45 protein-coding genes, 3 tRNA genes and 4 rRNA genes (2 of these 52 only partly in view) are annotated in these 57,671 nt (G+C 47.0%); 39 read left to right on the top strand and 13 right to left on the bottom strand.

Annotation, left to right across the window (positions count from 1 at the left end; all coding sequences use genetic code 11):
* Together rph and pyrE are read left to right on the top strand one after the other, a co-directional pair.
* On the top strand, positions 1–696 hold the 3' portion of the coding sequence (rph, locus tag FLM48_RS20450; RefSeq protein WP_028773483.1) for a ribonuclease PH. It extends 18 nt beyond the left edge of the window; 696 of the gene's 714 nt are visible here — the last part of the coding sequence; the start codon falls outside the window, past its left edge; it ends in the stop codon at positions 694–696.
* 81 nt (positions 697–777) lie between these two features.
* Positions 778–1,419, top strand: a complete 642-nt coding sequence (gene pyrE / locus FLM48_RS20445) for an orotate phosphoribosyltransferase (protein WP_179025941.1) — start codon at positions 778–780, stop codon at positions 1,417–1,419.
* A 60-nt stretch (positions 1,420–1,479) separates the two neighbouring features.
* On the opposite strand, the gene folE is transcribed toward pyrE, so the two are convergent.
* From folE to coaBC, 5 genes are all read right to left on the bottom strand, one after another.
* Positions 1,480–2,124: a GTP cyclohydrolase I FolE gene (gene folE / locus FLM48_RS20440; RefSeq protein ID WP_028773485.1), complete on the bottom strand. Its 645-nt coding sequence runs from the start codon at positions 2,122–2,124 to the stop codon at positions 1,480–1,482.
* 238 nt (positions 2,125–2,362) lie between these two features.
* Positions 2,363–4,324, bottom strand: coding sequence for a S9 family peptidase (locus FLM48_RS20435; RefSeq protein WP_179025940.1), 1,962 nt, complete (start codon positions 4,322–4,324; stop codon positions 2,363–2,365).
* Between the two features lie 187 nt (positions 4,325–4,511).
* Positions 4,512–5,105: a nucleoid occlusion factor SlmA gene (slmA, locus tag FLM48_RS20430; RefSeq protein WP_028773487.1), complete on the bottom strand. Its 594-nt coding sequence runs from the start codon at positions 5,103–5,105 to the stop codon at positions 4,512–4,514.
* Positions 5,106–5,215: 110 nt separating this feature from the next.
* On the bottom strand, positions 5,216–5,674 hold the full coding sequence (gene dut, locus FLM48_RS20425; protein WP_028773488.1) for a dUTP diphosphatase: 459 nt from the start codon (positions 5,672–5,674) through the stop codon (positions 5,216–5,218).
* Positions 5,671–6,867, bottom strand: coding sequence for a bifunctional phosphopantothenoylcysteine decarboxylase/phosphopantothenate--cysteine ligase CoaBC (coaBC, locus tag FLM48_RS20420; protein ID WP_179025939.1), 1,197 nt, complete (start codon positions 6,865–6,867; stop codon positions 5,671–5,673). The genes dut and coaBC overlap by 4 nt, the downstream gene beginning before the upstream one ends.
* Before the next feature lie 194 nt (positions 6,868–7,061).
* On the opposite strand from coaBC, the gene radC reads away from it, so the two are divergent.
* The 4 genes from radC (at position 7,062) to argA (ending at position 10,121) form a co-directional block, all read left to right on the top strand.
* On the top strand, positions 7,062–7,751 hold the full coding sequence (gene radC / locus FLM48_RS20415; protein ID WP_028773490.1) for a DNA repair protein RadC: 690 nt from the start codon (positions 7,062–7,064) through the stop codon (positions 7,749–7,751).
* A gap of 112 nt (positions 7,752–7,863) precedes the next feature.
* Complete coding sequence (gene rpmB, locus FLM48_RS20410) at positions 7,864–8,100, top strand: 50S ribosomal protein L28 (RefSeq protein WP_028773491.1); 237 nt, start codon at positions 7,864–7,866, stop codon at positions 8,098–8,100.
* Positions 8,101–8,106: 6 nt separating this feature from the next.
* Positions 8,107–8,280 carry a 50S ribosomal protein L33 gene (gene rpmG, locus FLM48_RS20405; protein WP_028773492.1) on the top strand — a complete coding sequence of 58 codons (174 nt, stop codon included), beginning with the start codon at positions 8,107–8,109 and terminating at the stop codon, positions 8,278–8,280.
* A gap of 521 nt (positions 8,281–8,801) precedes the next feature.
* The gene (gene argA, locus FLM48_RS20400; protein WP_028773493.1) at positions 8,802–10,121 is read left to right on the top strand and encodes an amino-acid N-acetyltransferase; all 1,320 of its coding nucleotides are present in this window, start codon (positions 8,802–8,804) and stop codon (positions 10,119–10,121) included.
* 50 nt (positions 10,122–10,171) lie between these two features.
* Here argA and FLM48_RS20395 read toward each other — a convergent pair whose 3' ends face one another.
* The 3 genes from FLM48_RS20395 to FLM48_RS20385 form a co-directional block, all read right to left on the bottom strand.
* Complete coding sequence (locus FLM48_RS20395; protein ID WP_179025938.1) at positions 10,172–10,678, bottom strand: PH domain-containing protein; 507 nt, start codon at positions 10,676–10,678, stop codon at positions 10,172–10,174.
* A gap of 80 nt (positions 10,679–10,758) precedes the next feature.
* Positions 10,759–11,646 carry an EamA family transporter RarD gene (gene rarD, locus FLM48_RS20390; protein WP_179025937.1) on the bottom strand — a complete coding sequence of 296 codons (888 nt, stop codon included), beginning with the start codon at positions 11,644–11,646 and terminating at the stop codon, positions 10,759–10,761.
* Positions 11,647–11,794: 148 nt separating this feature from the next.
* Complete coding sequence (locus FLM48_RS20385; RefSeq protein ID WP_028771833.1) at positions 11,795–12,259, bottom strand: thioesterase family protein; 465 nt, start codon at positions 12,257–12,259, stop codon at positions 11,795–11,797.
* Between the two features lie 193 nt (positions 12,260–12,452).
* On the opposite strand from FLM48_RS20385, the gene recQ reads away from it, so the two are divergent.
* A complete protein-coding gene (gene recQ / locus FLM48_RS20380) occupies positions 12,453–14,285 on the top strand; it encodes a DNA helicase RecQ (RefSeq protein WP_179025936.1) in 1,833 nt (610 codons plus the stop codon).
* Here the strand turns inward: recQ and FLM48_RS20375 are convergent.
* Positions 14,282–16,048 (bottom strand): lipopolysaccharide assembly protein LapB, encoded by a 1,767-nt coding sequence (locus FLM48_RS20375; protein ID WP_179025935.1) that lies wholly within the window; start codon positions 16,046–16,048, stop codon positions 14,282–14,284. The genes recQ and FLM48_RS20375 overlap by 4 nt on opposite strands.
* A 520-nt stretch (positions 16,049–16,568) precedes the next feature.
* Here FLM48_RS20375 and leuA point away from each other — a divergent pair.
* From leuA to glpK, 7 genes are all read left to right on the top strand, one after another.
* Positions 16,569–18,140 (top strand): 2-isopropylmalate synthase, encoded by a 1,572-nt coding sequence (leuA, locus tag FLM48_RS20370; protein WP_179025934.1) that lies wholly within the window; start codon positions 16,569–16,571, stop codon positions 18,138–18,140.
* A 63-nt stretch (positions 18,141–18,203) separates the two neighbouring features.
* The gene (gene leuB, locus FLM48_RS20365; protein WP_179025933.1) at positions 18,204–19,298 is read left to right on the top strand and encodes a 3-isopropylmalate dehydrogenase; all 1,095 of its coding nucleotides are present in this window, start codon (positions 18,204–18,206) and stop codon (positions 19,296–19,298) included.
* A complete protein-coding gene (gene leuC, locus FLM48_RS20360; protein ID WP_179025932.1) occupies positions 19,298–20,698 on the top strand; it encodes a 3-isopropylmalate dehydratase large subunit in 1,401 nt (466 codons plus the stop codon). The genes leuB and leuC overlap by 1 nt, the downstream gene beginning before the upstream one ends.
* Positions 20,699–20,707: 9 nt before the next feature.
* Positions 20,708–21,313, top strand: coding sequence for a 3-isopropylmalate dehydratase small subunit (gene leuD / locus FLM48_RS20355; RefSeq protein ID WP_179025931.1), 606 nt, complete (start codon positions 20,708–20,710; stop codon positions 21,311–21,313).
* Between the two features lie 479 nt (positions 21,314–21,792).
* Positions 21,793–23,145 carry an outer membrane protein transport protein gene (locus FLM48_RS20350; RefSeq protein ID WP_028771839.1) on the top strand — a complete coding sequence of 451 codons (1,353 nt, stop codon included), beginning with the start codon at positions 21,793–21,795 and terminating at the stop codon, positions 23,143–23,145.
* Positions 23,146–23,352: 207 nt separating this feature from the next.
* Positions 23,353–23,829, top strand: coding sequence for a nuclear transport factor 2 family protein (locus FLM48_RS20345; protein ID WP_028771840.1), 477 nt, complete (start codon positions 23,353–23,355; stop codon positions 23,827–23,829).
* Between the two features lie 15 nt (positions 23,830–23,844).
* Positions 23,845–25,332 (top strand): glycerol kinase GlpK, encoded by a 1,488-nt coding sequence (gene glpK, locus FLM48_RS20340; protein WP_179025930.1) that lies wholly within the window; start codon positions 23,845–23,847, stop codon positions 25,330–25,332.
* Between the two features lie 104 nt (positions 25,333–25,436).
* On the opposite strand, the gene FLM48_RS20335 is transcribed toward glpK, so the two are convergent.
* The 3 genes from FLM48_RS20335 to FLM48_RS20325 form a co-directional block, all read right to left on the bottom strand.
* Positions 25,437–25,727 carry a hypothetical protein gene (locus FLM48_RS20335; RefSeq protein ID WP_179025929.1) on the bottom strand — a complete coding sequence of 97 codons (291 nt, stop codon included), beginning with the start codon at positions 25,725–25,727 and terminating at the stop codon, positions 25,437–25,439.
* A 77-nt stretch (positions 25,728–25,804) separates the two neighbouring features.
* Complete coding sequence (locus FLM48_RS20330; RefSeq protein ID WP_179025928.1) at positions 25,805–26,815, bottom strand: 2Fe-2S iron-sulfur cluster-binding protein; 1,011 nt, start codon at positions 26,813–26,815, stop codon at positions 25,805–25,807.
* The gene (locus FLM48_RS20325; RefSeq protein ID WP_179025927.1) at positions 26,812–27,540 is read right to left on the bottom strand and encodes a PepSY domain-containing protein; all 729 of its coding nucleotides are present in this window, start codon (positions 27,538–27,540) and stop codon (positions 26,812–26,814) included. The genes FLM48_RS20330 and FLM48_RS20325 overlap by 4 nt, the downstream gene beginning before the upstream one ends.
* Before the next feature lie 373 nt (positions 27,541–27,913).
* Between FLM48_RS20325 and mraZ the strand changes: the two genes are divergently transcribed.
* From mraZ to lpxC, 15 genes are all read left to right on the top strand, one after another.
* Positions 27,914–28,372, top strand: coding sequence for a division/cell wall cluster transcriptional repressor MraZ (gene mraZ / locus FLM48_RS20320; RefSeq protein ID WP_179025926.1), 459 nt, complete (start codon positions 27,914–27,916; stop codon positions 28,370–28,372).
* A gap of 37 nt (positions 28,373–28,409) precedes the next feature.
* The gene (rsmH, locus tag FLM48_RS20315) at positions 28,410–29,351 is read left to right on the top strand and encodes a 16S rRNA (cytosine(1402)-N(4))-methyltransferase RsmH (protein ID WP_179025925.1); all 942 of its coding nucleotides are present in this window, start codon (positions 28,410–28,412) and stop codon (positions 29,349–29,351) included.
* 46 nt (positions 29,352–29,397) lie between these two features.
* Positions 29,398–29,712, top strand: coding sequence for a cell division protein FtsL (ftsL, locus tag FLM48_RS20310; RefSeq protein WP_179025924.1), 315 nt, complete (start codon positions 29,398–29,400; stop codon positions 29,710–29,712).
* On the top strand, positions 29,709–31,445 hold the full coding sequence (locus tag FLM48_RS20305; RefSeq protein ID WP_028771847.1) for a penicillin-binding protein 2: 1,737 nt from the start codon (positions 29,709–29,711) through the stop codon (positions 31,443–31,445). Before ftsL ends, FLM48_RS20305 begins: the two co-directional genes overlap by 4 nt.
* The gene (gene murE, locus FLM48_RS20300; RefSeq protein ID WP_179026446.1) at positions 31,442–32,908 is read left to right on the top strand and encodes a UDP-N-acetylmuramoyl-L-alanyl-D-glutamate--2,6-diaminopimelate ligase; all 1,467 of its coding nucleotides are present in this window, start codon (positions 31,442–31,444) and stop codon (positions 32,906–32,908) included. Before FLM48_RS20305 ends, murE begins: the two co-directional genes overlap by 4 nt.
* Positions 32,905–34,272, top strand: a complete 1,368-nt coding sequence (gene murF / locus FLM48_RS20295) for a UDP-N-acetylmuramoyl-tripeptide--D-alanyl-D-alanine ligase (RefSeq protein ID WP_179025923.1) — start codon at positions 32,905–32,907, stop codon at positions 34,270–34,272. Before murE ends, murF begins: the two co-directional genes overlap by 4 nt.
* A complete protein-coding gene (gene mraY, locus FLM48_RS20290) occupies positions 34,272–35,354 on the top strand; it encodes a phospho-N-acetylmuramoyl-pentapeptide-transferase (RefSeq protein WP_028771850.1) in 1,083 nt (360 codons plus the stop codon). Before murF ends, mraY begins: the two co-directional genes overlap by 1 nt.
* Before the next feature lie 6 nt (positions 35,355–35,360).
* The gene (gene murD, locus FLM48_RS20285; protein WP_179025922.1) at positions 35,361–36,695 is read left to right on the top strand and encodes a UDP-N-acetylmuramoyl-L-alanine--D-glutamate ligase; all 1,335 of its coding nucleotides are present in this window, start codon (positions 35,361–35,363) and stop codon (positions 36,693–36,695) included.
* A complete protein-coding gene (ftsW, locus tag FLM48_RS20280; RefSeq protein WP_028771852.1) occupies positions 36,688–37,902 on the top strand; it encodes a cell division protein FtsW in 1,215 nt (404 codons plus the stop codon). The genes murD and ftsW overlap by 8 nt, the downstream gene beginning before the upstream one ends.
* Entirely contained in the window at positions 37,902–38,990 is a 1,089-nt protein-coding gene (murG, locus tag FLM48_RS20275) for an undecaprenyldiphospho-muramoylpentapeptide beta-N-acetylglucosaminyltransferase (RefSeq protein ID WP_179025921.1), read from the top strand. Before ftsW ends, murG begins: the two co-directional genes overlap by 1 nt.
* Before the next feature lies 1 nt (position 38,991).
* The gene (gene murC, locus FLM48_RS20270; RefSeq protein ID WP_179025920.1) at positions 38,992–40,431 is read left to right on the top strand and encodes a UDP-N-acetylmuramate--L-alanine ligase; all 1,440 of its coding nucleotides are present in this window, start codon (positions 38,992–38,994) and stop codon (positions 40,429–40,431) included.
* A gap of 152 nt (positions 40,432–40,583) precedes the next feature.
* Complete coding sequence (locus tag FLM48_RS20265) at positions 40,584–41,348, top strand: cell division protein FtsQ/DivIB (protein WP_179025919.1); 765 nt, start codon at positions 40,584–40,586, stop codon at positions 41,346–41,348.
* A gap of 3 nt (positions 41,349–41,351) precedes the next feature.
* Positions 41,352–42,587 carry a cell division protein FtsA gene (gene ftsA / locus FLM48_RS20260; protein ID WP_179025918.1) on the top strand — a complete coding sequence of 412 codons (1,236 nt, stop codon included), beginning with the start codon at positions 41,352–41,354 and terminating at the stop codon, positions 42,585–42,587.
* A gap of 29 nt (positions 42,588–42,616) precedes the next feature.
* A complete protein-coding gene (gene ftsZ / locus FLM48_RS20255) occupies positions 42,617–43,813 on the top strand; it encodes a cell division protein FtsZ (RefSeq protein WP_028771856.1) in 1,197 nt (398 codons plus the stop codon).
* Positions 43,814–43,993: 180 nt separating this feature from the next.
* The gene (lpxC, locus tag FLM48_RS20250) at positions 43,994–44,914 is read left to right on the top strand and encodes a UDP-3-O-acyl-N-acetylglucosamine deacetylase (protein WP_028771857.1); all 921 of its coding nucleotides are present in this window, start codon (positions 43,994–43,996) and stop codon (positions 44,912–44,914) included.
* Position 44,915: 1 nt separating this feature from the next.
* Here lpxC and FLM48_RS20245 read toward each other — a convergent pair whose 3' ends face one another.
* Positions 44,916–45,374 carry a DUF721 domain-containing protein gene (locus FLM48_RS20245; RefSeq protein WP_028771858.1) on the bottom strand — a complete coding sequence of 153 codons (459 nt, stop codon included), beginning with the start codon at positions 45,372–45,374 and terminating at the stop codon, positions 44,916–44,918.
* A 27-nt stretch (positions 45,375–45,401) separates the two neighbouring features.
* Here FLM48_RS20245 and FLM48_RS20240 point away from each other — a divergent pair, with 27 nt between their 5' ends.
* From FLM48_RS20240 to FLM48_RS20195, 10 genes are all read left to right on the top strand, one after another.
* Positions 45,402–46,301: a M23 family metallopeptidase gene (locus tag FLM48_RS20240; protein WP_179025917.1), complete on the top strand. Its 900-nt coding sequence runs from the start codon at positions 45,402–45,404 to the stop codon at positions 46,299–46,301.
* 60 nt (positions 46,302–46,361) lie between these two features.
* The gene (gene secA / locus FLM48_RS20235) at positions 46,362–49,085 is read left to right on the top strand and encodes a preprotein translocase subunit SecA (protein WP_179025916.1); all 2,724 of its coding nucleotides are present in this window, start codon (positions 46,362–46,364) and stop codon (positions 49,083–49,085) included.
* Positions 49,086–49,757: 672 nt separating this feature from the next.
* Positions 49,758–51,302: ribosomal RNA gene (locus FLM48_RS20230) — 16S ribosomal RNA — on the top strand.
* Between the two features lie 204 nt (positions 51,303–51,506).
* Positions 51,507–51,583, top strand: a tRNA-Ile gene (locus FLM48_RS20225).
* A 133-nt stretch (positions 51,584–51,716) separates the two neighbouring features.
* Positions 51,717–51,792 (top strand) — tRNA-Ala (locus FLM48_RS20220).
* Between the two features lie 312 nt (positions 51,793–52,104).
* A 23S ribosomal RNA gene (locus tag FLM48_RS20215) occupies positions 52,105–54,997 on the top strand.
* A 118-nt stretch (positions 54,998–55,115) separates the two neighbouring features.
* Positions 55,116–55,231: ribosomal RNA gene (gene rrf, locus FLM48_RS20210) — 5S ribosomal RNA — on the top strand.
* Between the two features lie 70 nt (positions 55,232–55,301).
* Positions 55,302–55,377: transfer RNA gene (locus FLM48_RS20205), tRNA-Thr, on the top strand.
* Between the two features lie 9 nt (positions 55,378–55,386).
* Positions 55,387–55,502 (top strand): 5S ribosomal RNA (rrf, locus tag FLM48_RS20200).
* Together the 16S, 23S and 5S rRNA genes with 3 tRNA genes alongside form the textbook arrangement of a ribosomal RNA operon.
* 1,355 nt (positions 55,503–56,857) lie before the next feature.
* Positions 56,858–57,671 carry the 5' portion of a LysR family transcriptional regulator gene (locus tag FLM48_RS20195; protein ID WP_179025915.1) on the top strand. It continues 131 nt past the right edge of the window, so 814 of the gene's 945 nt are visible here — the first part of the coding sequence; it begins with the start codon at positions 56,858–56,860; its stop codon lies off the right edge, out of view.

Here is a 57,671-nt window from a genome sequence, read left to right as displayed (position 1 = left end):
ACGCCCGCCCAATCTCGTCCAGTGACAATTACTCGCCAGTTTACGGCCCATGCCGAAGGCTCTGTCTTAGTTGAGTTTGGTGACACTAAGGTGTTGTGTACTGCAAGCTTTGAAGAAGGTGTGCCACGCTTCCTTAAGGGCCAAGGCCAAGGTTGGGTGACAGCTGAATACGGCATGTTGCCACGCTCTACCCACAGCCGCATGAACCGCGAAGCGGCACGTGGTAAGCAGTCTGGTCGTACGCAAGAAATTCAACGTCTTATTGGTCGTTCACTGCGCGCAGCGGTAGACATGAAAGCGCTAGGCGAAAACACTATTGTGATTGACTGTGATGTAATTCAAGCAGACGGCGGTACGCGTACAGCTGCGATTACCGGTGCGTGTGTAGCCTTGGTTGATGCGCTTAATTGGGCACGCGGTAAAGGTATTTTGAAAACCAACCCGCTTAAGTTCCTGATTGCTGCAGTGAGTGTGGGCATTTATAAAGGCGAGCCGATTTGCGATTTAGAATATGTTGAAGACAGCGCCGCTGAAACCGACATGAATGTAGTGATGACCGAAACCGGCAAGATTATTGAAATTCAAGGCACTGCAGAAGGTGAGCCATTTAGCCACGAAGAGCTAATGAGCCTGCTTGAGCTGGCTAAGCACGGCATTCGCGAGATTGTCGATGTGCAAAAAGCCTCGTTAAACTAAAATAGAAAAACAATTAAGGGTCCTACGGGGTCCTTTTTTTAAACCTTTTTACCCAGAAAAAATGATAAGTGAGGAGTGGTTGTGAAAGCCTATCAGCGTGAGTTTATTGAGTTTGCATTAGAGCGCCAAGTATTAAGATTTGGCGAATTTACGCTTAAGTCGGGCCGCACTAGCCCTTATTTCTTTAATGCTGGCTTGTTTAATACTGGCCGTGATTTAGCCCGCCTGGGTCGTTTTTATGCGGCGGCGTTGGTTGATTCTGGCATTGAACATGACTTGCTATTTGGCCCTGCTTACAAAGGTATTCCAATTGCGACGACTACAGCTGTGGCATTGTGTGAGCACCACGATATTGATATGCCTTACTGCTTTAACCGTAAAGAGAAGAAACAGCACGGTGAAGGTGGCAGCCTAGTCGGTAGCGAGCTTCAAGGCCGCGTGATGTTGGTTGATGATGTGATCACCGCTGGCACAGCTATCCGTGAATCAATGGAGATTATTGAAGCGGCGCAAGCTAAGCTGGCCGGTGTATTGATTGCACTTGACCGCCAAGAGAAAGGCAAGGGCGAGCTGTCAGCGATTCAAGAAGTTGAGCGCGACTTTGGCTGTGAAATCGTATCGATTGTGAAGTTAGAAGATTTGATTAGCTACTTGTCTGAAAAATCAGGCATGGAAGCACAGCTTGCTGCGGTAAGCGCTTATCGTGACCAATACGGCATCTAATTGCCCAATTGAATAGCAAAACGCCACCTTAACGGTGGCGTTTTTGTTTATGACTTGCGGCTATTGGCTGAGGAACTCAGCGCGGGTAGCCGGGTTTGACTTGAAAATTCCGCCAAGGGCCGTGGTAGTGGTTGAGCTGGTTGAGTCCATCACGCCGCGTGATTTTACGCAGTAATGTACCGCATCCATTTTTACCGCGACATCTTTGGTTTCTAGCAGGGTTTGCAACGCCACTAATACCTGTTGAGTTAGGCGCTCTTGTACCTGTGGGCGCTGGGCAAAAAAGCGCACAATACGGTTAATTTTAGACAGGCCGATAATGTTCTTACGCGGCAAGTAGGCCACTGTTGCTAGGCCATCAATGGTCACTAAGTGATGCTCGCAGGTGCTGGTTAGGCTGATATCCTTTACCTTTACCATTTCATCAAAGCCCATTTTGTTTTCAATGACGGTGATTTTAGGGAAGTTCTGGTAATCGAGCCCCGAGAAAATCTCATCGACATACATTTTGGCAATACGCTTAGGGGTTTCAATTAAGCTGTCGTCACGCAAATCTAATGACATTAAGGTTAAAATCTCACGCATATGGTGTTCGATTTTTTCTTTGCGCTGCTCGGCATCAAGTCCACAAGGTAGCATCGGGGTTTCTAAACCGCGATCTAAGAGTGCTTGTTGTACTAGCTGTGCTGATTCACTAAGTGCCATGAGATCCTCCACTATACTGCCAGTGGTTAACTTACAGTGGCTAAAGCGAGCAATTGCTTGGGGCTTTAGCGGGTTTAATAGTCATTATAGTTGCTCTGTTTGAGTTAAACAGTCAACAACGGGGCAAGGAGGATACCGTGAAATGGCGTCAATTTATACCCGTAAAAAGTAAGGAATTACTGAAAAAACCTATCGTGATGATAGGTTTTTTCAGTTTGCTGGCCAATTTCTGCGGCTATTACAGTCTAAGGTTCTCTTGCAAGAAGCCTAGCATTTGCTGGTAATACTTAGCGCGATGGGCATCGTTGTAGAAGCCATGGCCTTCATCATCCATCACTAACTTTTTATAGGGATAGTTGTGCTTTTTAAGGTCTGCTTCTAAGGCTTCAAGTTGCTCAATTGGCGCCCGTTCATCTTCACCGCCATGCACTAATAATAAGTTGGTTTTGAGCTTGTCGGTGTTGTGGCTAGGTGACATCTGCTGCAAGACTTTTTCATCTTTACCGAGCACTTTGGTGAGATAACGCTTACCCGCGCGGCGTCCAGGTATGTCGCCCTTATTAAACATCAGCTCAAGGTCATACACGCCGGCAAAACCAATTGCACACTTAAACATGTCAGGCTCAATGATTGGGCTTTGTAGCGCCGAATAGCCACCAAAACTGCCGCCGACTATACACACACGGTCTTTGTCTACATAGCCTTGGTCAATCACATAGCGGGTGGCATCAATAATGTCATATTGAATATCGGTGCCCCATTTTTGATGACCGGCATGTTCAAAATCTAATCCGTAGCCGCCAGAGCCACGAAAGTTAACCTGCAACACGGCCGCGCCTTTACTGGCTATCATTTGGTTTTGTGAGTCAAAGCCCCACCAATCACGCGGGCCGTGTGGGCCACCGTGGGGGTTAACTACTAAAGGCAAGTTTTTATGGTCTACACCATGGGGCAGGGTTAAGTAACCATGAATGGTTTTGCCGTCGCGGGCTGTAAAGCTAATGGGCTTCATTTCAGCCATCAACTCGGGGTCGAGCCATTTTTTAGCTGACACTAGGTATTCGAGCTGCTTTTTTTTGCTATGAAATACATAATAGTCGCCAGGGTTGCGGTCATTAAAGGCTTTAATCACCAATTGACTCGCATCATTAGTCTGGCTAACTAAGTGTACTTGGTGACCGGGGAGGGCTTTAAGTAATTGTTTTAGAATAATAGAATGTTCATCGTTTTTATCAATAAATTCATAGGTTGGATAGCCATTTTGGTACTCAATGGCGTATAAATTCTTAGATATTCTATCAATCCAAATGTTATTGGGATCAACCACTTCATCGCGGCTGACTAGTTTTTTAGTCCCCGTATTGATATCTAGTAAGAAAACACCTTGGGTTTTGCCTGCTTCTGAGCCAAGGATATACACACCAGTGTTGTCGCTGTTGAAAGCAAGTGGACGTATCTCTTTTAGATCTAAATTGAGGTTTTTAGTATCAACCCATTTGCCATCCTTTCGATAGAATAGTTGTGAGTTCACGTAATCATTTGTGCCACTTACAAAGCGAACTTTGCCGTCATGGTCAGTAAGAAATTGAGCATAAGGGATTGGGGCAGTGGCTATTTTCTTGCGGGTGCCTTTGTATACATCAACTCGATAGATTTGTTGCTTGTTTTCCGATGTATTGCTACTGCCATTTCCCCATGGCAATGCTTTGACTAGCATGTATTTATCGTTTTCAGGAAGTGGATCGAAAATGTAGGCTGTGGCGCTGATTGCTGTATTTCGCTTAATACGTGATCCGACTTGCTGGCCACCCTTATAACCAAATAAATAGGCTTGACGGCTGCCATCAGCATTTACTGCCATTAGCTCACCGTAGTATAAAGGGTGATCGCTCCAGCCTTTTAAATAGGTCTTTGCTAGTACTACGCGTTCTTCGTTAACCCATTCATATGTTCCGACTTGAGCGTTCGATTCAAAGTGGACTACATTGGTTGGCTTCTTTGTTTTTGCGTCGAGAATTAATAGTGCGTCTTTGCCATCTTTAGGCACAATAGCGCTGAGGTATTTACCTGTTGGCGATATCTTGATTTGACTGAATTCAGATGCACGGCTGAATTGCTCAACCAGCTCAGTCTCAGAGGCGTTACTGTTTGTGCTAAAAAAGCACCAAATAACAAAACTAAACCACATGATTAGTTTCATAAACACGTCCTTGTTATGTGTATATGTTGTTTATAATTAAGCGTTATTTTGGCAAGAGTAATACAAAAGTATTGCGTGGACAAGTGAATAATTGTTATACAAATTATCAAGGCGGTGCAGCTTAATCACTCAGAATCTTGGCTGCACTATCTTGATAGCATTTATGCCTAATGTGGCACTAAATTGTTTAACTTTGTAGCAGTTGCTGCTGAATAAAGCCCCATTGCTCTTGGAAGTGGCTGGTGGGTTTTTGCTTAAAGTCGCTGCGGACAAACTGGGCAATGCGGCCTTCGGCTACGGCAAGCAGTAAGTTGGCCAAAATACCTTCATCGATTGAAAAACCTTTGCCTTCACGTAAGGTTTTTTCGCGCAGGATTTGTTTAAGGTGGGTTTCGACTTTGGCAAAGATTTGCCCGGTGCGATTACGTAGTCGCTCGTTCTCACCCAGCAGTGCATCACCATTAAGTACCCGTGAGATGCCCGGGTTACGTTCAGCAAATATCAATAAAAGCTGTAGTAATAGTTGGCAACGTCTCATGGTGTCTTTCTCTTCATCCATGATGAGATTGATGCGTGTTAGTAACGACTCTTCAATAAAGTCGATTAAGCCCTCAAACATCCGTGCTTTACTTGGGAAGTGACGATATAGCGCTGCTTCTGAAACGCCGACCTCTGCCGCGAGTTTTGCGGTAGTGATACGTTGGCCGGGGCTGGTTTCTAGCATAGTAGCTAAGCATTGCAGAATATGTTCACGACGATTTTTTTTCGGGCTCGCGGCCATGATGTTTCCTTTAAATACCACTGGAGCCTAAGGCGACTAATCGGCCTTATATGCTCTCTTATTATGTGCGTTTTAACACGCGTTTATCTATTGTTTTGCCAAGCAGTAAGCTATTTAGTGCCAGAATGGCCAAAGCCACCTTGGCCTCTATCAGAGCTATCAAACTCATCCACTAGCTTAAACTCTGCTTGCACCACAGGCACAAATACCAACTGAGCCAGCCGGTCACCAATTTCTAACGTAAAAGGCTGCTGACTGCGATTCCAGCAAGAGACCATTAACGGTCCTTGGTAGTCAGAGTCGATTAATCCCACTAAGTTGCCCAATACAATACCGTGTTTGTGGCCAAGGCCTGAGCGCGGCAAAATGACAGCCGCTAAACTGGGGTCTGCCACGTGTACAGCTATTCCGGTTGGGATCAATACGGTTTCGCCTGGTTTAATCACCATGGTTGTGTCAATCATGGCGCGTAAATCCATACCAGCACTGCCGCTAGTGGCGTAGGCCGGAGTCGGGAATTCAGAGCCTATACGCGAGTCGAGGATTTTAAGTTCAATTGGCGTCTTCATGGGTTTGTCATTTGCTCTGCAATAAGTGAAAGGAGTTGGGTGGCTAACGTGTATTTGTCGGTCACATCGAGTGCTTGTTCGCCTTGTGGCCAAAATACCGTGAGAGCGTTGTCGTCACTATTAAAGCCTTGCGCCGGATTAGACACATCGTTAGCGGCAATCATATCAAGCTTTTTACGCTGCAGTTTGTCTTTGGCATAGTGGGCCACATCTTGGGTTTCGGCGGCAAAGCCAACCGTAAATGGGCGCGACTGATGCGCGGCAACCGTCGCCAAGATATCAGGATTGCGTACCAGTGCAAGTTGCATTTGCTCGGCAGACTTTTTAATTTTTTCGTTGGCGATGTTATCCACGCGGTAGTCGCATACTGCGGCACAACCAATAAAGATATCGGCAGCCTCAACATGGTTTAATACTGCAGCGAGCATTTGTTCTGTTGATTGCACATCAATGCGCGTTACACCTGTTGGTGTCGCTAAGCTAACAGGCCCGGTCACTAAGGTGACCTTAGCGCCCATTTGCGTGGCCGCAGCGGCGATTGCAAAGCCCATTTTGCCAGAGCTCTGGTTAGAGATGTAGCGCACAGGATCGATAGCTTCGCGAGTCGGGCCTGCGGTTAACAGCAAGTGTTTACCTGCTAATGGCTTTGGGCCAAAAAACTTAACGGCGCGATCAACAATTGCCAGCGGTTCTTCCATGCGCCCCATGCCCACTTCGCCACAGGCTTGCTCGCCACTGGCAGGGCCCCAAATATGGATGCCCCGTTGGCCAACGGCGTTAATATTGGCTTGTGTTGCTGGATTGGCATACATCTGTTGGTTCATGGCCGGACAGATAGCAATTGGCGCTTCTGTGGCTAAACAGGTGGTGGTAATGAGTTCATCAGCCATGCCGGCGTTAATTCTGGCAATCAAATTAGCCGTTGCAGGGGCGACAATCATTAAATCAGCCCAGCGGGCGAGTTCAATGTGTCCCATTGCAGCTTCGGCGGCTGGGTCGAGCAGATCTAAGGCTACCGGATGGCCGCTCAACGCTTGCAAAGTTAACGGGGTGATAAAGGTGGTTGCGCTTTGACTCATTACCACTCGGACATCGGCACCGCGCTCTTTTAAACGGCGCACTAAATCAGCAGATTTATAGGCGGCAATCCCACCACCAATGCCTAATAAGATTTTTTTACCAGTTAAAGCCATTATCTTCTCTTTTCTCTACAAGCTTGCCATATTGGCGTGGGGCTAACGATAGCATAAACCAATCCAAGTTGATGACACAGATTGAAAAAAATCAGCCATACTTGTTAGCGCCTGTTGAATTATTGCTGCTGTTTTATCGCAGCCAGTAAGCGGCAGATAACCAGAAGCGTTTTAAATGCAACAAGGAGGTTGCTATGGCCATTAAACATTGGCCCGAGGGTGAGGGACCACGAGATAAATTGTTAAAGTTTGGACCGCAGCAGTTGTCAGAAGCGGAATTATTGGCAGTTTTGCTGCGTAATGGCCTGCATGGTCAAAGTGCGGTGGCATTAGCACGAGAGTTGATTAGTCACTTTGGTGGTTTGCGGGCATTATTTAGCGCTTCGAAACAGCAAGTGTGCCAAATTGCCGGAATTGGGCCAGTAAAATACGCACAATTACAGGCTGCACAAGAAATAAGCCGCAGAATTTTTGAAGAAAAGCTGCAAAGAGGCAAATTTTTAACAGATCCTGATTTAACTCGGGACTATTTAATGAGACAATTAGCGGATCGTGCCTATGAGGTGTTTGGTATTTTATTACTAGATAGCCAGCATCGGGTGATTCAATTCGTTGAATTGTTTCGCGGCACCATAGATTCAGCATCTGTTTATCCGCGTGAAGTGGTTAAGTTGGTACTCGAAGAAAAAGCCGCAGCAGTGATTGTTTGCCACAACCATCCTTCCGGGGTGGCTGAGCCAAGTCATGCTGATCGGCGAATTACTGAGCGATTGAAACAAGCACTAGCAACGATAGATGTTTCCTTGCTAGACCATATGGTTGTAGGCGATCGCGACATAGTTTCGTTTGCAGAGAGGGGATGGATAGATTCAACTATCCCTTGATCTTTGATTTTAGATCCTGTATAAAATGCGCCCTCTTTGTGTGCCTCGGGCGACGGCCATATTCGAGGTACATTAATGCTCGAGCGTTAAATTGTTTTTGGAGAAGATTGACATGTCAAGAGTATGCCAAGTAACTGGCAAGCGACCAATGGTTGGTAACAACCGTTCGCACGCGAAAAACGCGACTCGTCGTCGTTTTTTACCTAACCTACAGAACCACCGTTTCTGGTTAGAAGACGAAAAGCGTTTCGTACAATTACGTGTATCTACTAAAGGTATGCGTATTATCGATAAGAAAGGTATCGAAGTTGTTATTGCAGAACTTCGTGCCCGCGGCGAGAAGGTGTAATAAACCATGGCTAAAGCTAAAGGTAACCGTGAGAAGATCAAGCTAGTTTCTAGCGCTAAAACTGGTCATTTCTACACGACTGAAAAAAACAAGCGTAACATGCCTGAAAAAATGGAGATCAAGAAATTTGATCCTGTTATTCGTCAGCACGTTATGTACAAGGAAGCTAAAATCAAGTAATCCTTGATATTAACTTTCTAAAAAGCCTCTAATTTCGATTAGGGGCTTTTTTTTTGCTTTTTTTAATAAAAATGCATAATACCAATCAGTATAAGAATTTGATCTACTCAGCGCGCTTTAGGCAAACTAATTCAAAGTAAGTATTGAAACAATGGTTGTTCCCTTGTGAAATTATTCAAGGCAGAAGTAGGCAGCCTAAAACGCGCCACAATGGCGAGTTTTAGCGATTCTGATGCTGTGTTAACGAGCTTAACCGTAGAATAACTATGCTCTTCACTCGTTGCAAACCACATGGATGTGGTGAATGTCATTAATGCAGGAGCATTTAAGGGCCTTGCCTCAGAACCGCTAAATTCTCGCTGAGCGACTAAATGTTTATACTGATTGGTATAAAAACTCTCCATTAAGGCGATTGATATCCCATGGTTGCAATTAAATGCTTTTAAAGTGAATTAAAATGCAATAATATTGACTTCTTATTCCTGCTCGGCAGAAATCGAGCTTATTTGAGGTTAACACCTGTGCGTACTACCGAACTCGTCGATGGTTTTCGTCATTCCGCTTCCTATGTTAATGCACACAGGGGCAAAACATTTGTGGTGATGTTAGGGGGAGAAGCGCTGGCCCAAGGTCAGTTTCGCTCAATCATCAACGACATTGCACTATTGCATAGCCTGGGCATCAAGATGGTGCTGGTGCATGGTGCCAGACCGCAAATCGATGAAGCGCTGGCGCAGCACCAGTTAATCCCTGAGTATTACAACGGCATCCGTATCACCGAAGAAGACGCTTTTAAAGTGATCAAACAGGTTGTGGGTGGGCTACAGCTGGATATTACCGCCAGGTTATCAATGAGCCTGAGTAATACGCCAATGCAGGGCACGCAGATTAACGTTGTGAGTGGGAACTTTGTCATAGCCCAGCCTTTGGGTATCGATAATGGTGTGGATTACTGCCTTAGCGGCAAGGTGCGCCGTATTGACGTGGTGGGCCTGCGTTCGCAACTTGATAATGGCGGCATAGTATTATTAGGCCCTGTGGCGGCCTCAGTGACCGGTGAGAGCTTTAACTTAACTGCCGAAGAGGTTGCCACCCAAATTGCGGTTAAAATCAATGCTGACAAGATGATTGGCTTCAGCTCGCAAAAAGGTATCTTAGATGAAACCGGCGAAGTGTTGGCAGAATTAATGCCAACCGATGCACAGCAAATTTTGTCGGGTATTACTGAGCAAGATAATTTATGTGTTGGTACTAAAGCGTTCTTGAAAGCCAGTATTGATGCCTGTCGTAATGGCGTGGCGCGCTGCCACTTTGTGAGTTACCTCGACGATGGTGCGCTGTTGCAAGAGCTGTTCTCCCGTGATGGCATTGGTACTCAGATTGTAACCGAGAGTGCTGAGCGATTACGTCGAGCCAATATTGGTGATATTGGTGGTATTTTAGACCTTATCAGGCCGCTAGAAGAAAAAGGCATCTTGGTGCGTCGCTCCCGTGAGCAGCTTGAGATGGAGATTGAGCAGTTTATGCTGATTGAACGTGACAGCCTAGTGATTGGCTGTGCGGCATTCTATCCATTTGAAGAAGATAACGCCGGTGAGTTTGCTTGCTTGGTGGTGCATCCAGATTATCGCGATGCCGATCGTGGTAGCTTGTTGCTACAAAACATTATTGGCCAAGCGCGGGTACGTGGATACTCTCGGCTATTTGCGCTAACCACCCGCAGTATCCATTGGTTCTTAGAGCATGGCTTTGAAATTGTTGATGTAGATGCCTTACCCGATAAGAAAAAGCAGCTTTATAACTATCAGCGCAAGTCGAAAATATTGGCATTGGAACTGTAATTTGCCCAAAAATGCGAATCAATAGATTCGCATTTTTTTATGGCTTGGCGTTACTTGCCCACTAAATCGCCCGGTTGTTGTAGGCTCAAGATAATTGGATAGTCATGACTCGTCGGGATCATAATGAGCTTACTTTGGTCGGTCATCGCCATGAAAGCTTTTTGCTGGTTTTTCAGTTTGAACCAACCCAGTTGGAGTTCAGGCATGCCAATGCCATTAGTGCGCAGTCTTGGTTTGAGATCCGGCTGCGTGTGCCAGTCTAGATAGCTAATCGCCTGCATATCGACTTCCGAGAGAGGTAAACTAAAGCCGTAAACAGGCACATCAAGGGTTAAGGTTTGCTCGTCGATCACCAGCTTAGCGTCATTGATTTGATACAGAACCCAGCTAAACGCCAAGATGAGTGGCACCATTAATGCCATGCTGGCCACTTTTGCTGGTTGCGGCATGCGCTTAAAAAATACCAAAGCGGCGATGCCAACTAACATCGCGATGAGGCCAATAAAGCTCCATTGGCCTGTGGTTGACATAGGTTCTAGCAGATAAACTTGCGACATAGACAAACTCCTTATTATCTAAGATGATTGCCATTTTGGCACATTGACATAATATGTCAACGTGCCAGCGAGGTGTTAGTTCAACTCGATTTCTTACGCTTATAAAGCATATCGATACTAAAAATTACCAGCGCACACCAGATGAAACCAAAGGTGATGCCTTTTTCTAAATCAAATGGTTCGTGATAGAGGCTGACGGCCAAGATGAACATAATGCTGGGGCCAAGGTATTGGAAAAAGCCCAGCATAGACAGCGGAATACGGGTTGCGGCACCGGCAAAGCACAGTAAGGGTACAGAAGTGACGACACCGGCAGCAATCAACATCAAGTTCATGTTTAGGCTGTTTGTCAGCATGCTAGCGCTAGCGCTGTCGAGCGTCATTATTAGATAGATGGCAGCAATGGGAAGTAGCAATGCGGTTTCTACTAGTAATCCGGTTTTGGCATCGACGTTGACCTTCTTGCGCAGTAAGCCATAAAAGCCGAAAGAACCTGCTAAAGCCAAGGATACCAGTGGAATCGAGCCAAAGGAGATAAGCTGGATAACCACGCCAACTCCTGCCAGTGCCACTGCAAACCATTGTAATTTACGTAGCCGCTCGCCGAGAAAAATCATCCCTAGTAACACGTTAAATAGCGGGTTAATAAAGTAACCTAAGCTGGCATCGAGCATGTGGTCGTTATTAACAGCCCAGATAAACAGCAGCCAGTTGCCGGCAATTAAGACCGAAGTTACCGCCAGCACACCAAGTTGTTTTGGCTGCTTAAACAATGCCCTGAGCTTGCTAAATCCACCGATAAACTGCATCAGAATAATCATAAATACAAACGACCACACCACGCGATGCGCCAGAATCTCAGACGCTGATACGCTATGTAATAGCTTGAAATAGATGGGCGCGATGCCCCAAAGGAAATAGGCACAAAGCGCTAAGGCGATGCCTTTGCGGTATTCGAGATCAGCCATGGTTCTACTGTTTTAATCGGTAACGGAACCGCATTGTAGGGGGCGGTGGCAGATCTCTCAAGTTTAGCGTGATAACTAAACTGACTTAGCCTTGTTAGTAAACCCTGCCACTTAGGCAAGATTTGCTGACAGCAAGCTATTACGCGAGTTAGCCGACCATGTATGTGCCTGTGCCAAAGGCAATATGCGAGCCTTGTTCGTTATGCAGCTCCATGCGACATACCGAGACTCTGTTGCCCGCGCGTATTACGGTGCCGGTGCCGGTAAACAGCTCGCCGCGCCCAGGGCGCAAATAATCAATACGTAAATCGATGGTGCCTAAGGTTTGAATCCGCTTTTCTAAATCCGCTAGACTCCAATCGTCTCGGCTGGCGACTAGGCCTGAAAAGGCGGTCAGTCCGCCGACCACATCCAGTACCGTTGCGGTGACGCCACCATGAAGAATTTGCTGGTGAATGTTGCCAATGAGCTCGGGTTTCATGCTGACTTCAACTTCAACCCCTTCGGTGTCGTAACGTTTAATGTCCATGCCCAGTAAGTTATGAAACGGCACATGTTTATCAAAGATTTCTGCCACGTTGGCTAACATCGTTGCTTGCACGGTATCGGTCATAATGTCGATCGTATTGTTATGGTTAGAGTATTTAATCTATCGCTAATTGACGGAGATAGGCAAGCATTTGCTGAAATTTTATTCAGCCGCCGACCACCGCGCTTTGGTGGTGAAGAAAAAAGCATTTCAGTCGAGACAACACCGCCCAGCTTGATTAGAATAGGCCTCCCTTGAAGTGAGATGATGTGAATTAATGACCACTGCTGTAGCTGTTGAATCGATAGACGCTGACCCGCTGGCTGCCAAACTGCAGGCGGTATTTGGTTACCGTACTTTTCGTTCAGGCCAGCGTGAAGTGATTGAACAAGCATGCCAAGGCCTAGACAGTTTGGTGATTATGCCAACCGGTGGTGGTAAGAGTTTGTGTTATCAGTTGCCTGCGACCATGTTGCCGGGGCTGACCATTGTCGTCTCACCGCTTATCTCATTGATGAAAGATCAGGTCGACAGTTTGACTCAGATGGGAGTCGCCGCAGCTTACCTCAATTCATCACTGTCTCGCGAAGATACCCAAGGCATATATCAAAAGATGCATCGCGGTGAGTTGAAGCTCTTATATGTATCGCCAGAGCGGTTGTTGATGCCTAACTTTATTGAGCGCATGCAGGCACTGCCGCTATCGTTATTTGCCATCGATGAAGCCCACTGTATTTCGCAATGGGGCCATGACTTTCGCCCTGAATATGCGTTACTTGGACAGCTAAAGCAGTTATTTGCCCACGTACCCGTTATGGCATTAACCGCCACGGCCGATCAGGTGACACGCCAAGATATCTGTACGCGTTTAGGCATTAATCCCTACGTGTTGCTCACCAGTTTTGATCGTCCCAATATTCGTTATACCGTGGCCGAGAAGCTCAATGCTGCGAATCAGCTCAGACAGTTTGTACAAGCTCAGCAAGGCAATAGCGGTATTATTTATTGCAGTAGCCGTCGCCGTGTTGATGAAGTCGCCGAACGTTTGACCCTGCAAGGCTACAAAGCCGAAGCTTATCATGCCGGTAAAACCCAACAAGAACGTGCCGATGTGCAAGAGCGTTTCTTGCGTGACCAGCTGGATATTGTCGTGGCGACGGTTGCTTTTGGTATGGGGATCAATAAATCTAACGTGCGCTTTGTGGTGCACTACGATATCCCCAAAAGTGTTGAAGCATATTACCAAGAAACGGGGCGCGCCGGTCGTGATGGACTGGATGCGGAAGCACTGATGCTATTTGATCCCAGTGATATTGGCCGCGTTCGGCATTTGATTGAACAATCGGAACCTGGGCCGCAACAGCAAGTAGAGTTTCATAAACTTAATACCATGGCTGCCTTTGCCGAAGCGCAAACGTGCCGCCGCCAAGTCTTGCTGCACTATTTTGATGAAAGTGCCACCCAAGCGTGTGGTAACTGCGATATTTGTTTAGACCCGCCAAAGCGTTATAACGGCGTTGAAGATGCCCAGAAAGTATTGTCGTGTATTTATCGTCTACAACAGCGATTTGGTATTAACCATTTGATTGATGTACTGCGTGGCTCTAAAGCGGCTAACGTGGTTGATCGCGGGCACGACAAGTTATCGACCTGGGGAATTGGCAAAGATAAAACTCACGAATTTTGGCTCAGTGTGGTGAGGCAGATCATTCATCTTGGCTATGCCAGCCAAGATATATCGCGGGGTTCATCGGTGACGCTTAATCCGTTAGCCCGTGATGTGTTGAAAGGCAGTGTTGAATTGCAGCTTGCCGAACCTAGGCTTGAGATAGCAACTATCACTAAACGCCGCAGTAGTGCCAGAGCGCCGCTGAATTACGATCGTAAACTATTTGCCCGATTGAAGTTGCTGCGCCGCACCTTAGCCGAAGAGTTAGATGTGCCACCTTATTTGGTGTTTAACGACGCAACCCTTGCTGAAATGGCGGCAATGCTGCCCACCAGTGCTGGAGAGATGCTGGCAGTCAATGGTGTGGGTGAAACTAAGCTCAACCGTTTTGGTGACGAATTTTTAGATGAAATCAGCAACTACCTCAGTGAGGGCGATTAACTGGTGACTTGTTGCTGGTTATAACGCTTCATATTGGTCACTTGGTTGATCTGTGCGCGTTTCATCAGCGAGGTTAACCCGTCTTGTTGCTGCATAACGGCCAAGCCCACCTTCAGATGCTCATCTGCTATCAAGGGCACCAATGCACTTTGCAATTGTGCAGCGACATTCATGGCTCCTTTATTCAGCGTAAATGGCAACATGATGATCAGCTGTTCACGGTCATTAAAGCTATAAAGATCTTGGTCACGTAGCTTATTGGCTAAAATCTCTTTTATGACGCCGGTGTCGCCGGGGTAGACCTTACCCAAATCAACCAACAGTAGACTGATAGCAAACCCTGAATGTTTAGCACTTTGTATTAACTGCTCCATACGCTGCTGCGCATCGGCGGTGTAACTATTGCTTATTGTGCTACTAAAAGTGTTGAGTGGTTTCTTACGGTTTTTGATAAAAATGCCCACACTCATCAGGCTGATAAGCAGAAAGATGGCCCCAATTGCGTAGCCCATGCCTAAGCCGTTATCGAGCAGCGGGAGGTTGGGCATTTGTTGTGAGCGGACTAATTGTTGCTGGCGGCTTAGTCGTGCTTTTAACTGCAGCAGGCGGGTATCTTTTAAAAAGTTATAGGCGTTGCTGGCGGCATCGTATCGCAACAACTGATAATCGTAGGCCTGCTCGTAATCGCCTTGCTCGGCGTAATAATCGCTGAGGATTTGAAAGGCGATGTTAAGCTGCTCATATTTGGCGCTTCGTTGGGCCTGGGTAAGCACTTGCTCCATTAAGGCTAGGCCCTTGGCTTCTTCTCCTGTGGCTAAAGCCAGTTGTGCCAAGCTGCGGGTAGCAGTCAATTCGCCTAAGGTGCGTTTATGCTTGCTAAAGGAGTTGAGCGCCAGTTCCAAAAGTTGCTTGGCACTTTTATAGTTGCCACGGGCAAATTCTAATTCGGCTAACTGCTGATAACTGCTGGCGAGTTCCACCGCCGAGCCGAGTTCAGGCAGCAGATTTTTAGCTTCTAAAATGAAGGCGTCACGATTGGCAATTTGATTGTTTTGCTGAGCGATTCTCGCCAGTGAAAGAGTCACGGCTAAGCGTACTTTGCCGACAACTTGCGGTTGGTCGAGCGCCCGTAATACCAACTGATACGCTTGATTGGTTTGATTTCGTAACGCATATAGGTCTGCCATGGCAATATCAATATACGCTTTAGGCGGCGTGATCCAATTGGTAGCTTGGCGGGCTGTATCTGGGTAAATATCGGTGGCAAGACGCAAATCTTCTAATGCGCTGCTATAACTGGCAGTGTCGATATCGATACGGGCCCTAAGCAGCAGGGCATTGACCAGTGATTGCGGTTGTTGTTGCTCTCGGGACAGCAATACTGCCTTATCAAGAATCGGTAGCGCTTGACGTACATCGCCGTATTGCATGAATGCCGCTGCCATACAGTTTAAAAAGTAAGGCGTAGCTTGGGGAAGTTGCTTGGCTTTGGCCCGAGCCTCATGCATACGCGCCAAGTTGAGGGCTGCTTCATACTCGCCTTGTTGAACAAAGGTTTCACATTTGAGCAGGGCCAACTGCAGTCGTGGCAACCCTTCATCGAACTCCGGTAAACGTTGTCGTTCTATATTGTTGATCTGCTCTAAGGTTTGCGCTGGATAGGGGTAAACTTGGGTGGCGAGATCGGTCAGAGATGGCGTGGTGTTAGCCCATAGCGAAGGCAGCCAAAATACTAGGCTTAGCACTATGACACGAAAATCCATTTGTTGCCGCTCCGTATGCATCGTAATTTTGATAGGTCCTGAGTATTTATTATACCGATTTTTTATATAGAGTCGCACACTAAATTTGCTTTATTTTGTATATTTAGTCTAATTGGGTTGTTAGCGTGACTAATTGGCTTAAAGCCCTATTCCCATAGGGTTAGCTAGCTTAACGTGAGCCGCTAGCGCCAGTTTATGGGACTTATTTGCTGGTCTAATCTGTTTTAGATGAAAAAAATGGGGTTGACACTCACCGCTACACACGTTAAAAAATAACCGCTAAGATAAAAAACGAACGCATAATTATATAAATTTACTGAATACAAAGATGACAAATATTCGTGCACTACTCAGCCTCCTTATTCTCATTCTCGCAGTTTCTGCGCGGAGAATGTAGTGTTGCACGCTTAACTAAACACCACAGCATTCATAAACCCCGCGCACAAACCCGCGGGGTTTTTTTGTTTATGGATATGAAAACTGACAAAAGATAGAACCTGACGTTCCACGGAGAAACCAGATGTCTAACCGAGTGATAATTTTTGATACGACCCTACGTGACGGCGAACAAGCGCTGGCAGCAAGTTTAACGGTTAAGGAAAAGCTTCAGATTGCTCTATCACTAGAACGACTTGGTGTGGATGTAATGGAAGTGGGGTTCCCGGTATCATCGCCAGGTGATTTCGAGTCAGTACAGACCATTGCCCGAACGGTGAAAAGCAGCCGAGTGTGTGCATTGGCACGGGCTCTGGAAAAAGACATTGATGCTGCCGCGCAGTCATTGTCGGTTGCCGACCAGTTCCGTATTCACACCTTTATCTCTACTTCTACTATTCATGTTGAAAGCAAGCTAAAGCGCTCGTTTGATCAAGTATTAGACATGGCAGTTGGCGCGGTAAAATATGCTCGTCGCTTTACCGACGATGTTGAGTTTTCATGTGAAGATGCTGGCCGTACACCGATTGATAACTTATGCCGTATGGTTGAAGCAGCTATTAAAGCGGGTGCTAAGACCATTAACATCCCTGACACGGTAGGTTACACCGTGCCCAGCGAGTTTGGCACTATCATTGAAACCCTATTTAATCGCGTTCCTAATATTGACCAAGCGGTGATCTCAGTTCACTGCCATGATGATTTGGGCTTGTCTGTGGCAAACTCCATTACGGCGGTGCAGCATGGCGCACGTCAAATTGAGTGTACCGTTAACGGTATTGGTGAGCGTGCCGGTAACTGTTCTTTAGAAGAGATCGCCATGATCCTTTCTACCCGCAAAGCGGCTTTGGGTTTAGAGACTGGCATTAATGCTAAAGAGATCCACCGTACGTCGAGTTTAGTCAGCCAGCTTTGTAATATGCCAGTACAGGCTAACAAAGCCATTGTGGGGGCTAACGCCTTTACTCACTCGTCAGGTATTCACCAAGACGGTGTGCTTAAGTCGCAAAACACCTATGAAATCATGACGCCTGAAAGCATTGGCTTAAATCGTAATAATCTCAATATGACTTCGCGTTCAGGAAGACATGTCATTAAGCACCGTATGGAAGAGATGGGCTACGGTGAGCAGGATTATGACATGGATGCATTGTACGAAGCATTCTTGGCCTTGGCCGATAAGAAAGGCCAAGTGTTCGACTACGATTTAGAGGCTTTAGCCTTTATGGAAGCGCAAGCCGAAGAAGACGATCATTACCAGCTACAACAGTTGGTGGTTCACGCTGACTCCACTCAGGGCAGTGCTACTGCTACTGTGACCATTGAAGCCAATGGCGAAACCGTGACAGAAGCCGCAACGGGTAATGGCCCAGTTGATGCCGCTTACAACGCTATTGCACGCGCCAGCGACTGCAAGATAGATATCACTGGCTATCAGCTAAGTGCTAAAGGCGAAGGGCAAAATGCGTTAGGCCAGGTGGACATTCAAGCAGATTATCACCAGCAAAGTTTCCACGGCGTGGGGCTAGCGACCGATGTTGTTGAAGCGTCAGTACAGGCACTAATTCATGTGATGAATTTGACTTGGCGTGCCGACAAAGTGGCTGAAAGCAAACAAAAAATACAACAAAAACGCGCTGAGCTTGGTGGCGTGTAGATAGCGATTTAATTGACAAATTTAAGAAATTAACGATTGAGATGAGCAGGAGTTTAGAGTCGTATGAGTTATCAAATAGCGGTGTTGGCCGGTGACGGCATTGGCCCAGAAGTGATGGCAGAAGCACGTAAAGTGCTGACCGCAGTGGAAGAGCGTTTTGACTTAGATATTGAGTATAGCGAATACGATGTAGGTGGCGCAGCCATCGATAATCAAGGCTGCCCATTGCCAGAAAGTACTTTAAAGGGCTGTGAAAACGCCGACGCCATTTTGTTTGGCTCTGTCGGTGGCCCTAAGTGGGAGCACTTATCACCGAATGACCAACCTGAGCGTGGTGCATTGTTGCCATTGCGAGGTCATTTTGAGCTGTTCTGTAATATGCGCCCAGCTAAATTGCATAGTGGACTTGAGCATATGTCGCCACTGCGTAGCGATATCTCTAGCCGTGGTTTCGACGTGTTATGCGTACGTGAGCTTACCGGTGGGATTTACTTTGGCAAGCCTAAAGGTCGTCAAGGCGAAGGTGAAGCAGAAGAAGCGTTTGATACTATGCGCTATAGCCGCAAAGAGATCCGCCGCATTGCTAAAATTGCCTTTGAAGCTGCTCAAGGTCGCCGCAAAAAAGTCACTTCAGTGGATAAAGCCAATGTACTTGCATGTTCAGTACTTTGGCGTGAAGTCGTTGAAGAGGTGGCTAAAGACTACCCAGATGTCGAGTTAGAGCATATCTATATTGATAATGCCACCATGCAGCTATTACGTCGTCCTGATGAGTTTGACATTATGCTGTGTTCTAACCTGTTTGGTGACATTATTTCCGATGAAATTGCCATGCTAACCGGGTCGATGGGACTACTATCATCGGTAAGCTTAAATAGCGAAGGTTTTGGCTTGTACGAGCCTGCTGGTGGCAGTGCCCCTGATATTGCCGGCCAAGGTATTGCTAACCCTGTGGCGCAGATTTTGTCTGCCGCATTGCTATTGCGTCACAGCTTAAAGCTTGAAGATGCTGCAAGTGCGATTGAATCAGCGGTATCGAAAGCCTTAGCCGATGGCTATTTAACCGGTGAGTTATTGCCTGCTAGTGAGCGTGGTAATGCCAAATCGACCAGTGAAATGGGTGATTATATTGCTCAAGCTGTCAGGGAGGCCAAATAATGGCTAAGACACTGTATGAGAAAGTTTGGGACAGTCACATTGTTGCCCAAGTTGAAGGTGAAGCGCCGCTTATCTATGTTGACCGTCACCTTGTTCACGAAGTGACCTCTCCGCAGGCTTTTAGCGGTTTAGAAGTGGCTGGTCGTCAATTGCGCGCCCCTGAAAAAACCTTCGCGACGATGGATCACAATACCTCAACTAAAAGTGCTAGCTTAGATGCGTTAAGCCCAATGGCACGTACGCAAGTTGAGACTTTAGCGAGCAACTGTAAGAAGTTTGGTATTCGCTTGTATGATATTCACCACAAAAACCAAGGCATTGTCCATGTTATGGGGCCAGAACTAGGTATTACCCTGCCGGGCACTGTGATTGTTTGTGGTGATTCACATACCGCCACCCATGGTGCTTTTGGTGCGCTCGCTTTTGGTATTGGTACCTCTGAAGTTGAGCACGTCATGGCAACGCAAACTTTGCGTCAACTGAAAGCCAAAACCATGAAGATTGAGGTGCGTGGTCATGTGGCTGACGGTATTACTGCTAAAGATATTGTGCTGGCGATTATCGGTAAAATCGGTATGGATGGCGGCACAGGTTATGTGGTTGAGTTTTGTGGTGAAGCGATTGAAGCATTAACCATGGAAGGACGCATGACCGTGTGTAACATGGCCATCGAAATGGGCGCGAAGGCAGGTATGATTGCACCAGACCAAACCACCATCGACTATATACAAGGTCGTGAGTTTGCTCCTAAGGGTGACGCTTGGGAACAAGCCGTGGCGGCGTGGCAACAATTGCGTAGCGACGAAGGTGCGGTGTTTGATGCCAGCGTGGTATTAGAAGCAAAAGATATTGCTCCGCAACTGACTTGGGGGACCAACCCAGGCCAAGTGGTAGCAATTGACCAAGCGGTGCCAAGCCCTGAGTCTGCAGATAACGCGACTGCGCGCACCAGTATCGAAAAAGCGCTAGAGTATGTGGCGTTAGACGCCGGCACCTTGATGACCGATGTATCAATCAATAAGGTATTTATCGGCTCTTGTACTAACTCGCGCATTGAAGATCTACGCAGCGCGGCCAATCAAGCTAAAGGGCGTCAAGTCGCACAAGGCGTTACTGCGATTGTCGTACCCGGTTCTGGCTTAGTGAAAGAGCAAGCCGAAGCGGAAGGGTTAGATAAAATCTTTATCGATGCCGGTTTTGAATGGCGTTTACCTGGCTGCTCTATGTGTTTGGCCATGAATGATGATCGCTTAGAAGCTGGCGATCGTTGCGCTTCAACAAGTAACCGTAACTTTGAAGGTCGTCAAGGCCGCGGAAGTCGTACTCACTTGGTGAGTCCAGCTATGGCAGCAGCGGCTGCGGTAGCCGGTCATTTTGTTGATATTCGTAAAGATTACTAGGAGCGCATCATGGAAGCATTTACTACCCATACCGGTTTAGCGGTGATGATCGATAGCGCTAACGTGGATACCGATCAAATTATTCCGAAACAGTTTTTATCTAAGGTGACCCGAGATGGCTTTGGTGTTCACCTGTTTCATGATTGGCGTTACTTAGATGATGCTGGCGATCAACCTAACCCAGATTTTACCCTAAACCAGCCAAGGTATAAGGGTGCGTCAATCTTGTTGTCGCAGGAAAACTTTGGTTGTGGTTCAAGCCGTGAACATGCGCCATGGGCATTGGCTGACTTTGGCCTACGGGTGATTATCGCCCCTAGCTTTGCTGACATCTTTTATGGCAATTCGATTAACAATGGTTTATTGCCGGTCAAATTGACTGACGCGCAAGTGCAACAGTTGATGGATGAGGTTGCGGCTCAAGAAGGCGCGAAAATCACAGTGGATCTAGCGGCGCTAACCGTTACAGCGCCTAGTGGTGATGTGTTTAGTTTTAGTATTGCTGACTCAGCCAGACATAACCTACTCAATGGCTTAGATGCCATTGGGTTGAGCTTAAGTCACCAAGATAAAATTGAAAGCTACGAGCACAATATTCCTGCTTGGCGTGCTTAGCGTACATATGTACCAATAGATGTAAAAATTGTAGCCAGTTAAGCGCAAGCTTAGCTGGCTTTGTTTTAACTATGCAACACCTTTAATTGTTACCTTTTGATTTATCTAATCTTTTTCATTATTCAATTTGTTAAACGTCACACTTTTGTGCCAATTAGTGATTTATGCTGTGTTTTTTGCTGATTAGCAGCTAACACGTGTGCTGAATAGGTTTTACTTTAATTGATTGTTTTTTATCAAAAATAATTCAATTGTGAATAACAAAGTAAAAGTTGTCAGCGAATCCCACTCTTAATCTTCCCATGTTAACGCTGTTTGAAATACGTTTAGCCTCAAAATATTCACTGCAAAAATGCGTTGGCACTAGTGTAAAACACTATTTTTACGGATTTGCTTGTAAAGATATTCTGCGTGAGTAGACTCTCGGTGCGAAAAATAGAGTTCATGCTCTATCTACAGATAAATATAAGAGAATATCAATGAACAAGCGGATAGTATTTTTAGCTGTTACTGCAGCTTTGTTAGGTCAGTCTTCTCAGGTTAGCGCAGCGGGTTTCCAGCTTGCGGAGTATTCAGCATCGGGTCAAGGTCGCTCTTTTGCCGGTGAAGCGGCAATGGCCGACAATGCCTCAACGCAAGCCCGTAACCCTGCCATGTTAACTTACCTCGAAGGTAGTCAATTCTCTGCGGGCGCGATCTATGTGATGCCCAATGTGGATGTGCATGGTGATCTTGCTTTAGCCTCACCGATTCTCGGCCCAGAGCCAATGGTGATGAATGCCGATGCCTTAGATGTTGCGGATAGTGCCGTTGTGCCTAACTTTTATTTCTCGCAGCAACTAAACGAGCAATGGACATGGGGACTTGGGGTCAACTCTAACTACGGTTTGGCGACCGAGGTACCAGATACTCATCCAACAGCAATTTTTGGCAATGAAACCGGTATTACCACAGTCGAGTTTAATCCCAATATTGCCTATAAAGTGAATGAAGCTTTCTCAGTAGGCGCCGGTCTACGTATTGTGTACGGTGATGGCAAAATTGGTGCGAGTGCGCCAGGTTGGATAGACGGTATCGCTGCATTACCTGGCTTGCCGGCAGAAATCGTTGCAGCGTTACCACCAAGTGGCACGACGCTTAAGAGCATGGAAGGGGACGATCTGGCTGTTGGCTGGAAAGTGGGGGCTGCGTGGCAAATTAACGCTGCTCATCGTCTGGGCTTTGCCTATCATAGTGGGGTAAAGCTTGAGCTTGACGGCCATGCATCGGGCCTGCTGTATGACGGCGGACAAGATGTGAGTATTGAAGGCTATATGCCGCTAGAGCTGCCCGCTTTTGCTGAATTGGCTTCTCATCATCAGTTGAGTGATAACTGGGCTATGCATGCCAGCATCAATTGGACTCAATGGAGTGTGTTTGATGAGTTAGTGGCTTATTTCCCTGGCGATCAAAAACCTGTTGGCGACATCGATAAAGATCTGGTGAAAGAAGAGAACTTTAAAGACAACTGGCGCTTTGCGGTGGGGACGACCTATCAAATTAACCAAGACTGGTTAGTTCGTGGTGGCGTGGCACTAGACAAAACAGCGGTAGAAGATGAATACCGTACTATTACTATTCCCGATTCTGATCGTGTGTGGTTCAGTTTAGGAACTGCGTACCAAGCCTCTGACAAGATGACCCTGGATTTTGCCGTGACCTATATTAAAGCACACGGTGATGCGCCAATTAATGAGTCGATGACCTTGCTTGATTTAGCGAGTGTACAGTTTGATGGCCAAGCCAGCGGTGATGTTTGGTTAGTGGGTGCGCAGCTAAGTTACAAGCTATAGCGACACTCTTGGCAGTTTAAGTTTGATTAAAACACCCCGTCCATGACGGGGTGTTTTTTTATTAGCAATAAATAATCTAGTGGCGAAAGGAACTTAGAGCGCTTATATTCATCATAAATAAGTAACATAACGTCATTTTTTTCTACATATTACTTGCAGAAGAGAACTGGCAACCTCAATACAGAAGTCATAACACCGGAGTGAACAATGAAGCTTTCTTGGATGATTGCCGGCCTAACTTTATTGGCCGCAAACGTATCGGCAAATGAATCTGCCGAACAAACGGTGCGTGCTTTTATTAATAGCTATAATCAACATAGTGTTGAACAAATGCTGCAATATACAACAGAAGATGTGCGGTGGATGAACATCACTGGCACTAAAGTTGTGGTTGAGACAGGCAATCAGGCTGAGTTTGCTGCGGCGATGGCGGACTATTTTGAAACACTGACCGACGCCAATGCCGTTATTGTCGATTTACTGGTGTCAGGCCCCTACGTAAGTACGGTTGAGCAAGTGACCTGGCAGCATGAAGGTGAACAACACAGCCAATGTGCCATTGGTAACTTTCGGGTTAAGAATAATCAAATTGTTGAGCTATGGTATTTACCCGCGCACCCGTGCGATGAGGTCATAACTCCAACTGAGCCAGAGATTGGCATGCCACAACATACACAGCAATAAACGGAGAAGCAGATTGTGAGTAAGCGTTATGTCATCGCATTAGATCAAGGAACCACCAGTTCCAGAGCCATTGTTTTCGATCATGACGCCAATATTGTTGCCGTTTCCCAGCGTGAGTTTAGCCAAATATACCCCAAAGCTGGCTGGGTAGAGCATGATCCAATGGAGATTTGGTCATCGCAAAGCTCAACCATGATAGAAGTATTGGCCCGAGCTGGAATTCGTAGTGATGAAGTTGCCGCAATTGGTATCACTAATCAGCGCGAAACCACGGTAGTTTGGGACAAACATACAGGTAAACCGATCCACAATGCTATTGTGTGGCAATGCCGCCGCAGCCAACCTATTTGTGAGACCCTCAAGCAGCAAGGCTGGGCAGAGTATGTCAACGATAATACTGGCTTAGTATTAGACCCTTATTTCTCGGCGACTAAAATTCGCTGGATCCTCGACAACGTTGAAGGGGCTAAAGAAAAAGCCCAAGCAGGCGATCTGCTATTTGGCACCATAGATACGTGGTTAGTGTGGAAACTGACTGAAGGGCAAGTGCATGTCACTGACCCAACCAACGCATCACGCACTATGTTGTATAACATTCATCAGCAGCAGTGGGATGATAAGTTACTCGGCATGTTAGATATTCCCGCCTCAATGCTACCTAAAGTGGCACCTTCTTGCGCGATTTATGGCCGCACTCGTATTGCTGGCGAAGGTGGAGAGATACCGATTGCTGGTATCGCAGGCGATCAACAAGCGTCCCTGTTTGGTCAATTGTGCATTGATGAAGGCATGGCCAAGAATACTTATGGTACCGGCTGCTTCTTGCTGATGAATACTGGCGAGCAAGCAGTGAAATCAGCCCATGGGTTACTCACTACGGTGGCTATTGGCCCTGATGGTGGTATCAACTATGCCCTTGAGGGGGCCGTATTTATGGGCGGGGCTACCATCCAATGGCTACGTGATGAGTTAGGCCTGATCCGTGATGCCCAAGATACTGAATATTTTGCCGAGAAAGTGGCAGATACTAACGGTGTTTACTTAGTGCCAGCATTTGTGGGCTTAGGCGCGCCGTATTGGGATCCTAATGCCAGGGGAGCCTTGGTAGGTTTAACTCGTGGTGCTAATCGCAATCATATTATTCGGGCCGCGTTAGAAGCCATTGCCTATCAGAGCCGAGATTTACTGGATGCCATGAGTAAAGACAGTGGTGTTGAGCTCAAACAGATTAAAGTCGATGGTGGCGCCGTGGCCAATGACTTCTTAATGCAGTTTCAAGCGGACATTACCGATGTCGAAGTGCTGCGCCCTACTGTGACAGAAACTACTGCTGTAGGTGCCGCTTTTCTGGCTGGCCTAGCAGTGGGTTTTTGGCAATCGACCGCAGAATTGAAACGTAAAGCCGGCATTGATAAATCGTTTAAGCCCAACCTTGATGCCAACAGCCGTGAAGCTTTATATGCAGGCTGGCAGCGAGCGGTCAATAACGTCATCGACCATTAGCGCCGTATATCGCAATTGCCAAGCAATTGGGTTCAATGCTGGTGGTTATGCTAATAGTGGAGCAATGGCTGTAGGCTGATTGAGGTCACTCCGTTAAGCGGCGCTCACACATCAATGTCGATGGTGGGCAGAGGTTTTTTAGCGGCTTCAGCTTGCATGCGACGCATTTGTTCATCGCGCTCGGCTTGGCCTCGGCGATCGCCACGCGCGTCCCCGCGCCGGTCTTCGGTATTTTTGCGGCGTTCCAGATTAGGCGGCAATTGCGATTGTGGCGCCTCATGACTATCGGCTGAAATGCCAGCTGTATCATCAGTTTGCTCTACAATCCGCTTCTTACGTAACTGCGTTTGCACTGGTTTTGCCAGCATTGAATATAACGCATCTAACCCGACCATGATAAATTCCTAATTTGCCTTATTTGCTTGTCCTTACTTACTATATCGGCACTAAGTGGTTAATATTTAGTCAAACTTTATGCTGATTTTGTATAACGTGATTGTGCCGCTAAGGTAAATGAAATATCGCTGCAAAGGTTAGGGTGTTGGCATGCCAGTCTCATGCCTTGCTGTATTTGATTGGCGCTGAGCTTGTTGATGTCAAACTCATTGGCTGCGGGTGGATTGTGATGAATTCTCACCCGGCACATGCCACAACTGCCACCGCCACCGCAATGGGTCTGTAAACGCTGCGATGACTGATTGATGTTATCGAGTATGCTGCCCGGCACCGCCGCAAGAGTTGCTAACTGCTTATCTTGGTGATCATATAGAGTAAAGGTCTGTTGGGGTGCCGGTGTACCGTTGGGCCGACTGAGTTGACCGAATAGCGTCATCGTGCCGCTCAATCCTAGCCCGAGTGCCATAATCGCAAAAGCTTGAATAATTACGTGGTTAAAGCTCAAGCCGTTGTCGGCAAAGTAGTCCATAAAGTGCACCATTAATAACCATTGTTTGATATGGCTTTGCTGATTTTCATGGGCGAGTACCTGGCCGGTGCCGCCATCGATGATAATCTCGGTGCCCAAAGGGTCTAATGTCGTTAATCGATATACCGGAGCGCTAGTGCGATAGCGGCTAGCCAAATGATTTGCCAGTTTTAATCCGTGATTAAGGGCTGCGCCGTTATAGCTGGCATTAGCGATTTGATAGAGCTGTTTGTCGGTGAGCGTGACCTTAACAAGATTATCGGCCCACAGTGTCATTGATGTGGCATCCGTTTCAACTTGGTAGGTTGGGCGGCCCAGTATGTGGGTTAATTTTATTTGTGTGATAGCGCCGATGCCCAGCTTAGCGATATCAGACAGTGGTGCCAATGTGTGGATTTGTTGTGTGGCTTGTGGCTCGTTTGAGCGCATTTTATTGGCATCGAAATACTGACTGTCAATTAAGTTAAGGGCTAGCCCAGAGGCTACCCAAAGCAAAAACTGTAAGCCAACAAGCAGTGCTAAGTAACTGTGTAGCGCTTTCCATCTAAATAGCTTCATATTTGCTGCCCCTTTTGCTGCTCCTTTCGCGGGACAAAGCGTACATAGACCAACCACAAACCACTGATCGCCATCAATAATGCCAATGAAGAGGCTAAGGTGAGTAGCCAGTTATGGATATTTTCACGTTCTTGGTAGTCCATGATGTGTAGCATCCACATCACGTCAAACAGTCGCCAATAGTCGTGGCGCTTGGTGACGACCTCTGCGGTGGTCGCGCTAACGTATAAACTATCGGAGCCAAAATTAATTTGCCAGGCGGGCAGCCAGCGTGGCGATAGCTCAGTAGGCGCTTGCTGCTGAAATAGAATACTGCTGCGCCAAGGGTGCTGACCTTGATAAGCATCCTTAGCAATGGTCTCCGCTTGCTGCTGTGTCAAAGCTGGCAAGAGGCTGCCATCGTGCGCTGATATAGCGAGCAAGGTATCGGCTTGTTGGAGTTTGTACCTTGGGCCTAACGCCGTCATATAAAGCGTAATATTTTTACTGTGTGGGTAGCGCTGTGCAATCTGCATAGGGTTGAGGTTAATATTTTGGACAGCCAGTGACCTTGTAGGTTGCTCAACTAGCTGGTTACCACGGATGAAGTCGATGTTCATCAATACCATGTAGCAACCCGATATCATCCAAATCAGCAATTGCACGCCAATAAGCATGGCTATTAGCCGGTGTGAACGGCGCAATTTTGCGGTGAGTGTACCTTGCCCCATGTAGAAGTTTGCCATGTTAATAGAATGTTTGATTGGGTTAAGAGTACCTAGGCGAATAATTTACTCAAGCGTTAACGTATTTTAATGTTGCCAGTTTGATGACTTTGTGGCGGCTTAACTTGCTATTTATTGCCACTCATATTGACTCGGTACCCACGATAAGCCCTTCTACTGTCTGTTTTTTCAGCTTTTTAGGGCCAAAGATCCACCTAGATCCCACTTTTTGGGGATTTGTCCCACTTTATCCAATTGGCTTCCAACCCGCTTGGATACTGGTTTCCAATTAATTTGATTCCTTGACAAGGGTTGTCTTCTGTCTCTAAACTTAGCAATAGTGGGTAATTGTGGATATTTGTGGATCTTACGATAAAAAATTGGGTGGGCTAACGTGTTTCGTGGGGCAAGTGCTTTAAACCTTGATACAAAAGGACGGATCGCTATTCCTAAGCGATACCGGGAGCCATTGCACGCCGATTTTAACAGCCAATTAGTCATCACCGTAGATTTTCAAGCCGATTGTTTATTGCTTTATCCGTTAGCTTCGTGGCGTGATGTTGAAGCTAAGTTACTGCGGCTTTCAGATACCCAGCCGTCCGAGCGTGCAATGAAAAGGCTACTACTAGGTTATGCCCATGAATGTGAATTGGATAAGAATGGCCGCCTGTTATTACCCACACCACTGAGGCAGTACGCCAATTTAGATAAGCATGCCATGCTGGTCGGTCAGTTAAATAAGTTTGAATTGTGGGATGAGGCTGCGTGGCAGCAGCAGATAGCGGCTAGCCGTGAAACGATTCAAAGTGATGCATTCGCTCAAAGTGAGCGATTGGCTGATTTCTCATTGTAGAGATGAAATCGCCAAATCAAATTAATAGAAGAGAGTAATGACGCAATCATTTGAACATTTATCAGTGCTGTTAACCGAAACGGTTGATGGCCTCAATATTCGCCCAGATGGCATCTATATTGATGGCACGTTCGGGCGTGGCGGACATTCTCGACAAATTTTACAGCGTTTAGGTGACCAAGGTCGTCTGATTGCGATCGATCGCGACCCTCAGGCGATTAAAGCTGCCGAACAGTTTAGTGATGATCCGCGCTTTTCGATTGTACATGGCGGCTTTGGGCAACTGGCTGAGTATGTTGCCGATCTGCAGCTCAGTGGCAAGATTGACGGCATCCTGTTTGATTTTGGCGTGTCATCACCGCAGCTAGATGATGCTGAACGTGGCTTTAGTTTCTTACGCGATGGCCCGTTAGATATGCGCATGGACAACTCTCAAGGTGAGACTGCGGCGCAGTGGCTAGCGAGAGCCGAAATTGAGGATATGGCGTGGGTGTTTAAGACCTATGGTGAGGAAAAAAATGCGCGTCATATTGCCCGCTGTATCGCCGCAGATAGAGACAAAACCCCATTTTTACGTACTAAAGAGCTAGCTGATCTGATTGCTCGAATTACCAAGAGCAAAGAGCGTAACAAGCACCCGGCAACGCGCGTATTCCAGGCTATTCGCATTTATATCAATAGCGAGCTTGAACAAATTGATTCGGCACTTGAAGGGGCGTTAACTGCACTGGCACCTGAAGGTCGTTTATCGGTGATTAGCTTCCACTCGTTAGAAGACAGAATGGTGAAGCGTTTTATCCGTCGTCATAGCCAAGGTGAAAGTGTGCCCCATGGACTACCGATCACTGAAGCTGAATTGAATAAGACCCGTTTATTAAAAGGGATTGGCAAAGCGACGAAACCGTCTGCTGCAGAAATTGAACAAAATCCACGTTCGCGTAGTTCAGTACTGCGAGTGGCAGAGCGACTAGCTAACTAATTGGTTGCTAATGATTTTGGGTTGACCGCATACAAAGGAGGGTTGCATGAGTACCACGAAACTAAATCTTACTCGCATAGTGCTACTCGACTTGTGGCATCACAAATGGGTTTTGTTGTTGGCATCGGTGGTGATGCTTAATGGTATTGGTGTGGTGTATACCAGCCATGTTGCCCGCAGTTATACCAGTCAATCGGAACAGCTGCAGCAGCAGCGGGATAAATTAGATATAGAGTGGCGCAACTTGCTCCTAGAGGAGCAGTCGCAGTCTGAACATAGTCGCATTACTCGAATAGCGACTAAAGAATTACAAATGAGTCGACCGCTTCCAAGCGAAGAAGTGGTGGTAAGAATACAATGAATAAGCAGGCGAAGCGTAAGCAGAAACCACAATTGATCCAATGGCGTTTATACGTCGTGGTGGCTTTTGTGTGTGCGCTGTTTACTGGCTTAGTTTGCCGAGCTGCTTACATTCAAATAGTCGAACCTGAAAAGCTGCGTCACGAAAGTGATATGCGAACATTGCGTACCACAAGCCGTGAAGTTCAGCGTGGGCTTATCACAGATCGTAATGGTGAAATGCTGGCAGTGAGTGTGCCAGTTAAAGCGGTATATGCCGATCCTAAAGTGGTTTATCGGGACGATGGCTTTAAAGATATGCGTCGCTGGCAGGCCTTAGCCGATGTATTGCATGAACCTAAAGATAAAATCCTTAATCGGGTGCAGTCAAACCCTAACCGTCGCTTTACCTACCTTAAGCGTCAGGTCACGCCGTCGGTGGCAGATTACATCAAGCAATTGCGTTTACCGGGCATTTATTTAAAGGATGAGTCGCGTCGATATTATCCAACCAGTGAAATTTCAGCTCAGCTTGTCGGCATTACCAATATCGATGATAAAGGCATTGAAGGGATTGAGAATACTTACAATAGCTGGCTCACTGGCACAGCGAGCAAGCAAAAGGTGCGTAAATCTCGCGATGGCCACGTGGTTGAACGTTTAGATATGGTGCAAGAGGGTGAAAGCCCAAATGATTTAGTGCTGAGTATTGACCAGCGCATTCAACAGTTAGCTTATCGCGAGCTGCTTAAAACCACCCAGATCAACCAAGCAACGTCAGCCTCAATAGTCGTGATTGATGTGCACACTGGCGAAGTGCTCGCGATGGCCAATACCCCATCCTATAACCCTAATTCTCGCGAGAATTTGCAAAGTTACCGTATGCGCAACCGCGCAATCACAGATACGTTTGAGCCCGGCTCAACCATTAAACCGTTTGTGGTGGCGGCAGCATTAGAGGCGGGAACCGTACAAGCGGATGAATTTATTGCAACATCGCCCGGTTGGATGCGTATTGGTGGTCGTCAAGTCCGTGATTCACGCAATTATGGGGACATGTCGCTCAGCAAAATCTTGGTTAAGTCCAGTAACGTTGGCATCAGTAAATTAGCCTTGTCGATGCCAGTACAGCAACTGCTTGGTACCTATGCATCAATGGGCTTAGGTAACTATTCAGGCATTGAATTAACCGGTGAGAGTGCCGGTATTGTTTCTGGTCGCAACCGTTGGTCTGAGTTCGAGCGAGCCACACTTTCTTTTGGTTATGGTCTAACAGCGACCACGCTGCAGCTCGCCAGAATGTACGCCACTTTGGGCAGTGAAGGCGTGCTGTATCCGGTTTCAATTTTAAAACTTAAGCAACAGCCCCAAGGCGAGCAAGTTATTTCTCCTGAAGTGGCACGCAACGTAATGAAAATGCTGGTGGGTGTAACCGAAAAAGGCGGAACCGCGCGTAAAGCGCATATCCCAGGTTACCCTGTGGCAGGCAAAACGGGGACCTCGCGTAAAGCGGTTGCCGGTGGTTATGGTGAAGATTATGTCGCCTTGTTTGCTGGGGTTGCCCCGGTTCATAACCCACAGTTGGCGATTGCTGTGGTGGTCAATGAGCCTAAAGGTGACCGCTATTACGGAGGTGATGTAGCTGCACCGGTATTTGCTACCGTGATGTCCGGTGCACTGCAAATGCTGAATGTTGAACCTATATCTTCTACAGAGAAAGTGCGCTTGGCCGCCACCACAAGGAGCAGCGAATAATGTTATTGAGCGATCTGCTGGCCCCTTGGTTTCACTATGCCGGCCGAGAAACCATTAAGCATATTAGTATTGATAGTCGCGCGATTAATAGCGGCGATCTTTTTGTGGCTGTGCCTGGCTATCAGGTTGATGGTCGTGATTACATTGAGGCTGCCTTTGCTAATGGCGCCATTGCGGTATTACAGCATACCGATAGCCCTGATGAGCATGGCAAGGTAAGTGTCGAAGATGGCTTACGAGTGCATTTTTTCCAGTTAAACCGTCAGCTTTCAGCCTTGGCTGCCCAAGCATACCCTTTATCGAGCCAACGTTTAAAAGTGATTGGCGTAACGGGCACCAATGGCAAAACATCTGTGACCCAAATTATCGCTCAACTGTCACTGGCTATGAATGCTAAACCTGCGGTGATGGGGACACTCGGTAATGGCTTATGGGGAGAGTTGGTGGATAGTGGCAACACTACTGCTGATGCCATTACGGTGATGCAGCAACTGCAGTCTTTTGATAATCAACATGCTGATCTGTGTGCAATGGAAGTTTCCAGTCATGGCTTAGTTCAGGGGCGTATTGCTGCGGTTCCGTTTGATGTGGCGTTATTTACCAACTTAAGTCGCGATCATTTAGATTTTCACGGCAGCATGCAAAGCTATGCCGATGCTAAGCAGGGCTTGTTTCAATTTAATTCGCTGCAATATGGTGCGGTTAATTTAGATGATGCGACCGGCTCAAGTTGGTTTGATGCCGCACTTAATCGTTTGCATGGATTTTCGATTCGCGCTGATGAGCGCGCAACTATCTATGCCGATAACGTTAAACCCCATGGCCGTGGCGTGAGTGCCGAGATTATTTGGCCCGATGGCCGCGTCGCACTAAATTCCCCATTGTTAGGCGACTTTAACCTCAGCAATTTGTTAGCCGCTATCACCGCACTGTATTTTTGTGGTTATCCGATGGCGGATATCATCGCCGCGGTGAGTGGTTTAACACCGGTAGCGGGACGCATGGAACGATTTACCTGTGCAAACGGTGTGACCTTAGTGGTTGACTACGCCCATACGCCAGATGCTATTGCCCATGCTTTGCAGGCCTTACGCGGTCATTGTGATGGACAATTATGGTGTGTGTTTGGTTGTGGTGGCGATCGAGACAAAGGTAAACGACCACTGATGGCAAAAGCGGCTGAGTCGCATGCTGATAAAGTGGTGGTCACCAGTGACAACGCTCGCAGCGAAGCACCGGAACAGATCATCGAAGATATCGTCGCCGGCCTAGCCCATCCAAAGCATGTCATCACCGAAGTTGATCGCGAACAAGCCATCAAGCAAGCGGTTGCTCAAGCTAAAGCGGGTGACATCATTCTATTGGCCGGTAAAGGCCATGAAACATATCAAGAAGTTGCGGGAGTTAAACGTCACTATGACGAGCGTGCCCTTGCTGCATTACTAGCGGAGGCTGATTCATGATCCCGATGACATTGTCGGAGCTCACTGCTCGACTAAGTGCGCAGCTCATTGGTGACGATGTCACCATAGATAACTTATCTAGTGATAGCCGTGTTATTGAGCATAGTACCTTGTTTGTCGCCTTAATTGGCGAGCGTTTTGATGGTCATGACTTTGCTGACATTGCCCTTAAAAATGGTGCCGCTGCGCTGTTAGTTAGTAAGCCTTTGCCACTGGATATCCCGCAATTATTAGTCGCAGACACCCAAAAAGCGATGGGCGAAATCGGCTCACTAGTCAAAGCACGTATCGCGCCCACGAGTGTGGCGTTGACCGGCTCAAACGGTAAAACCAGTGTTAAAGAGATGGTCGCTACCATCTTGTCGCAACAACACAAGGTACTTTATACCGCGGGTAACTTTAACAATGAGATTGGCGTACCACTCACATTGCTGCGTTTGCAGCCTCAGCATGAGATTGGCGTGTTTGAGCTAGGCGCAAACCATATTGGCGAGATTGATTACACCTCATCGCTGGTGAAACCTGATGTTGCCTTGGTAAACAACGTGGCGTCGGCGCACCTAGAAGGTTTTGGCTCCTTAGACGGTGTCGCGCAGGCGAAATCAGAGATCTTTAATCATTTGCAAGCTGATGGTACCGCCATTATCAATGCAGACGATCATTATGCTGCAGTAATGCGAGCGGCGGCAGCTGACTATAAGCAATTAAGTTATTCGGTTGGCAACAGTGCCGATCTTATTGCGACAGACTTACAGGCTGACGAGCAAGGTCGCTACCGTTTTACGCTCAGTTATCTAAATCAGCAGTACAGTGTGGCGTTACCGTTATCTGGCAAGCATCAGGTGAACAACGCTTTAGCGGCGACAGCGATCTGTTTAGCGTTGGGATTGCCAGTAGAACAAATATTAACCGGGTTGACGTTATTGCAACCGGTAAAAGGTCGTATGACACCTAAGGTGTTGGGAAGACTAACAATTATAGATGATAGCTACAACGCTAACCCAGCTTCAGTGGGGGCTGCGATTGACTGGCTTCAAGAAATTGAAGCAAATCGCTGTTTAGTGCTGGGCGATCTCGGTGAATTAGGAGACAATGCCGCCCTTTTGCACGGTCAGCTTGGCGAGCTTGCGAAAACAAAAGGCATCGATATGTTGTTTTGTTTAGGTGACTTAAGTCGCCACAGTGCTGAGGCCTTTGGTGGCATTCATCACAGTGATTTTAGCCAGCTAATAGCCGAGTTAATCAATTATATTAATGCGTTATCTGGAAAGGTAACCATTTTAGTCAAAGGTTCACGAAGCGCCAAAATGGAGCGAGTAGTTGAAGCTTTAGTTAACGCTTTTGAGCGCAGGGAGTTGTTGTAATGCTGGTTTACCTGGCGGAATACCTAACCCAGTTTTATTCCGGGTTTAACGTCTTTTCGTATTTAACATTTAGAGCCATTTTAGGTTTGCTTACCGCACTTATGTTTAGTTTGTGGTGGGGACCTAAGATGATTGAACGCCTGCAGCTGTTGCAAATTGGCCAAGTTGTTCGTAACGATGGCCCTGAGTCGCATTTTAGTAAGCGCGGTACGCCTACGATGGGCGGTTTATTGATTTTGGCGGGTATCTTTATCAGCGTGTTGCTTTGGGGAGACCTTGGCAGTCGGTATGTGTGGGTGATGTTATTTGTCCTCGCAGCATTTGGCCTGATTGGTTTTATTGATGACTACCGTAAAGTGGTTCGCAAAGACACTAAAGGCCTGATTGCGCGTTGGAAATATATTTTGCAATCGCTGGCAGCGCTGGCAATTGCCTTCTATCTATATGCTTCAGCAGAGCATGCGGGCGAGACACAATTAGTTGTACCATTTCTTAAAGATGTAATGCCGCAGCTTGGGGCGTTTTATATCGTGCTGGCCTATTTCACGATTGTTGGCTCAAGTAACGCGGTTAACTTAACTGATGGCTTAGATGGCCTTGCTGTCATGCCAACGGTCATGGTGGCTGCTGCGTTTGCTCTAATTGCTTATCTCTCTGGCCATGCGCAGTTCTCAAACTATCTGCATATCCCTTATCTGCCGGGTTCAGGTGAACTGGTTATTGTCTGTACCGCTATTGTGGGTGCCGGTCTTGGATTTTTATGGTTTAACACCTACCCAGCGCAAGTCTTTATGGGTGACGTCGGGTCGTTATCTTTGGGTGCGGCTTTAGGGGCTATGGCGGTACTCGTTAGACAGGAGATCTTACTGGTCATTATGGGCGGTGTGTTTGTCATGGAGACGGTTTCGGTAATTCTGCAAGTGGGCTCATATAAGCTGCGCGGCCAACGAATTTTCCGTATGGCGCCAATCCATCATCATTATGAGCTGAAGGGCTGGCCCGAGCCGCGCGTGATTGTGCGCTTTTGGATTATATCCTTGTTCTTAGTATTGCTTGGCTTAGCCACGCTCAAGTTAAGGTAACTGTTCATGGAAACACGGCATTCGCACATTGTATTAGGACTTGGAGCAACCGGGCTCTCAGTCGTGCGTTATTTGTCGGCCAAAGGGATCACGCCCTTGGTCATGGACAGCCGTGCCCAGCCACCAGGCGTTGATGAGCTAGCGGCACAATACCCCACTGTAAAGCTCATTACTGGTGGCTTTGATTGTCGCTATTTAGTACAAGCTCAGCAGATTATTGTCAGCCCAGGCATTGCGGTTGATACGCCGGAAATTCAAGCCGCAATCGATATGGAGATTGATGTCATTGGAGATGTCGAGCTTTTTGCTCGTGCGCTCAGTGAGGGCCCGGCCAAAGTGATTGGTATTACGGGGTCTAATGGTAAATCGACAGTCACTACCTTAGTGGCTGAAATGGCTGCTGCTCAAGGCATCAATTATGCCATGGGCGGCAACATCGGCGTGCCCGTGTTGGACTTGTTAACTTCAAATGCGGATTTATATATTGTTGAGCTGTCGAGTTTTCAATTGGAGACAACCCATAGCCTAAATTGCATCGCCGCCACTTGTCTCAATATTAGCGAAGATCATATGGATCGCTATGCCGATTTGGCTGCTTATCGTCAAGCTAAGTTGTCTTTGTATGAGCAAAGTAAGTTGGCCATTTTTAATCGTGATGATGAGCTAACACTACCTAATGAGCCAATGAACCAAACCAGTTTTGGTCTGCAGTCGCCCAGCGGTGATGATTGGGGAATAAGTGAAGCAGCATTGATGCATGGTCAGCAACGCATTATTGCGATTGACGAGTTGAGCTTAGTGGGTCGGCATAACCATGCCAATCTACTTGCTGCGATGGCGCTGGCATTTGCCGCGGGTATCGATAAAGAGGCGATGGTCAGTGTTGCGAAACAGTTTAAAGGCTTAAGCCATCGATGTGAGTTGGTCGCTGTTGTGGATGGCGTGTCATTTGTCAATGACTCTAAAGCCACCAATGTTGGCGCCACGGTGGCAGCAATAGAGGGGTTAGCGGCCCATCAAGGAGAGATTATCTTGATTGCCGGTGGTGAGGGTAAAGGCGCTGATTTTTCACCGCTAGCAAGGCCGTTACAACGGGTGGCACATCTAATCACCCTAGGTAAGGATGGACCGGCAATTGCGGCGTTGACGCCTGAGAGTATTGCCGTCGACACAATGGCCCAAGCTGTGGACCAAGCGGCGCAATTGGCCAAGCCGGGTGACTTAGTGCTGTTGTCGCCAGCATGTGCCAGCTTAGACATGTACAGCAACTTCATGGCCAGAGGGGATGATTTTAGACAATCTGTGGCCGAGTTAGCAGCAGGCACGTTGGCGCATGAGTAGCGAGCAAAAACAGCTGAGTCTGTTTACCAGCGGCTTTAATTGGTCTTGGTTAAATATTTTCAGTGACAATGAAGCGCCAGGCATTCAGTTATATGACCGCGCGTTATTGTTTGCGGTAATGGGGCTTATCTGCTTCGGGTTTGTGATGGTGATGTCAGCCTCTATGCCAGAGGCCCAGAGTTTAACAGGCAATCCATACCATTTTGTCTGGCGACATGTGGCTTATTTAATTGGCTGTGTGTTGATTGCGGCCGTGATGCTGCGGATTGAAATGCACCGGTGGCAGCAGTTTAGTCCTATTTTACTGCTGATTGTCGGCATTATGCTGGTGTTAGTGTTATTGGTCGGCACGTCGGTGAATGGCTCAACGCGCTGGTTGAGCGTAGGACCAATAAGAATACAAGTTGCTGAGCTGGCAAAGTTTGCCTTTGCGATATATATGGCGGGCTATCTGGTTCGACGCCATCAAGAGATCAGGGAAAATGCTAAAGGTTTTTATAAACCGATTGCCGTCTTTGCGGTCTATGCCTTTCTCATCTTGATGCAACCGGATTTGGGTACGGTCGTGGTGCTGTTTGTTGGCACTGTTGGCTTATTGTTTTTGGCCGGTGCCAGACTGTTAGATTTTTTCGCGTTGATACTGACAGGTATTGGTGCATTTGTGGCGTTAGTTATGACCGCCGAATATCGTATGGCCCGGGTTACATCCTTCTTGGACCCTTGGCGCGATCCATTCGGTACTGGCTATCAGCTGACCCAGTCGCTCATGGCCTATGGCCGAGGTGATTGGTTTGGACAAGGTTTAGGTAACAGCATCCAGAAATTGGAGTATTTACCTGAGGCGCACACCGATTTTATTTTTGCGGTCATTGGTGAAGAGTTAGGTTTTGTAGGCATTGTTGCGGTATTAGCTGTGCTGATGTTTATCGTATTACGCGCGATTAAGCTGGGTAATTCGTGTTTGAACTTAGATAAGCCGTTCGAAGGGTATTTAGCTTATGGCATTGGTATTTGGATCTGTTTTCAAACCGTGGTGAATGTGGGTGCCAGCATAGGTGTGCTGCCGACCAAAGGGTTAACCTTGCCATTTATTAGTTATGGCGGCAGTAGTTTGTGGGTGATGACTGCAGCGGCAATGTTGTTGATACGAATCGATTATGAGCGCCGATTAAGTGTGACTCAAGCAGTACAAAGGAAAAAGAGTTAATGACAACGAGTAAGCGGATTTTAGTCATGGCAGGCGGTACGGGAGGACATGTGTTCCCGGCGTTAGCGGTGGCTAAATACCTAAGCCAGCAAGGTTGGCAGGTGCGATGGTTAGGCACTGCTGAACGCATGGAAGCTCGTTTGGTACCCCAACATGGATTTGATATCGACTTTATCGACATCAAAGGGGTGAGAGGCAATGGGGTGATCCGCAAATTGGCAGCCCCGTTTAAGATTTTGCGCTCAATAGCGCAGGCGCGAGAAGTGATACAAGAGTTTAAACCTGATGTCGTACTAGGCATGGGCGGTTTTGCCAGTGGTCCGGGTGGCGTGGCAGCAAGATTGAGCGGCATTCCATTGGTACTGCATGAGCAAAATGCCATACCAGGGATGACTAACAAAATCTTGTCAAAAATCGCAAGCCGGGTACTTTGCGCGTTTGAAAATACCTTTGATCAGGTCGAGGCTAAAGTCGTAGGCAACCCTATCAGGCAAGAGCTTATCAGCTTAGGTCAGAAGACACGCCACACGGACGAAGATGATGCGCTTAAAGTATTAGTCGTTGGCGGCAGTCTTGGGGCAAAAGTGTTTAATGATCTGATGCCGGCAGTACTGGCTGAAGTGAGTAAGAGTAATTCGATGACCGTTTGGCATCAGGTGGGTAAGGGTAATCTTGCAGATGTTGAGGCTGAGTATCAGCAATTAGGGCAAAACGGCAGCGTCAAAGTGGCTGAGTTTATCGATGACATGCAAGCTGCTTATCAGTGGGCGGACGTGGTGTTATGCCGAGCGGGCGCTTTGACCGTATCTGAGTTAGCGGCGGTAGGTTTGCCAAGTTTGCTGGTGCCTTATCCACATGCTGTGGATGATCATCAAACCCAAAATGCACAAGTGCTCGTTGAAGCCGGTGGGGCATTTTTGCTACCGCAGCCTGTTGTCGATAGAGACAAGCTAGTGAACAAATTACAGATTTTGGCATCGGATCGCCAAGCTATGTTATCGATGGGCGAGCGCGCAAAGAGTGTAGCTATCGTCGACGCAACCCAGCAAGTTGCGGATGTATGCATCGAATTAAGTGAGAAGAGTTAACATGAGTCAACACGCTGAAAAGTATGCTCAGCTACGTACAATTATCCCGGAAATGCGCCGGGTAAAACATATCTACTTCATTGGTATCGGTGGGGCGGGTATGGGCGGTATTGCCGAAGTATTAGTCAATGAAGGTTATCAGCTAAGTGGGTCAGATATTGCCGAAAATGCGGTGACTCAGCGCTTAGCAAGTATTGGGGTTACGGTTCATATCGGTCACAAGGCCGAGCAAGTTGACGGTGTTGATGTGGTCGTGGTTTCTACGGCTATTGATGCCGATAACCCGGAAATTGTGGCCGCCAAAGAAGCGAGAATCCCAATTGTACGCCGGGCAGAGATGCTGGCTGAATTGATGCGTTATCGTCATGGGGTTGCCGTTGCAGGCACTCACGGGAAGACAACAACGACGAGTTTGATTGCGAGCGTGTATGGCCAAGCTGAACGTGATCCGACGTTTGTGATTGGTGGGTTGTTAAATAGTGCCGGTACCAATGCCCGTTTAGGCCGTAGCCGTTATTTGATTGCCGAAGCCGATGAGAGTGATGCCAGCTTTTTGCACCTTCAACCTATGGTGAGTGTTATCACCAATATTGAAGCTGACCATATGGACACTTACGAAGGGGATTTCGAGAAATTGAAATCAACTTTCGTCGATTTTCTGCATAACTTGCCATTTTATGGTGTGGCAGTGGCGTGTATTGATGATCCTGTGGTGCGCGAATTATTGCCACATATCGGCCGTAAAATTGTCACTTATGGTTTCAGTGACGATGCAGATGTGCAAGCGTTGAATTTTGTTCAGCAAGGATATGCAAGTCGATTTACCGTGCGCCGAGAGAATATGCAAGATTTGCATCTCGAGGTGAACTTGCCGGGTCAACATAATGTGTTGAATGCGCTGGCAGCGATTGCAGTCGCTACCGAAGATGACATTCAAGATGATGCCATTGTAAAAGCGCTGGCTGAGTTTCAAGGGATTGGTCGCCGATTTGAGCAGCTAGGTACTTACCAAACTTCGCAAGGCGAGGTCATGCTGGTTGATGACTATGGCCACCACCCGAGTGAAGTGGCGGCGACCATTAAGGCGGCTAAAGCGGGCTGGCCCGATAATCGCTTGGTTATGATCTATCAGCCGCATCGCTATAGCCGGACGCGCGATCTATATGAAGATTTTGTCGAAGTGCTGAGCCAAGTTGATTGTTTGTTGTTATTGGATGTGTATGCGGCTGGTGAAGCGCCGGTTCCTGGTGCCGATAGCCGAGCATTATGTCGCTCTATCAGGCAAAGAGGTCAGCTAGAACCCATTTTTGTCTCTGATGCTGAGCAGCTCGATTCAGTTCTGGCGGATGTTTTACAAGACGGTGACCTGCTTATCACTCAGGGCGCCGGCAATATTGGTACTATCAGTAAGCGATTAGCACAGACAAAATTGGGATTTTAATCGCCAAATAGGTTGTTTTTTAAACCATTGGCAAGCAGGTGATTGGCTAGGTTTTGACCCTTAGACAATGCTCGCTATAATGAGCGATTTTCTGATGATTGAATCAGAATTTAGTGGTTGAAAAATATACTAAAAAGGTAAGGCAAATTAACGTGTCTTGGAGTGACGTTGGAGATAGATGGCGCAGTAAGCTGACACAGGTTGATTGGTATCTGTGCTTTGGGCTTATTTTTCTATTTCTGGTGTTGATGGGGTTGGCCATGAGTGCATGGAAACTCAACATCTTACTGAACGATGCGGATGCCTTACCCATTGAAGCTGTAGCGATACAAGGTGAGCGACAGTTTACAAGCGATACCGAGATTCAGACGGCATTGCAGGATTTAATGCAGCGTAGTTTTTTTTCCGCTGACGTAAATCAGGTTCAAGATGCGCTAGAGGCGCTACCTTGGGTATACCAAGCCTCAGTAAGACGAGAGTGGCCTGCCAAGTTAAAGATTTACTTGGTAGAACAACAAGCGGCAGCGCACTGGAATGGTGATGCTTGGTTAAATGTTCACGGGCAGGTGTTTGATGCCCCGGCTAAAGATGGTGTGGGTGTACTACCTGATTTAGCTGGACCTGAAGATCAGTCGCAAGCGGTGCTGACCGCTTATGATCAGGTGAGCGAGCTGTTGTCCATCAATGGTTTTACCATGGTGAGTTTGGGTTTGAGCCCTAGGCATGCTTGGCAGGCAACGCTGGACTCGGGTGTCACACTAGAGTTAGGCCGAGAAGATAAAATGGCGAGGATACAGCGATTTATTAACGTGTATCCGACGCTAGCGCAGCAAAATAAACCGATAGCGAGAGTGGATCTTCGTTATGACACTGGCTTGGCCGTAGGCTGGGATGAAGCACAAAAAGAGAGCCGTTAATTAATGACCAAGAATCAAGATAGAAATCTGATCGTTGGATTAGACATTGGAACATCTAAAGTGGCTGTGATCATTGGCGAAGTGCTGCCAGATGGAGAGATCAGCATAGTCGGCCTAGGTAACCATCCTTCACGAGGTATGGACAAAGGCGGCGTTAACGATCTTGATTCAATTGTTCGTAGTGTGCAGCGCGCACTGGACCAGGCTGAATTGATGGCTGATTGCCAAGTGTCGTCGGTGTATTTGGGGATTTCAGGTAAACACATCGAATGCCAAAACGAAAACGGCATGGTGTCAATTAACGATGAAGAAGTGACCCAAGAGGATGTCGATAATGTCATTCATACTGCGCGGTCGGTAAAGATACCCACAGAGCGCCGTATTTTGCATGTATTACCGCAAGAATATGCGATTGATGTGCAAGATGGTATTAAGAGCCCTATCGGCATGTCAGGCATGCGGATGGAGGCGAAGGTGCATATCGTTACTTGTGCTAATGATATGGCCAAGAACATCACTAAAAGTGTAGAACGCTGCGGGTTGAAAGTGGATGACCTAGTATTTTCCGCTATCGCATCTGCAGATTCGGTGTTAACCGATGATGAAAAAGATTTAGGTGTTTGCTTAGTGGATATGGGTGGTGGAACTACTGATATCACTATCTACACCAATGGTGCATTACGTCATTGTGCGGTTGTTCCTGTAGCCGGTAATCAGGTTACCAGTGACATCGCAAAAATATTCCGTACACCGTTATCCCATGCGGAACAGATTAAAGTGCAATATGCCAGCGCGCGAAGCGCCATGGTGAGTCGCGAAGATAGCATCGAAGTGCCATCTGTTGGTGGTAGACCATCGCGTACGATGTCGAGACATACTCTCGCCGAAGTCGTCGAGCCTCGATATCAAGAGTTGTTCGAGTTGGTATTAAAAGAGCTGCAAGAGTGTGGCTTAGAAGATCAAGTTGCCGCAGGTATCGTATTAACCGGCGGTACGGCATCGATTGAAGGTGCCGTGGATATTGCTGAAGCTACATTTGGCATGCCGGTACGAGTGGCTGAGCCACTGCCAGTAAAAGGTTTATATGAATATGTTCAGCAGCCCATTTACTCCACAGGGGTTGGGTTGCTGCATTATGGCGCTCGCCGGGTTATCGAACGACAGTTCGAACGACCTGAGCGCCAAGGGGTTACCAGTCTTTGGAATCGGGTTCAAAGCTGGTTTAAAGGTGAGTTTTAAAATAACGCAGGCAAAACGGAGAAATTACCATGTTTGAGATCATGGACAGTCATACTGACGAGGCGGTGATTAAAGTCATCGGCGTCGGTGGTGGTGGTGGCAATGCTGTAGAGCATATGGTCAAACACAATATTGAAGGTGTTGAGTTCGTTGCAACCAACACTGATGCGCAAGCTTTGCGCAAATCAGCTGCAGGCACAACAATTCAGCTAGGTCGAGATGTGACTAAAGGGCTTGGCGCAGGCGCTAACCCTGAAATTGGACGTTTGGCTGCTGAAGAAGATAAAGAGAATATCCGTAGCGCAATTAAAGGCTCAGATATGATCTTTATTGCTGCAGGTATGGGCGGCGGTACTGGTACCGGTGCGGCGCCAGTTGTAGCAGAAATCGCGCGTGAAGAAGGCATTTTAACGGTTGCTGTAGTAACTAAGCCGTTTCCTTTTGAAGGCAAAAAGCGTATGACATTTGCTGACCAAGGCATTGAGCTGTTGGCTAAGCATGTTGATTCGCTAATTACTATTCCTAACGAAAAGCTACTCAAAGTATTGGGCCGCGGTACGTCGTTACTGGATGCCTTCGCAGCGGCAAACAATGTATTGCTAGGTGCGGTTCAAGGTATTGCTGAACTGATTACTCGTCCAGGTTTGATTAACGTCGATTTCGCCGATGTGAAAACGGTTATGTCTGAAATGGGTAATGCCATGATGGGAACCGGAGTGGCAAGTGGTGAAGATCGTGCTGAAGAAGCCGCAGAAGCAGCAGTAGCCAGTCCATTACTTGAAGATATTGATCTTGCTGGTGCTCGTGGCGTATTGGTCAACATTACCGCTGGCATGGACATGAGTATTGAAGAGTTCGAGACAGTGGGTAATCACGTTAAAGCTTATGCATCTGATAACGCAACAGTGGTTGTGGGTGCGGTGATTGATCCTGAAATGTCTGATGAGCTGCGTGTGACTGTCGTTGCAACCGGTATCGGTGCGGAGAAGAAGCCTGACATTCAGTTAGTGTCTAAGCCTGTTGCTCGTCCAGAGCCAACAGTGACACCTGAAGTGCGTGTTGAGCCAGTAACTGAAGAAGTTATTCCACAGCCGTTAGCTAATGGCAATGTGGTACCAGTGGCGCAGCAGGCTGCTCAAGCAGCAACACCTGCAGCAACACCAGCAGCGAAAAACGAGCTAGATTATTTAGATATTCCAGCATTTTTGCGCAAGCAAGCTGACTAAATGCATCAAAGTGAAGTTAACACAGGGTGTTAACAGCCTGCTGACGATAGACGTCACTGGGTAGCTAAATTTTGGTGAATTTGCAAAGATATGGTAGCATATCCGACCAGCCACGCCTTTATGCGCCTATATTAGGCCGTAAAGTATGCGCTTTTTTGTATAGATATAACGGGTAACTTAATGATTTTTCAAAGAACTGTTAAAGAAATGGTAAAAACCACCGGTGTTGGATTACACTCCGGCGATAAGGTGACTTTGAGTATCAAACCCGCGCCAGTTAATACAGGGATCGTACTTGTGCGCACTGACTTAACGCCTGCTGTCGAAATCGAAGCTAAGGCAGATTTAGTCCGTGAAACCACAATGTGTACGGCGTTGGTTAACGATGAAGGCGTGCGTATCTCTACGATTGAGCACTTATTTGCCGCGCTTGCCGGATTAGGCATAGATAATGCCATTATCGAAGTCGATGCTGCAGAAATCCCAATTATGGATGGTAGTGCCAGCCCATGGGTTTTCTTATTGCAGTCAGTGGGTATCCAAGACCAAACAGCGGCTAAAAAGTACCTAAAGATTAAGCAAACAATCCGTGTTGAAGATGGTGATAAATGGGCAGAATTAAGACCTTTCCAAGGTTTTAAAGTTGATTTTGCTATTGAGTTTAATCACCCAGAAATTGCCAGAAGCCAACAGCATATGGTGATGGATTTTTCAACTTCGGCGTTTGTTCGTGATATTAGTCGCGCCCGAACTTTTGGTTTTATGCGTGATATTGAATATTTAAGAGCGAATAACCTCGCACTAGGTGGCAGCATGGAAAATGCTGTTGTACTTGATGAATACCGCGTCCTCAACCCCGATGGCCTGCGTTATGAGGATGAGTTTGTTAAGCACAAAATACTAGATGCATTTGGTGATTTGTATGTTGCTGGTCATGCTATCGTTGGCGAATTTGCTGCGTTTAAGACTGGCCATGCATTGAATAACCAATTGGTTCGCGCTTTACTTGCTAACCAAGAAGCTTGGGAGTTAGTCAGCTTTGAGAAAGAAGACGAAGTACCAGTCAGCTTCTCAGTGCCGGCAGGAGCAGTGCTCGCCTAAGTTACTCTTTTGTTTGCCTTGAACGGCTGGCTAATGCAGCCAGCCGTTTTAGTTTTATCGCTAAAGTCCCCTCTGTATGTTCGGCTAACGCCTCAATATGACCGGCGGCAGTCTCTGTAATTTGGTTATGGGCCGGTTTCACATTTGTTTCATACATTTTTAAACCTGGGTTGACTTTAACCTCGATTGCGGTGAGCATGGGTAGCGTTTCGGCTTGTAGTTGTTGCAGCAATTTGGCTTTTTGGAAATTAATCCGGGCGGCCCATGCTGCGGTAGTGGTTTCAATTACTAATACACCCTGACGAAGATTGGCAACTTTAAGTTGCTCTGTCACAGGACCTGTTACTGTTTGCTTTACATAATGGTTTAGCTGCAGTAATAATTCCGCTTTCTCAGCAATTGAGGGCAATTGGCCTTGCTGTTGAAGCAGTTGACTAAGGTCTTTCGGGGGCTTTTTCATAAGATAATAAAATGGCTTAATGAGGCTATGAGTGTAACAGTTTTTATTCAAGGTCGGAATGGTGCCACACGTTGGCAACCGGGAAAGCGCTGGCTACTTTTACCCGCGTTGCTTATTGCCGCAGGTACAGGTTTATATCAATACAATGCTGAGCAGTTTCAACAGCAACAGCAAAGTGTTGATAATCAACGTGTGACCAATGAAGAACAGAAGCATGAGTTAATTGAACTCAAAGATGCGACCGAGTCTCAATTGGCGATGTTGGTGACCCATGTCGCTAAAATGCAGGCTAAGTTAACTCGTCTTGAAGCATTGGGCGAGCAAGTAGCCAAAAATGCAAATTTAGACGATCAATTCGATTTTTCCTCCGAGGTTGGTGTTGGTGGGTTCAGTGAACTGGGCAGCCGCATCGAGCTTGATCAGCTTATTCAAGACATGGATAAGCTCGTTTCTCGTATAGAAAATGGCAATGCGCAACTTTCACTACTTGAAACCGTCACGACTAATCTCCATATAGATAATGAACGCTATATCTCTGGACGACCCATAGAGAAAGGTTGGTTATCATCACACTACGGTTTACGTAATGACCCTTTTAATGGTCAAAGAACGATGCACAAAGGTATCGACTTTGCCGGTAAAGAGGGAACAAATGTTATCGCTACAGCAGGTGGCGTTGTCACCTGGTCTGGAAAAATGTTTGGATACGGCGAGTTAATAGAGATTGACCATGGTAATGGTCTGCGAACTCGTTATGGTCACAATAAATCATTGTCAGTAGCCGTAGGTGATGTTGTAGGAAAAGGTGACACTATTGCTAAAATGGGGAGTACCGGTCGTTCAACTGGGCCTCATGTGCATTATGAAGTGTTACGGGGTGGGCAACAGATTGACCCAAAAAAATATGTCTACCGCAAGGCAGGTTAATTGAAATTAGGCTTTCAGACTCTAGCAGGGACTTGGCCAACAACATAAAAAGTGGTTCAGATGTTTGGTAAAATACTGACAAAAATATTTGGTAGTCGTAATGACCGTACGCTTAAATCCTTAGGCAAAGTGGTTAATAAGATAAATGCACTAGAAGCTGAGTATGAAAAATTATCCGATGATGATTTAAAAGCTAAAACGGTTGAGTTTAGAGAGCGTCTTGAAAAAGGCGAAACTTTAGATTCGATTATGGCTGAAGCTTTTGCCACCGTACGTGAAGCGTCAAAGCGTGTATTTGATATGCGTCACTTTGATGTCCAGATGATAGGCGGCATGGTTCTCGACAGTAATCGCATTGCTGAGATGAGAACCGGTGAAGGTAAAACCTTAACCGCAACACTCCCTGCATACCTTAATGGTTTAACTGGCAAAGGTGTCCACGTTATTACGGTGAACGACTACCTTGCTGGTCGTGATGCTGAAAATAACCGTCCTCTTTTTGAATTCCTTGGATTATCTGTTGGTATTAACGTAGCTGGTTTAGGTCAAGCTGAAAAGAAAGCTGCTTATAACTCAGATATCACCTACGGTACCAACAACGAATTTGGTTTCGATTACCTGCGTGACAATATGGCGTTTTCGCCACAAGAGCGTGTGCAACGTCCATTGCACTATGCTTTGATTGATGAAGTGGATTCAATTTTGATTGATGAAGCGCGTACCCCGTTGATCATCTCTGGTGCTGCTGAAGATAGCTCTGAGCTATACACTAAAATCAATACATTGATCCCTCACTTAGTTCGTCAAGAGAAAGAAGATACCGAAGAAGAGATTGGTGATGGCGATTACTCAATTGATGAGAAAGCCAAACAAGTGCATATGACTGAACGCGGTCAGGAGAAGGTTGAAGTCCTGTTGACTGAACGCGGAATGCTAGCTGAAGGTGACTCGTTGTATTCTGCGGCTAACATTTCATTATTGCATCATGTCAATGCTGCGCTACGAGCGCACACACTATTTGAAAAAGATGTCGACTACATTGTACAAGACAATGAAGTGATTATTGTTGATGAGCACACAGGCCGAACTATGCCGGGTCGTCGCTGGTCTGAAGGTTTGCATCAAGCGGTAGAAGCTAAAGAAGGTGTTCATATTCAAAATGAAAACCAAACTCTAGCATCGATTACATTCCAGAACTTTTTCCGTCAGTACGAAAAACTAGCCGGTATGACCGGTACCGCAGATACTGAAGCATTTGAGTTCCAGCATATCTATGGCTTAGATACGGTAGTGATCCCTACTAACCGTCCAATGGTACGTAAAGATAACGCTGACTTGGTATATCTAACGGCTGAAGAAAAGTACGACGCGATCATCAAAGACATTTTAGGCTGCCGTGAACGTGGTCAGCCAGTATTGGTTGGTACCGTATCTATCGAGCAGTCTGAGTTATTACATAGCTTACTTAAAAAAGCTAAAATCCCTCATGAAGTACTCAATGCTAAGTTCCATGAACGTGAAGCGGATATTGTGGCTCAAGCGGGCCGCAGCGGTGCTGTTACTATTGCAACCAACATGGCTGGTCGTGGTACCGATATCGTATTAGGTGGTAACTGGCAAATGGAGATCACTTCACTTGCTAATCCAACTGATGAACAGAAGGCTAAAATCAAAGCCGATTGGCAGGTTCGTCACGATGAAGTTGTGGCAGCTGGCGGTTTACATATTCTAGGCACCGAGCGTCACGAATCACGTCGTATCGATAATCAGCTCCGTGGTCGTTCTGGCCGTCAAGGTGATGCTGGTTCATCGCGCTTTTATTTATCGATGGAAGATAGCTTAATGCGTATCTTTGCTTCAGACCGAGTTTCGTCAATGATGAAGAAGCTGGGTATGGAGAAAGGTGAAGCGATTGAGCACCCTTGGGTATCACGTGCAATTGAAAATGCGCAGCGCAAAGTAGAAGCACGTAACTTTGATATTCGTAAGCAACTGCTTGAGTTCGATGATGTTGCTAACGATCAGCGCCAAGTGGTATACGCTCAACGTAATGAGCTTATGGATGCTGAAGACATCAAAGATACTATTGAGAACATCCAAGCCGATGTTGTTGATGATCTGATTAGCCAATACATTCCACCACAATCAGTGGAAGAGCTATGGGATGTGCCTGGTTTAGAAAAACGTCTAGAGCAAGAGTATGGTTTGAAAATGCCAGTGCAAGAATGGCTAGACAAAGAAGATGACCTTCACGAAGAAACATTGCGTGAACGTATCGTTGATACATGGGTACAAGCATATAAAGCCAAAGAAGAGATGGTTGGTGAAGGTGTACTGCGCCAGTTTGAAAAGGCTGTTATGTTGCAAACGCTTGATGGTTTGTGGAAGGAGCATCTAGCTGCAATGGATCACCTGCGTCAAGGTATTCACTTACGTGGTTATGCTCAGAAAAATCCTAAGCAAGAATATAAGCGTGAATCTTTTGAGTTGTTCCAACAAATGCTTGAGTCACTAAAGCATGATGTTATTAGTGTGCTATCAAAAGTTCAGGTTCAGGCACAGTCTGATGTAGAAGAGATGGAAGAGCGTCGTCGCCAAGAAGAAGCCAAGATTCGTCGCGACTACCAACATGCACAAGCTGAAGCACTTGTTGGTGCTGAAGAGGCAGAGGCATTAGCCAGTAAGCAACCTCAGGTTCGCGAAGGCGAGAAAGTGGGTCGTAATGATCCTTGCCCTTGTGGTTCAGGTAAAAAGTATAAGCAGTGTCATGGTAAACTGACCTAAGTTTGTCGCACATTGTCAAAAGCCACCTTAATTAAGGTGGCTTTTTTGTTTGCGGTAAGATCTACACAAAGGAGAAATAAGGAAGTGCGGACGAAAATTACTCATGTTTACGCTTGAATGTGGATAACTTTGGGGGTAATTGGTGTGTAAATTGTGGCTATTTACAAGCGTTAAAAAAAGATCGTTTTTTCTTTAAAAAGGGCTTGCGCCAAAGTAATAACTCCCTATAATGCGCATCCACTGACACGGCAAACCTCACTGAGATAAGCCAATAACTTAAACCAAGTTAAGTTTGATTTAAGTTAAGTTAGGTACTGAAAAGTACAGCGTTAAAAAGTTTAAAAAACTACTTGACGCCAACAAGGGAAAGCGTAGAATACGCAGCCCTAGCCACTCGGGCTTGCCGAGATGTGCTAACGCTCTTTAACAATTTATCAAGTAATCTGTGTGGACACTCACAGGTGTTGAGTTATTCGAAATTACCATTCTTTATTCGTAAAGCTGGTAATCAAAAATTTTACTCAATGATTCTTTACTAGAAATAGTGAGTGTTCATAGCAATATGTAATTACAGAAATGTAGTTATTGAATTCACCAACTTCTTTATGAACGAAGTGAATTCAAAACAGTAGAATTCCATTGAGCCGTTCGACGTAGTCGAACAAAAAACTTTAATTGAAGAGTTTGATCATGGCTCAGATTGAACGCTGGCGGCAGGCCTAACACATGCAAGTCGAGCGGTAACAGGAAGAAAGCTTGCTTTTTTTGCTGACGAGCGGCGGACGGGTGAGTAATGCCTAGGGAACTGCCCAGTCGAGGGGGATAACAGTTGGAAACGACTGCTAATACCGCATACGCCCTACGGGGGAAAGGAGGGGCTCTTCGGACCTTTCGCGATTGGATGTACCTAGGTGGGATTAGCTTGTTGGTGAGGTAAGAGCTCACCAAGGCGACGATCCCTAGCTGTTCTGAGAGGATGATCAGCCACACTGGGACTGAGACACGGCCCAGACTCCTACGGGAGGCAGCAGTGGGGAATATTGCACAATGGGCGAAAGCCTGATGCAGCCATGCCGCGTGTGTGAAGAAGGCCTTCGGGTTGTAAAGCACTTTCAGCGAGGAGGAAAGGTTAACGGTTAATACCCGTTAGCTGTGACGTTACTCGCAGAAGAAGCACCGGCTAACTTCGTGCCAGCAGCCGCGGTAATACGAGGGGTGCAAGCGTTAATCGGAATTACTGGGCGTAAAGCGTACGCAGGCGGTTTGTTAAGCGAGATGTGAAAGCCCCGGGCTCAACCTGGGAACTGCATTTCGAACTGGCAAACTAGAGTCTTGTAGAGGGGGGTAGAATTTCAGGTGTAGCGGTGAAATGCGTAGAGATCTGAAGGAATACCGGTGGCGAAGGCGGCCCCCTGGACAAAGACTGACGCTCAGGTACGAAAGCGTGGGGAGCAAACAGGATTAGATACCCTGGTAGTCCACGCCGTAAACGATGTCTACTCGGAATTTGGTGTCTTGAACACTGGGTTCTCAAGCTAACGCATTAAGTAGACCGCCTGGGGAGTACGGCCGCAAGGTTAAAACTCAAATGAATTGACGGGGGCCCGCACAAGCGGTGGAGCATGTGGTTTAATTCGATGCAACGCGAAGAACCTTACCTACTCTTGACATCCAGAGAATTTACCAGAGATGGTTTAGTGCCTTCGGGAACTCTGAGACAGGTGCTGCATGGCTGTCGTCAGCTCGTGTTGTGAAATGTTGGGTTAAGTCCCGCAACGAGCGCAACCCTTATCCTTATTTGCCAGCACGTAATGGTGGGAACTTTAGGGAGACTGCCGGTGATAAACCGGAGGAAGGTGGGGACGACGTCAAGTCATCATGGCCCTTACGAGTAGGGCTACACACGTGCTACAATGGCGAGTACAGAGGGTTGCGAAGCCGCGAGGTGAAGCTAATCCCAGAAAGCTCGTCGTAGTCCGGATTGGAGTCTGCAACTCGACTCCATGAAGTCGGAATCGCTAGTAATCGTGGATCAGAATGCCACGGTGAATACGTTCCCGGGCCTTGTACACACCGCCCGTCACACCATGGGAGTGGGCTGCACCAGAAGTAGATAGCTTAACCTTCGGGAGGGCGTTTACCACGGTGTGGTTCATGACTGGGGTGAAGTCGTAACAAGGTAGCCCTAGGGGAACCTGGGGCTGGATCACCTCCTTACCTATACGACTAACTTAATGTTTGTTGAGTGTTCACACAGATTACTTGATAGAAGAAAGAGCAAAGTATACGTGTCTATTTAGACGACGTTAATTTGCTTCAGCGCTAGGCGTTTGAGGTACGAATGAGGGAGTGTAGTTCACTACATGACTGAATGAGTAGCGAAAAACAACAACGCGATGAAGTAAAGAAACAAGTATAAATGGGTCTGTAGCTCAGCTGGTTAGAGCGCACCCCTGATAAGGGTGAGGTCGGTGGTTCAAGTCCACTCTGACCCACCAAAATCTTTGTGTTACTGCGTTATGTAGTTCGTCGTTTAGCAGGCTAAACGTCCTCACCACATGCCTTGTACCACGTGATTTGGTAATAACTTAGCAATAAGTAACGTATATTTTTGTTTGACTGCATGTAAATGGGGCTATAGCTCAGCTGGGAGAGCGCCTGCCTTGCACGCAGGAGGTCTGCGGTTCGATCCCGCATAGCTCCACCATTTACTTCTTGTTTTACTTGAAGTCATGCACATGGATAGAGATGCCAAAGATAAATGCAGAATTTATCTTTGGCTTTTTTAAGCCCGTTCTTTAACAATTTGGAAAGCTGATAGTAGTTTTAACGAAAGTTAAAATTGCGAAATTATTTATAATTGAGTTCTCAAACACTTTAATCAAGTGCCGAATACACACCGTAAGGTGGGTATTCATGAGTATTCTTTTGGCGAAAGTAAACACCATTAGTTGCAATACAACCACCGAGCTTACCCGCTTGGGCGTTGGTTTCTTTATGAAACTTATTTGGGTTGTATGGTTAAGTGACTAAGCGTATACGGTGGATGCCTTGGCAGTCAGAGGCGATGAAGGACGTAGTAACTTGCGAAAAGCGTTGGCGAGCTAGTAACAAGCATTTGAGCTAACGATGTCCGAATGGGGAAACCCACTCACATAAGTGAGTATCATAACGTGAATACATAGCGTTATGAGGCAAACCCGGGGAACTGAAACATCTAAGTACCCGGAGGAAAAGAAATCAACCGAGATTCCCCTAGTAGCGGCGAGCGAACGGGGATTAGCCCTTAAGCGTAGAGGGTGTTAGTGGAATGTGTTGGAAAGCACAGCGGCACAGGGTGATAGCCCCGTACATGAAAACTAACTTTACGTGAAATCGAGTAGGACGGGACACGTGACATCTTGTCTGAACATGGGGGGACCATCCTCCAAGGCTAAATACTCCTGACTGACCGATAGTGAACCAGTACCGTGAGGGAAAGGCGAAAAGAACCCCTGTGAGGGGAGTGAAATAGAACCTGAAACCGTATACGTACAAGCAGTGGGAGCGGTCCTTGAGACCGTGACTGCGTACCTTTTGTATAATGGGTCAGCGACTTACATTTTGTAGCGAGGTTAAGCGAATAGCGGAGCCGTAGGGAAACCGAGTGTTAACTGCGCGTTTAGTTGCAAGGTGTAGACCCGAAACCCGGTGATCTAGCCATGGGCAGGTTGAAGGTTGAGTAACATCAACTGGAGGACCGAACACACGTATGTTGAAAAATGCGGTGATGACTTGTGGCTGGGGGTGAAAGGCCAATCAAACCGGGAGATATCTGGTTCTCCTCGAAAGCTATTTAGGTAGCGCCTCGAGCGAATACCATTGGGGGTAGAGCACTGTTAAGGCTAGGGGGTCATCCCGACTTACCAACCCTTTGCAAACTCCGAATACCAATGAGTACTACTCGGGAGACACACGGCGGGTGCTAACGTCCGTCGTGGAAAGGGAAACAACCCAGACCATCAGCTAAGGTCCCAAAGTTATTGCTAAGTGGGAAACGATGTGGGAAGGCTTAGACAGCTAGGATGTTGGCTTAGAAGCAGCCATCATTTAAAGAAAGCGTAATAGCTCACTAGTCGAGTCGGCCTGCGCGGAAGATTTAACGGGGCTAAGCAATACACCGAAGCTATGGGTTCAATACTTTGTATTGAGCGGTAGAGGAGCGTTCTGTAAGCGGTTGAAGGTGAAGGGGTAACCCACACTGGACGTATCAGAAGTGCGAATGCTGACATGAGTAACGATAAAGGGAGTGAAAAACTCCCTCGCCGAAAGACCAAGGGTTCCTGTCCAACGTTAATCGGGGCAGGGTGAGTCGACCCCTAAGGCGAGGCCGAAAGGCGTAGTCGATGGGAAACGGGTTAATATTCCCGTACTTCTGCTAACTGCGATGGAGAGACGGAGAAGGCTAGGCTAGCGCGGCGTTGGTTGTCCGCGTTTAAGGCTGTAGGTGGTGCACTTAGGCAAATCCGGGTGCGCATACACTGAGAGTTGATGACGAGGTCCTAAGGGACTGAAGTAGTTGATGCCATGCTTCCAGGAAAATCTTCTAAGCTTCAGGTTAGTAGGAATCGTACCCCAAACCGACACAGGTGGTCGGGTAGAGAATACCAAGGCGCTTGAGAGAACTCGGCTGAAGGAACTAGGCAAAATGGTACCGTAACTTCGGGAGAAGGTACGCTGCTGTTGGTGATGGGACTTGCTCCCTAAGCTGACGGCAGTCGCAGATACCAGGTGGCTGCAACTGTTTATCAAAAACACAGTACTGTGCAAAATCGCAAGATGACGTATACGGTATGACGCCTGCCCGGTGCCGGAAGGTTAATTGATTGGGTTATCTTCGGAGAAGCTCATGATCGAAGCCCCGGTAAACGGCGGCCGTAACTATAACGGTCCTAAGGTAGCGAAATTCCTTGTCGGGTAAGTTCCGACCTGCACGAATGGCGTAATGATGGCCACGCTGTCTCCAGCCGAGACTCAGTGAAGTTGAAATTGCGGTGAAGATGCCGTATACCCGCGGCTAGACGGAAAGACCCCGTGAACCTTTACTATAGCTTGGCACTGAACATTGACCCTACATGTGTAGGATAGGTGGGAGACTTTGAAGCAGGAACGCCAGTTCTTGTGGAGTCAACCTTGAAATACCACCCTTGTAGTGTTGATGTTCTAACTCTGGCCCCTGAATCGGGGTTGAGGACAGTGCCTGGTGGGTAGTTTGACTGGGGCGGTCTCCTCCCAAAGAGTAACGGAGGAGCACGAAGGTTGGCTAAGTACGGTCGGACATCGTACGGTTAGTGCAATGGCATAAGCCAGCTTAACTGCGAGACATACACGTCGAGCAGGTGCGAAAGCAGGTCATAGTGATCCGGTGGTTCTGAATGGAAGGGCCATCGCTCAACGGATAAAAGGTACTCCGGGGATAACAGGCTGATACCGCCCAAGAGTTCATATCGACGGCGGTGTTTGGCACCTCGATGTCGGCTCATCACATCCTGGGGCTGAAGTCGGTCCCAAGGGTATGGCTGTTCGCCATTTAAAGTGGTACGCGAGCTGGGTTCAGAACGTCGTGAGACAGTTCGGTCCCTATCTGCCGTGGGCGTTGGATGATTGAAGGAAGCTGCTCCTAGTACGAGAGGACCGGAGTGGACGAACCGCTGGTGTTCGGGTTGTTATGCCAATAGCATTGCCCGGTAGCTACGTTCGGAATCGATAACCGCTGAAAGCATCTAAGCGGGAAGCGAGTCCTAAGATGAGTCATCCCTAGGAATTTAATTCCTCTAAAGAGCCGTTCGAGACTAGGACGTTGATAGGCATGGTGTGTAAGCGTTGTGAGGCGTTGAGCTAACATGTACTAATGACTCGTGAGGCTTAACCATACAACCCTAATGGGTTTTACTGGTGGTGAAACTTACAGAAGAATACAGACACTTGATTGAAGTGGACTTAGCCTGAGAAGGGCGTAAATAATTAGCTTTCTAAATTGTACCTAATTTGTCTGGAAACCATAGCATTGTGGTCCCACCTGATCCCATCCCGAACTCAGAAGTGAAACGCAATTGCGCCGATGGTAGTGTGGGGTCTCCCCATGTGAGAGTAGGTCATTTCCAGACGCCTATTTATTCTCGAAAGAGAAAACTAGTCACGCAAAGATACGTAAGACGTAACTAGTAAAGATTTTGTGCTGATATGGCTCAGTCGGTAGAGCGCATCCTTGGTAAGGATGAGGTCCCCAGTTCGATTCTGGGTATCAGCACCACTAAATTTGTCTGGAAACCATAGCATTGTGGTCCCACCTGATCCCATCCCGAACTCAGAAGTGAAACGCAATTGCGCCGATGGTAGTGTGGGGTCTCCCCATGTGAGAGTAGGTCATTTCCAGACGCCTATTTAAGTGAAGAAGCCACCTTATTAAGGTGGCTTTTTTGCGTTTGGAGCATAGTGAAATAGGCTAGCTAATGGTTCGAATGAGCCAGTATTTATATCAGGTGGCTTATCCACTTAAGCACGTGAGTGCAATGCCTACTCCCTACGTCACTCCGCCGCTAAGCGAGGTCTCCAGCTACGAAGGCAAGCTTCTACGCGTTCAAGTCAGGCTGAATACTGCGTATTCAAAGCGCCTAACTTTCACCCCCATGTGTTCGCTGCGCGAACTACGAGAGTAGGTCATTTCCAGGCGCCAAATACACGATAAATCCCCAGCACTTTGTGTTGGGGATTTTTTCGTTTAACGGGCTTTGAAATGACACTCGAACATGGGGAAGTAAAAAGTCCGAACGTAGTGAGGCTCAATACCCATGTGGAGTAGGGCGAAGTGAGTGCGTTTATGAAGCGCAGCTTCATGCACTTATGTAGCGCGGAGAGCTCGCTCGAAGCTGGCCATTTCCAGACGCCACTTTTGTTTTCACTTTTTAAAAAGTGAAGACAAAACAGTAATGAAAAAGCCCTAGCAGAAAACGCTAGGGCTTTTTTCGTATATGCGCTGACCAAAATTGTTCCAGACAATTTAAGGCACTTCCTATATCCATATAGGTCGCGCGAAAAGAACGACTCCCTACGTCACCCCGTCGCTGAGCTTGGCCAGAAACTGCGTCCATGCGTTTCTGGCATTCGGCACTTCCGTGTGCCTCGCCTCCAGCTACGAAGGCAAACTTCTCCGCGTTCACTCTTTAATTAAAGTGTAGGGCATGAATGCTGCGTATTCCGACCGCAACACCTTCACCTCCATGTGCTCGCTGCTTGAATTGAGTAGCTCATTTACAGACGCCACTTTGGTTTTCACTTTTTAGAAAAGTGAAGACAAAACAGTAACGATGAATCTCCTGCACTTTGAGTTGGAAATTTTTAGAATGTGCTTCGAAATAAATTGCTAGTGCAGAGCTGTGGTGATTAGTGCTTGCTAATGGCCGTTATACACTTGTGATAGGTTAGAAAGTACTTCTGTGTGATTTTCTTATACTTGATCCTTATCGTGACTGAGAACATATTGTAGATACCTCTTAAGCCGCACACAGTTATGGCCCGCCTATGCATCTTGGTTAAAAGCCCAGTGGTCAGCGTCTACATTACAAACACTGTACGATGCCAGAATGTATTCTTAAAAAGTTAACTGGAGTGATTGGTTCCTTGAGCAAACCTGCAAGAGGTGAAGCGGGCTCCTCAAATGAGGGAATGTAGTGGTAACTGTAGGCAAAGGCTTTATGATGTAATTTAGTCTACGAGTCTAATAGAAGGTGTTTGTGAAGCAATTGGATTTTAATTTGCTTAGGGTGCTAGAAGTGTTGTTAGAAGAGCAAAGCGTTACTGCCGCTGCATCTCGATTGCATTTGAGCCAGTCAGCGGTAAGTAAGCAACTTAGTAAGTTAAGAGAAACCTTCGATGATCAACTTTTTGAGCGTACTGCTTATGGACTAAAAGCGACACCCAGGGCTTTGCAGTTAGCTCCGGAGCTGCGAGAAGTACTACAGAAGTTAGATAAGTTTACTAGACCAAGTACTTTTGAGCCTGCTGAGAGCCAACGTAGGTTTCGAATGCATGTTGTAGAAACGGCCTACTCTTTAAGCTACCCCCATTTTATGCCTAAGCTTTTAAGGGATGCTCCTTTAGTGAGTGTAAATAGTCAGACTTGGTCTCAAGATAGTATGGACAAATTGCTGCGCTGTGAAATTGATATGGGAATTATCTGCCGAGAATGGGATAAGCGCTCTTTGTTACATATGAACAACCTGCCTGAGCAACTTGGTTTCAAGGAGCTTATTCGTGACCATCCTGTGTGTTTAGTGAGACGTGGCCACAAACTTCTTAGTGAAGATTGGAATCTAGAGACGTTTTTAAAGTATCGCCATTTACAGGTAGCATTCGGTGGATTGGAACATTGGTTATTGGATGATGTGCTTAGGTTGAAGCATCTACAGCGCGACATCGCTGTTAACATGGCCGATTTTAATAGTGCTTTGGAATTGTGTGGAAACAGCGATCTTATCTTATGCGCGCCCAAAAAGTACGTGATGCAGATGATCGCTGATTACGATTTGGTTTGTTTAGATGTACCAG

The sequence above is a fragment of the Shewanella sp. Scap07 genome, assembly GCF_013394145.1.
In the GTDB taxonomy this organism is placed as follows: Bacteria; Pseudomonadota; Gammaproteobacteria; order Enterobacterales; family Shewanellaceae; genus Shewanella; species Shewanella waksmanii.
This window is presented reverse-complemented; position numbering and strand designations above follow the sequence as displayed.

Coding starts and splice junctions, on each gene's coding strand:
- folE (WP_028773485.1), bottom strand. CDS start 2,124: ATGGCACTTAGTGAATCAGCACAGCTAGTACAACAAGCACTCTTAGAT.
- FLM48_RS20435 (WP_179025940.1), bottom strand. CDS start 4,324: ATGAAACTAATCATGTGGTTTAGTTTTGTTATTTGGTGCTTTTTTAGC.
- slmA (WP_028773487.1), bottom strand. CDS start 5,105: ATGGCCGCGAGCCCGAAAAAAAATCGTCGTGAACATATTCTGCAATGC.
- dut (WP_028773488.1), bottom strand. CDS start 5,674: ATGAAGACGCCAATTGAACTTAAAATCCTCGACTCGCGTATAGGCTCT.
- coaBC (WP_179025939.1), bottom strand. CDS start 6,867: ATGGCTTTAACTGGTAAAAAAATCTTATTAGGCATTGGTGGTGGGATT.
- radC (WP_028773490.1), top strand. CDS start 7,062: ATGGCCATTAAACATTGGCCCGAGGGTGAGGGACCACGAGATAAATTG.
- rpmB (WP_028773491.1), top strand. CDS start 7,864: ATGTCAAGAGTATGCCAAGTAACTGGCAAGCGACCAATGGTTGGTAAC.
- rpmG (WP_028773492.1), top strand. CDS start 8,107: ATGGCTAAAGCTAAAGGTAACCGTGAGAAGATCAAGCTAGTTTCTAGC.
- FLM48_RS20395 (WP_179025938.1), bottom strand. CDS start 10,678: ATGTCGCAAGTTTATCTGCTAGAACCTATGTCAACCACAGGCCAATGG.
- rarD (WP_179025937.1), bottom strand. CDS start 11,646: ATGGCTGATCTCGAATACCGCAAAGGCATCGCCTTAGCGCTTTGTGCC.
- FLM48_RS20385 (WP_028771833.1), bottom strand. CDS start 12,259: ATGACCGATACCGTGCAAGCAACGATGTTAGCCAACGTGGCAGAAATC.
- recQ (WP_179025936.1), top strand. CDS start 12,453: ATGACCACTGCTGTAGCTGTTGAATCGATAGACGCTGACCCGCTGGCT.
- FLM48_RS20375 (WP_179025935.1), bottom strand. CDS start 16,048: ATGGATTTTCGTGTCATAGTGCTAAGCCTAGTATTTTGGCTGCCTTCG.
- leuA (WP_179025934.1), top strand. CDS start 16,569: ATGTCTAACCGAGTGATAATTTTTGATACGACCCTACGTGACGGCGAA.
- leuB (WP_179025933.1), top strand. CDS start 18,204: ATGAGTTATCAAATAGCGGTGTTGGCCGGTGACGGCATTGGCCCAGAA.
- leuC (WP_179025932.1), top strand. CDS start 19,298: ATGGCTAAGACACTGTATGAGAAAGTTTGGGACAGTCACATTGTTGCC.
- leuD (WP_179025931.1), top strand. CDS start 20,708: ATGGAAGCATTTACTACCCATACCGGTTTAGCGGTGATGATCGATAGC.
- FLM48_RS20350 (WP_028771839.1), top strand. CDS start 21,793: ATGAACAAGCGGATAGTATTTTTAGCTGTTACTGCAGCTTTGTTAGGT.
- FLM48_RS20345 (WP_028771840.1), top strand. CDS start 23,353: ATGAAGCTTTCTTGGATGATTGCCGGCCTAACTTTATTGGCCGCAAAC.
- FLM48_RS20335 (WP_179025929.1), bottom strand. CDS start 25,727: ATGGTCGGGTTAGATGCGTTATATTCAATGCTGGCAAAACCAGTGCAA.
- FLM48_RS20330 (WP_179025928.1), bottom strand. CDS start 26,815: ATGAAGCTATTTAGATGGAAAGCGCTACACAGTTACTTAGCACTGCTT.
- FLM48_RS20325 (WP_179025927.1), bottom strand. CDS start 27,540: ATGGCAAACTTCTACATGGGGCAAGGTACACTCACCGCAAAATTGCGC.
- rsmH (WP_179025925.1), top strand. CDS start 28,410: ATGACGCAATCATTTGAACATTTATCAGTGCTGTTAACCGAAACGGTT.
- ftsL (WP_179025924.1), top strand. CDS start 29,398: ATGAGTACCACGAAACTAAATCTTACTCGCATAGTGCTACTCGACTTG.
- FLM48_RS20305 (WP_028771847.1), top strand. CDS start 29,709: ATGAATAAGCAGGCGAAGCGTAAGCAGAAACCACAATTGATCCAATGG.
- murF (WP_179025923.1), top strand. CDS start 32,905: ATGATCCCGATGACATTGTCGGAGCTCACTGCTCGACTAAGTGCGCAG.
- mraY (WP_028771850.1), top strand. CDS start 34,272: ATGCTGGTTTACCTGGCGGAATACCTAACCCAGTTTTATTCCGGGTTT.
- murD (WP_179025922.1), top strand. CDS start 35,361: ATGGAAACACGGCATTCGCACATTGTATTAGGACTTGGAGCAACCGGG.
- ftsW (WP_028771852.1), top strand. CDS start 36,688: ATGAGTAGCGAGCAAAAACAGCTGAGTCTGTTTACCAGCGGCTTTAAT.
- murG (WP_179025921.1), top strand. CDS start 37,902: ATGACAACGAGTAAGCGGATTTTAGTCATGGCAGGCGGTACGGGAGGA.
- murC (WP_179025920.1), top strand. CDS start 38,992: ATGAGTCAACACGCTGAAAAGTATGCTCAGCTACGTACAATTATCCCG.
- ftsA (WP_179025918.1), top strand. CDS start 41,352: ATGACCAAGAATCAAGATAGAAATCTGATCGTTGGATTAGACATTGGA.
- ftsZ (WP_028771856.1), top strand. CDS start 42,617: ATGTTTGAGATCATGGACAGTCATACTGACGAGGCGGTGATTAAAGTC.
- lpxC (WP_028771857.1), top strand. CDS start 43,994: ATGATTTTTCAAAGAACTGTTAAAGAAATGGTAAAAACCACCGGTGTT.
- FLM48_RS20245 (WP_028771858.1), bottom strand. CDS start 45,374: ATGAAAAAGCCCCCGAAAGACCTTAGTCAACTGCTTCAACAGCAAGGC.
- FLM48_RS20240 (WP_179025917.1), top strand. CDS start 45,402: ATGAGTGTAACAGTTTTTATTCAAGGTCGGAATGGTGCCACACGTTGG.
- secA (WP_179025916.1), top strand. CDS start 46,362: ATGTTTGGTAAAATACTGACAAAAATATTTGGTAGTCGTAATGACCGT.